The following is a 54,449-nucleotide window of genomic DNA, read 5'->3' as shown; positions in this document are numbered from 1 at the left end:
GCGGTGGTCAGCGCGGCGACTGCTGCATGAACCAGGTGTGCACGGGCTCGGACATGGAGCCGATCACCTCCCAGCCAGCGCGGCGGTACAGCTCGACGTTGCCCGGGTTGCTGGTCTCCAGGATCGCCGGCAGGCCTTCTTCGGCGACGCGTTCCAGCCCGGCCCTCATGACGGCCCGACCCCAGCCGCGTCCGGCGCTGTCGGGGTGGGTACCCAGGACGCCGAGGTACCAGAACGGGAAGGTCGGCAGCGCGGCGTGCACGGTTTCGTCGTAGGCCTGAACCCGGGCCAGCACGTCGGCGGGGTATGAAGCTTCCTCCGGCGACCCGTGCCCAGCGGCCGGCGCGTCAGCCGGCGGCTCAGCGGGTTGCCCGGCCGGTGGCTCCCAGATGGCGACGGACGCACCGCCGCCGATCGTCCAGATCGACGACCTGTGCACCCGCCTGTCGAAGAGGTGCCCGAAGAAGATGGCGGCGTACTGCGGGTAGGTTTCCTCGTCGGGGAACAGGTAACGCAGGACGGGATCCTTGACGAACGCGGCGACGAGCGAACCTACCACCGCGTCGCGGTCCGCTGGGGTGGCGATGGTGATCTCCGGCGTTGTCATAACAGCCGACACTATCGCGAAAGAAGCACCTTGACCCTGACCCGGTGGTGGGCCGCAGACTCGTCTCATGGACCTCGATGACTACCGCGGACACTCCCCGTACAGCGACCCCGGTCGGCACGGCAAACTGCTCGACGCGGTGCCCACCGACATCCCGACCGTGGCGGCGACCGCCCGCAATGTGATCGTCCACTACCGGGCCGGCGGCGTCGAGCTGCCCGACGACCGGCTGGACGAGGTGAACTGCCGCTGGGTGGACCGCATCCTCGACACGGACCAGTCCCGCTTTCCCCTACCCCTCACCAGCGAGCGCCCCGCTGTCGACCGGGTGGCCGGCTGCTGCCGGGACCACACGCTGCTCTCGGTGGCGGTGCTCCGCCAGCACGGCATTCCCAGCCGCAGCCGGGTCGGTTTCGCCTCGTACTTCGTGCCCGGTTGGCACCATGATCACGTACTGGTGGAGTACTGGAACGGTCACCGGTGGGTCTGGGCCGACCCGGAGGTCGACCCTGCCGGCGACTGGGGGTTCGACGGCTACGACATCGACCCGAAGGCCGGGCTGTTCGACTCGGCAGCGCGGGTGTGGTCGGCGTACCGGGCCGGGGCGATCGACCCTGAGGTCTACGGCGTGAGCCCGGAACTGCCGATTCGGGGCGCCTGGTTCATCCACGACTACGTCCTGCAGGAGCTTGCCCACCGGCAGAAAGACGAGTTGCTGCTGTGGGACAGCTTCGGCGCGATGACCGACGACCTCACCGGTGCCGACCTCACGCTCACCGACGAGATCGCCGCGCTGCTGCTCGCCGCTGACGACGGCGACGATGCCGCGGAGAAGGCACTCGCCGAGCGGTACGCCACCGACACCCGTCTGCGTCCCGGCGCTCAGGTCCGCAGCATCTCACCGGTCTCCGGCACGGTGAGCACGGTCGATCTGCGCGTCAGCCGAACGTGAAGGCGTAGGCGGCGGCGCCGGGCTCGTCGAACGTGATCTCCAGGGTCCGCTCACGGACCGCGTCGCGCTGGCGTACGAGCTGGTAGAGCCGGCCGTCCTCCAGGACACCGTTGCCGTCCTCGTCGACGTCGACGCCGTGTGCCGGGCCGGGTGCGTCGCCGTCGAGAAGCACGCGGAACGGGATCGACGCTCCCGCACCGGGGGCCAGCACGAGATGCGCGTCGCGTGCGTGGAACCGGAAGGCGAGGCTGCCGCCGGCCCGGTCGAGCACGACGCTCTCCGACCCGATCGTCCACTCGCCCGCCAGCGCCCACTGGTTGAGGCCCAGGCGCTCCGGCAACTCGTAGTCGCGGCGTTCGTCGAGCCCGGCACCGTTCGGCGACGCGAAGTGTTCGCCGCGACTGAAACCGAGGTACGTCTCGGGCGTACGCAGGTTGTCCCAGTCGGCCTCTGCCTCCGGGCCGAGACCCTGCACGGGTACGAGTTCGCGCTCGATGCCGAGCAACTGCTGAAGAACGCGCTCGGACTGCTCGTAGCGTCCCTCGCCGAAGTGCTCGTCGCGGATGACGCCGTCGGTGTCGACGACGTAGAGCGCCGGCCAGTAGTGATTGTCGAAGGCCCTCCAGATCGCGTAGTCGTTGTCGATCGCGACGGGGTAGTCGATCGATCGCGCCGCGACCGCCCGTCGCACCCAGTCGGCCCTGTGCTCGAACGAGAACTCCGGCGTGTGCACCCCGACCACGACCAGCCCGTCCTTGCGGTAGGCCTGCGACCAGGCCCGGACGTACGGCTCCTGGCGCAGCCAGTTGATGCACGTCAGCGTCCAGAAGTTCACGAGGACGACGCGGCCACGCAGGTCGTCGGGGCCGAGTGGCTCGGAGTTGAGCCACTCGGCAGCCCCGTCGAGCGGGGGCAGATGCACGGCCATCTAGCGAAGCGACCGGAAGGCGGTGCGAAGCTCTTCGGAGAAGATCTTCGGCTGTTCCCAGGCCGCGAAGTGCCCGCCCTTGTCGAGCTTGTTGAAATAGATGAGATTGGGGTACGCCTGCTCGGCCCAACTCTGCGGGGCCTCGTAGAGTTCGTCGGGAAAGACGCTCACGGCGACCGGCACGTTGACGCCCTTGGCGGCGAAGAACGAGAGCTTGTTCTCCGCGTAGAGGCGGGACGCGGAAATCGCGGTGTTCGTCAGCCAGTAGAGCGAGATGTTGTCGAGGATGTCGTCGCGGGTGAGGCCCGCTTTGGCTCCGTCGAAGACCTGCGCGATCAGGGCCAGGCTCTTCGCGTCATGGTCGAGCAGGAAGGACGCCAGGCCGACCGGAGAATCCGCCAGACCGGTCAGCGTCTGCGGGCGGGTCGCCATCATGAGGGCGTAGGCGACGTGTTTCCAGACGTAGTCCAACTCCGTGGCCGCACGCATCTCGTCGTTCGACAGACCGGATGGCAGTGAACCCATGGCGTTGTTCGCTGCGGTGACGTCGCCCTGGAACAGATTGTCGATCTCGGGTGGGACGGCACCCGCCATGTTTGTGTGAATGCCGAGCAACTCCGGAGGGGCCTGCACCCCCATCTGATCCACGATGACCGCACCCCAGTCGCCGCCCTGGGCGACGAACCGCGAGTAGCCGAGTCGCTTCATCAGCTCGGTCCAGGCGGTCGCGATCTTCTCCGGGTTCCAGCCGGACGAGGTCGGCTTGCCCGAGAAGCCGTGGCCGGGCAGCGATGGGATCACCAGGTGGAAGGCGTCCGACGCGTTCCCGCCGTGCGCCGTGGGGTCGGTGAGCGGCTCGATGATCTTCATCTGCTCGATCACGGATCCGGGCCAACCGTGGCTGACGATGAGCGGCAGCGCGTCCTCGTGCTTCGAGCGCACGTGGATGAAGTGAATGTCCACCCCGTCGATGGTCGTCATGAACTGCGGTACGGCGTTCAGCCGTGCCTCGACCTTGCGCCAGTCGTACTCCTTCTCCCAATAGCGCGCGACGGCCTGAATCGTCGCGAGTGGCACGCCCTGCGACTGGTCGTCGACGGTTTCCTTGTCCGGCCAGCGCGTAGCCTTGATGCGCCTTTTCAGGTCGTCGAGGTCGGCCTGGGGAATTTCGACCGCGAACGGCCGGATCTCCGTGGTTCCTGGGCGCGCCTTGGTCTTGACAGCCATGCGTTTTTCCTCTCCGTCTAGGTTTGCGCCTCGCGAGGGGAAATCATGGGGTAAAGACGCTGCCCGGACTTATGTGCCGATTCGAGATGGGCACGCCGCCGCCATATCTCGGAGCCTAGAACGCCGTACCCCGGGCTCGTGGCGATACGAGTAGTCCCTCATTTGTCCTGCCCGGCGGCCGCGACGGCGTGCTCGGCGGCTCGGCTGACCTGCTCCCAGCGCGCCCAGGTGCCCATCCGGCGACGGGAGACGTCGAACGTCAGGTCGTAGACCATGCTGCCGAGCAGGAGGCGCAGCGGCGGGTGGCTTTACGGGACGCTCGGGTCGCGGGGCTGCTGGGCGCCGTCGGATCGGGCTCTCTCAGCGATGGCCTGGAGTGCGGAGATGTGCTCGGCCAGGTTGCTCCGGCCAGGGTCGGTGAGGTTGAGCCAGGTGCGTGGCCGCTTGCCGACGTAGCCCTTGCGGACTTCGACATACTCGTTCTTGGACAGCGTGGTGACCTGTTTGGACAATGCGGAGTCGGAGAGCTGCACCGAATCTCGGACGAACCCGAACTCGGCCCATTCCGCAGCGGCGAGCAGGGAGACGATGGCCAGTCTCGTCGGGTCCAGCAGAAGCTGGTCAAGCTTGGCCACTACTCAGTCCCTGTCCTGCCGGCGTAGTAGCCACAGCTGAAGCCTGGGGCTGAGGAACATGATATAGATCCCGGCCAGGGCACCGTAGTAGATGCCGCCGTGCGGCAGGTGCAGTAGCGAGACGACCATGGCCACCGCGATCCCGAGACCAAGCACGGGCGCGATGCGCAGCAGGCGCCATTTGACGGGGAGGGGAAGGCTGCGGCCGGACACGATGACCGGCCGGCGGGTCAGGGTGCTGCCCACCCTGGTGCGCAGGCCGACGACCGCCACGAGCAGGAAGGCGAGCAGGAGCCAGGTCAGCCAGGGGCCCGCCGCCGGGAACAGGTCGTTGGCCAGGGAGTAGAGGAACACGGCCAGGCCGCTGACGATCCATATCCACCGGGACCCCACGGCAGATGTGATCACCTGCTCCTTGCCCTCGTGGACCGTGCGCAGCGCTGCCGCCGCCTCTTCCGGGGTTGGCTCGTTCACCGTTGCCGCTCCTTCGTCTGTCCCGTGCGCTTGTTCACCGTGCGCAGGATCAGCCACTGATCGAACCACGCGCCCGTCATGGTCAGCACCAGCAGTGCCAAGCCCATGATCAGGTGCGCGTACGTATGCAGCGGGGCCGCAGCGTTCGTCACGCGGGTCAGGAACAGTTGGAGGAGCAGGCGAACGCCGGACAGCAGCACGACCAGCAGCCGGGCCCGGGGCGAGCGCCACACCGAGCGGATGTACTTGCGGCGGCGCGAGAGCAACGCGAACCAGAGCGTGATGTGCACCGCGATGAGGACCACTGGCAGCGCTGCGACCAGCGGGTAGTCCGAGCGGAACTGCTCACTGACGTCGAAGCTGGCCACGAGCAGACCGGCCAGGACGAAATACCACGCTGGCAGGCCGTTGACCTGCTGTTGGACCGGGTTCTGCGCCGGCCATTGACCCGTGGCCACCATCATCCACCCCCAAGGAAAGTACTTGCTTGATAGGAAAGGTACCGGCCGCTTTCCTGCCAGGCAAGTACCTTCCTGTGGGCGTCAGGTGCGATCCGCTCTCCGCGGGCTGTCGACATGAGTTTTCGCTCGACGGCTTTGCGCTGCCGCAGCATGGTGCGGCAACATCAGACGCCGTGACGGCACCAGGCACGGCCCCCGAGAACGACGCCCCAGCCAGCACCAACGGCACGCAGCGGTCGAATCGGCGGGTCAGACACTGGTTGACCGGTGCCGGGATCACCGTCCTGGCAGCCGCCCTCGGCATCACCCTCGCCGTACGCGGCGGCGCCACCCCGGCCTGCGCTGCGCCACCAACGGGAAGCACCATCCACAAGGGACAGGCCAGCTTCTACGACGCGGGCCGCTCCGGGGGCACCTGCTCCTTCCCGAACCCTCCGGCAGACCGGCTCTACGTGGCCCTCGGCGCATCCGAATACTCCGCGGCGGCGGCCTGCGGCAGTTACCTGGACGTGAGCGGCCCGAAGGGCAAGGTCCGGGTCATGGTCATGGACCAGTGCGGCGGCTGCCGTCCCGGCAAGATCGACCTCTCCGACGAGGCGTTCGCCAAGATCGCCGACCGGGCGCAGGGCATCGCGCCCGTGACGTACCAGGCGGTGGTGAACCCTCCGCTCGACGGAGGGCTCACCTTCCGGATGAAGGGCGGTGCCTCGCAGTATTGGTTCGCCGTGCAGGTCGGCAACCACGGCAACCCACTCCGCTCGGTCGAGGCGAAGGGGCCAAGCGGCGGATTCCGCAAGGCGGCCCGCCAGAACGACAACTACTGGACCGTCGAGGGCGGGCTCGGCCCCGGGCCCTACAGCATCAAGGTCACCGACGTGTACGGACGCCAGGCAACCGCCACCACCATCCGGATGGTTACGAAGCAGATCCAACGCAGCACGGCCACCCTCACCGGGCCCGACACCGCCCGTACGCCGAGCAGTTCGCCTTCGGCTCAGCCGACCCCCACCGTTACGCCCTCGCCGACCCCGGCGGCGTCGAGCGCGCCGACGGCGACCGTCGAAGCCCTCGCCGGCGCGGCCCCACCGGGCAGCCACCGCTGCTAGGGCCTGTGTCAAAGCCCCTGGCCGGCCTGCGGCGGGCCCAGACGACGACCGGCCGCGTTGGAAATTCGTCCGGATACAACACCGGTATCCAGACGAATTTCCGCCTTGCCGGACCGCCGCCTGGACTCCGCCTCAGCTCGACCGAGGGCTTTGACACAGGCCCTAGGTTGCAGCGCCGGGTGCGCCACGATGAGCCGGAGTCACGCCTGTGAGACGTTTCGTCCCACCTTGCAAGCGAGGGGTCACCGGATCGGAGCCTGCCGCCGCCGACAACCCAGGAAGATCAGGCGTTGGTCCGCAGGTGGGCGAAGACGACGGCCCGATCGGGATTCGTGGGCGCTACCGCAGTTGGTCGCGGCGGCGGGTCAGGTTGGCGGTCTGGGCGGTGTTGCCGGCCAGCTCGATGGCTTTGTCGTAGGCCGCGCGCGACTGCTGACTTTGGCCCAGCCGGCGCAGCAGGTCGGCGCGGGTCGCGTGGTAGGCGTGATAGCCGGCCAGCTCGTCCGCAAGACGGTCGACGGCCGCCAGCGCTACCTCCGGTCCGTCCAGCTCGGCGACCGCGATGGCCCGATTGAGGGCGACGATCGGCGAGGAGTCGAGGTGGACGAGTTGGTCGTAGAGGGCGACGACCTGCGACCAGTCGGTGTCGCGGATGTCGCGGGCGGAGGTGTGCACGGCGTTGATCGCGGCGAGGATCTGGTAGCGGCCCGGGGGCACCCCGACGGCGGCAGCGGCGAGGCGCTCGCGCACGAGCCGGTGGCCCTCGGCGATCAGCGCCTTGTCCCAGGCACCACGGTCCTGCTCGTCGAGGGTGACCAGTTCGCCGCTGACCGAAACCCGAGCGGTGCGGCGAGCTTCGGTGAGCAGCATCAGCGCCAGCAGCCCGGCCACCTCACCGTCGTCCGGCAGCAGAGCGCGGATCAGGCGGGTGAGCCGGATCGCCTCGGCGGTCAGGCCGTGGCGTACGGGATCGGTGTCGGGGCCGGTCGCCAGGTAGCCCTCGTTGAAGACCAGATACAGCACTGCGAGTACGCCGGAGAGGCGTGCCGGGAGATCCTCGGCGGCCGGCACACGGTAGGGGATCCGAGCCGCCTTGATCTTGGCCTTCGCCCGGGTTATCCGCTGCTCCAGGGCGGTCTCCCGCACCAGGAAGGCGCGGGCGATCTCGGGCACGGTCAGCCCGCCGAGCATGCGCAGCGTCAGCGCCACACGGGCTTCCATCGCCAGCGCCGGGTGACAGCAGGTGAAGATCAGCCGCAGCCGGTCGTCGTCGATGACGCCGAGAGGCTCGGACGGGCTGTTGTCGTACGTCATCTGAGCCTCCTTGTGCTTGTCGTCGCGCTTGTTCTCGCGCCGGATCCGGTCGATGGCCTTGCGAACGGCGGTGGTGGTCAGCCAGGCGCCAGGGTTGGGAGGCACGCCGTCGACCGGCCACCGCTCCACTGCGGTCGCGAACGCCTCTGCGGCTGCCTCCTCGGCGATGTCGAGGTCACCGAAACGCCGGGTCAGCGAGGCGACCACACGGGCCCACTCGTCCTGGTGGGCCCGGATGACCGCCTCCTCGACGTCGCTCATTGGAACGGCCGCACCTCGATCTTCCGATCGCAGACCTTCGACGCCTCGGCGGCGAGCTTGAGCGCCACATCCAGATCGGGGACCTCCCACACCCAGACGCCGGCGAGGTATTCCTTCGACTCCACGAAAGGCCCGTCGCTGAACACCGCCTGCTCGCCCCGGTTGTCGATGACCGTGGCCGCGTCGGTGCCCGCGAGTCCGCCCGCGAAGACCCAGTAGCCCTCGGCGATCAGTCGTTCGTTGAACGCGCTGATGGCAGGCCGCCTGTCCGTGCTGCCGGGACTGCTCTCGTCATCGATCACGGAAACCAGGTACTGCATCTGAAGATCATCTCCTCTGGTGTCGCAACAGTGTGGTTCGACGGTCAGGGACTTCAGGCCGTTGCATACCGCGGGCGCCCGGCCGGCCGGAAGACCTGGATCGTCACGCCCTTCGAGTCGACCCGCGACTCGACCAGATCGAGCGCAAGATCCGGACCGCTATCCGGGAACAGTCTCGCGCCCAGTCCAACGATCACCGGGATCACGATCAGAGTCATCTCATCGACCAGATCGTTGGCCAGCAGCCACCGGACCAGGGTGCCGCTCCCGTGCACCTGCAGCTCACCCCCGGGCTTCTCCTTCAGCTCACTGATGGCCGCCGCGAGGTCACCGCCGAGAACGGTCGTGTCCTCCCAACGCGGCGCGGTGAGCGTGGTCGAGGCAACGTACTTGGGGGCCTCCTTCAAGGCCACACCAATGGGATGTGCGCGCATCTGGTCGATTGATCCCCAGGAGCCGGCGAACAACTCGTACGTGCGCCGGCCGAACAGGAACGCGTCGGCCCGCTGGTAGGTCTGCGTGATGAACGCCCTGGTCCCGTCGTCGCCCTTCCCCTGGGCCCATCCGCCGCGCTCGAACCCATTCGGGTGCTCGGCCGTGGGGGCGCCGTTGCTCTGCACGACTCCATCGATCGAGATCTGGGTCATGGTCGTCAGCTTCATGATCGGGGTTCCTTGCCCTGGCGCCGCCCCTTGTGGGCGGCCTCACCCCTGCTACGAACACCATCGCCCCGATCCGACACCCCCTCCCGAACTTCTTTGAAGAATTTGCCGGGAGCGGATGGGATGCCTGGCCGCTACGACAACCGGGCGCTTGGAGGCCGGCCCGGACTACCCTCATCGGCGTGCCTGCTGAGGGTCGTCCGTCGCCTCCCGCGTTCGAAGCGCTCACGGCCTGGGCTGGTACCGGGCGAGTGGTGCGTGCTACCGACCTGGACGTGGCGACGTGGTGGCTTCCCGAGCCGCAGAAGGCCGCACTGGTCTCGTCTGGTGTGCCGCTGATCGATGACCTCGTCGGTACGGTGTCATTTCACGCGCAGCCGACGATGTACCGGTTGGCGAACTCCGACGACCCGCGCTGGATGTACGGTGCCGCGCCGGAAACCGGTGAGGTGCACATATGGTCGCCGGACGGCAGCGCCGGGTTCGTCAACTCGACGATCATCCACTGGCTGTGTTCGCTGCACCTGGTTGGCAGCTGGCTGACCAGCTCAACCGTCATCGACCGCTGGGACGAAGACGGACCGGCCGAAGAGCAGGCGCTCGCGGAGATCGCCGACCTGTTGGAACGCATCAGGGACCTTGACCCGCCCTCGTTCGGGGACGGCGACCATACGACCCACTTCTGGCCCGGAGTGCTCGACCGGTGGCTCTACTGATCGACGCGGACACGAGCGGGGCTTCTGCCGCGCTCGGTCCACGACGCCACGTCGGCGACCGTGGAGTTGCCGCCGCAGAGCACGAGACCCAACCGGGCATCGTCACCCACCCGCTCCCGTACCCGGCGGGCGGCCGGCAGGAGGCATCCGGCTGCCGGCTCGGCCCAGACCTTCGCATGCTCGGCCAACTCCACCGTCCCCCGCACCGCCTCGGCGTCGGAGACCACGAGCACGTCGCTGACCAGGGCAGTCACGTGGTCGTAGGTGAGCTGCGAGACGGTCGGCGCGCTGAGCGTGGTGACGATCGACGACAGTGGCACCTCGACCGGCCCACCCTTGGCCAGGGCCTGCGACATCGCCTGCGCGCCCTCGGTCTCCACGCCCCAGACCCGTACCCCCGGCCGGCGTGCCCGCAGCGCAGCGGCCACCCCGGAGATCAGCGCCCCGCCGCCGACGCTGACCAGCACGTCGGTCAACTCACCGGCGTCGTCGGCGAACTCCAATCCGACCGTGCCCTGCCCGGCGAGCACCACCGGGTCGTCGAACGGGTGCAGCAGGGTCAGGCCGTCCTCCCGCAACCGGGACATGAGCGCGAACGCGGCGGACATGCCGTCGGTCAGATGGACGTCGGCACCGGCCGCGCGGGCCACCTCGACGGCACGCGCCGGCGCCGTCCGGGGCATCACCACGGTCGCCGCCACCCCCAGGGCGCCGGCCATCACCGCGACCGCGATGCCGTGGTTGCCGCCACTGACCGCCACCACGCCCGCCGCCCGCTCAGCCTCGTCCAGGACGAGCAGCTTCGCCGCCGCGCCACGCGCCTTGAACGACCCGGTACGTTGCAGCAGCTCCAGCTTGGCGGTGACGGGCACGCCGAGCAGCTCGGACAGGCCGGGGCTGGGCACGGTGGGCGTGTGGACCACATGGCCGGCGATCCGGTCGGCGGCCGCCTCGATGTCCGCGAGCTCGATCATCACCGAAGCGTGCCACAGCAGCGGCAGAGGCCAGCCTGCGGATGTGATCCCCCATCAGCGGTACCGGGTCAGCTGCTCCGCCCGAAGGTCGACGCCTGTTTGGGTGGACACCGCATAGACGTCCCCGAGCCGCAGCGCGGGGAGGTCTTCCAGCTGGTATTCGGAGATCAACCAGAAGATGACCTTGCCATCCGGTATCCAATACTCTTCGAGGGAGGCCATATGCACTCGGCGGACGTGATAGATCTCCACGCCCGCGCTGACGAGCCGGTCGGCCACCTCCTCGAACGGCACCCGGGGCGGGAAGCTCCCGTACCGGCTGCCGATCGCCTCAGGAACCATGTCGTCGAGCTTATGCAACTTCCATGGCTTGACGCCGATGGAATCGCAGACCCACTCGCCCGACCCGTCATAGAAGTTGGCGTCGACGAACCCGAACTGCCGCACCAGGTGGCGATCGTTCCACGATCCCTCATCGAAGTCGGACCCCAGCACGCCCGGCCAGTCGTCCGGACGGGAGCCGAGACCGACGCCGAGGACCATGCCGGTGACCGCGAAGTCAGCGAAGAAATCCAGATGCGAGGACATCCCGCCAGTCCACACCCAACTCCCGGAGTACGCCACCATAAAACCTGGCGGAGCCACGGGCATCGGCAAGGGCTCCACACCGGATTATTCCGCCGTCCTGCTGGAGCCTCGCGCCAGCTAGTCAGCGAGCCCGGTCCGACGTGCTGTTCCCTGAATGGCGCGTGGGTGCACCGAGATGAATCGATGAGCAGACTCCCGTCGGATGAACGACCAGCTCAGAGCCCGGATCACGGCCGCTGACCTGGTGGGCGATCGAGTCGACCGCTACGCCGGCTCTGTGCACGGGCGCACCCCTAGAGGTTCGCGCCGCGGGCAGCGGCGCCACGTTCAATCGTCGCGCCGCTGCCCGCGGATCAGGAGCAGTCGACGTGCTCCCCCGTCAGCGGTACCGGGTCAGCTGCTCCGCCCGAAGGTCGACGCCGGTGGTGGTGGACACCGAATCGACGTCCCAGAGCCGCAGCGCGGGGAAGTCCTCCAGCTGGTATTCGGAGATCAACCAGAAGATGACCTTGCCATCCGGTATCCAATACTCTTCGAGGGAGGCCATATGCACCCGCCTGACGTGATAGATCTCCATGCCCGCGCTGACGAGCCGGTCGGCCACCTCCTCGAACGGCACCCGGGGCGGGAAGCTCCCGTACCGGCTGCCGATCGCCTTGGGGACCATGTCGTCGAACTTGTGCAACTTCCATGGCTTGACGCCGATGGAATCGCAGACCCACTCGCCCGACCCGTCATAGAAGTTGGCGTCGACGAACCCGAACTGCCGCACCAGATGGCGATCGTTCCACGATCCCTCATCGAAGTCGGACCCCAGCACGCCCGGCCAGTCGTCCGGACGGGAGCCGAGACCGACGCCGAGGACCATGCCGGTGACCGCGAAGTCAGCGAAGAAATCCAGATGCGAGGACATCCCGCCAGTCCACACCCAACTCCCGGAGTACGCCACCATAAAACCTGGCGGAGCCACCGGCACCGGCGAGGCTCCACACGAGGTGTTGTTCCGCCGTCCTGCTGGAGCTTCGCCCCAGCTAGTCAGCGAGCCGGGGTCCGACGTGCTGTTCCCGAAATGGGGCGAGGGCGCACCGAGATGGGTCGCCGAGCAGATTCGCGTCGAATGAACGGCCAGCTCAGAGCCTGGGTCACGGCGGCTGAGCTGGTGGGCGACGGACGAGTTGACCTGTCGGCCGGGTGTGCTGTGCGCGGGCGTACCCCCGAAAGGTTTGCGCCGCAGGCAGCGACGCCGCGTTCAATCGTGGCGCCGCTGCGCGTGGATCAGGAGCAGACGACGTGATGCCCCATCAGCGGTACCGGGTCAGCTGCTCCGCCCGAAGGTCGACGCCTGTTTGGGTGGACACCGCATAGACGTCCCCGAGCCGCAGCGCGGGGAGGTCTTCCAGCTGGTATTCGGAGATCAACGAGAACATGACCTTGCCATCCGGTATCCAATACTCTTCGAGGGAGGCCATATGCACCCGCCTGACGTGATAGATCTCCACGCCCGCGCTGACGAGCCGGTCGGCCACCTCCTCGAACGGCACCCGGGGCGGGAACCTCCCGTACCGGCTGCCGATCGCCTCGGGGACCATGTCGTCGAACCGATGCAACTGCCAGGGCTTGATGTTGACGCAATCACAAATCCACTCACCCGATCCGTCATGGAAGTTGGCGTCGACGATCCCGAACTGCCGCACCAGGTGGTGGTCGGTCCACGATGCCTCATGGAAGTCGGACCCCAGCACGCCCGGCCAGTCGTCCGGACGGGAGCCGAGACCGACGCCGAGGACCATGCCGGTGACCGCGAAGTCAGCGAAGAAATCCAGATGCGAGGACATCGCCCCAGTCCACACCCAGCTTCCGGAGTACGCCACCACAAAACCTGGCGGAGCCACCGGCACCGGCGAGGCTCCACACCGAACGGCCATGCGGGGAGTAGACCCGTCAACGCTCCAAGCCGGCGTCTTCATTGCCACGCTGGGTCGCCAGGGCAAGGGCTAACGTGGCGTCCACGACGGTGAGTGACGCCATGGCGATCGCTCCCGTTCGAGCCCGACGATTTCCGCCCGGGCGGTTGGCCTCCGCTGCGTAGCAACCGGTCAACGCAAGATTCAGGGCAGCCCGCGCCGCCATCCACGGCCAACGGGGACGACCCCGCAAGACGCCAGAACCGACGACGAGGTCGGTCAGGCCGACCGCCCCGGCCAGCACGGGGCGGTCGCCCAGCCCGAGAGCTGCCGCGCTGCGCCGTGGCATGGCCGTTAGCAGCACACCGAAGCCAAGCGTCACGAAACCCACAACGTTCGCCAGCTCGTCCGCGCGCCGTCGAGTCATGAGCGACATTAAACTCCCCCGGTGGTCGATGTCCTGAGGCTGCAGCCGCTGCTGTTTCCCGCCGAGTTCTCGTCCCACCGAATGCGCGTCCTCGTCAACGGCCTGGACGTGGTGGCGGCGACGTACCCACCCGACGGCTTCCATGGGCAGCCGGTAGCCAGATTTACGCCTTCGTGGATGCTTGGGCCGAGTGGGCTCGCTGTCGCGCCGGAAGCCCGAGATGTCGCGGTAGGTGGATCCGATACGAGCGAGGACCGACTAACGGTCCGCGTCTCTCAGTCCGACTCCGAGGTGATGTGGGACTGCTGGCGCCTGATAGTCATCGGCAGGGTGGTCAAGGAGGGGCCGGAGATCGAGCTGGGCATCTTCCGGTTCGACTCGAACGCATACGCCGAGGAGATAGCCCAGGCGACAGAGCGGGCTACCCGATCGTGGCCAGCGCGGTCGGTTGCCGAGAACCTCCAGGCAACGTTGTGGCGTGAGGGGTGGGGGCAGGACGGCGGAGCCTGGATACGCCGCTACGTAGCGATCCGCGCGCCCGAGGATCGCCCGGACGTGGTCGAGATCAGCTACTACGCCCGCGACCTGAGCGGGCTGCGTTATGCCTTGCCGGGCAGCTACGTCGTGAACTTCCCGATCGACGGTACTGATCCGGCCGTTCAGGCCCAGGCCATCGCAGACCGACTAGGCCATGAGGACCTAAAGACGCTATCGGTCCACCAACCTCATCGACGACGCCCATGATTACAGGGCGACGAGCCGGGTGGTTCTGAGATCCGTTGGTCTGCCCTCGCCGCCGGCTTGTGATCGGTGCCGGTCGGAGGCCCACGCGCTCCGGCGCTCGCCACCACCCTCAACCGGTTGAGCCCTGCCGATCTGACGACTGAAGCGGCACGGAAACTTAGGCTCGACCTGGACGGCGAGGCCGTCGGGCCAGGGCCAACCATCCGAGAAACCTGCCGTGCATCGCGGGCAGGTTCGGGCGCAGGCCCAATCCGTACACGTCGTCGATCGCCTCCTGCATCGACGCGGCCAGGTAGAACGCCAGGGCGATCGAATGCCCGTAGAACTCGGCCGCGAGGTCGAGCTGAGCCGGGCCACACGGCCAGGGCGCGGCGCAGTTGCGGCACAGCCACGCCGGGCGCATCGGCAGGTGCGGGCGAGGGCGGGCGGTCATCCGACCCTCACCGGACCTCGGCGGACGGGTCGGGTATCGCCGAGCCAACTTGTACGCGCGGCTACCGCAACCGGTCCGACAGGACGCCGCGCATCAGATGCGACCAGGGCCAGCGCGAGACCACGCCTGACACGGGCCGTCACCCCAGCCGCACACCAGGAAACCTATCTACAAGTGGACGAGTTGTCTAGACGTCGAAACAGGTCACTTGGTTGGCACTTGGTAAGACAAGTGCCAGGTACCGTGAGCACGTGCCCACCCCGCACTACGGACAGCCCCGCTACCGCGCCATCGCCGCCGAACTCAGAGATCGAATCGAGAACGGCGCCATCCGGCCGGGTACCCTCTTGCCAGCAGAGAGCGCGCTCATCGCAGAGTTCCGAGCAAGTCGCGGCACAATTCGTCAGGCTATAGCCGTCCTGCGCGAAGCGCGCTTCGTCGTTACCGAACATGGCCGCGGCAGCATCGCAAGTTTACGACCCCATGAAATTGGGCCGGAGAAGGATTCCGAGCCGGACGCCAAACACCGCGAAACCGTCGCCGACCCTGAGCTTGCAACTCTTTTCGGCATCGAAGCAGGAACGGTTGTGATCGAACGGCAAAACGTCATCCGGCGAAACGGAGCTGTCGAAAAAGTCGTGAGGATCTATCGACCACTTCAAGCGGGAACGTAAGTCCGGTAGGACCTTCGGTCGCGAGACCATGAGGCAGCCCATCTCCCACGCTCCACGCCCAGTAGCCGGAGCGGCGCCTTGGGCGCGGCTGGGCCGGCTTTCGACCATGACCGACTTTGCGCTGTTGGAGACGCCCGGCAGCCGCTTCAACTACATAGGTAGCGACGGCCAACAGTCCGACTAAGGGTGCGTCGGAGGGAACGATCTAAGCCGGAGTGCCTGCGCCAGGAAAGGGCGCAAATCGTCGGCGGTTGCCGGTTTCGCGTGGCTTTGCGGTAGGACATGACGGTTTTTAGTCTCCGCCCAACGCCCGCGAGGTTAAACTGCCCCCGAACTTGCGAGCTCCCGCACCGGAACAACGGGAAAGAAGCCGTACCTGCCGTGTCGACTCTTGGTGAACTCGTAAACTGTTGCCTCTTCGCTAATTTCAGACGGCGGTGCCACATTCTCCAGTATGACAGCTTGCCCGACGAACCTGGAAGCCAGATATCGAAAGAAATGAGTAGCCACATCGTTACCCATAATTCTTTCGTCCTCCGCGCTTTCTGGCTCCTTGTAAGTAACAAGGGGCGAGTCCAAAACTACGAAGCCGGGGTGCGGAAGATTGCGCATGATGCACCATTGCGCTAGACCAACGGTAAATGCCGCATGAAGAATAGCGCGCATGCCCTTGCCGTGTGACGAGCGGGGTATGCCATTCATACTGATATCACATGATTCCGCGTCAAAAGACACGTGGCGCAGTTCTGGGACCCGCCAATCTTCGAGGATTCCGAAGAGCAGCTCTCCAAATTCTTGGGCTACGCCCCCGCCGAGAGCTGTTGCCGGAACTGACGTCGGCTCGTCTACGCTTCCTAGACTCACCTTCAGAGTCTCTATGCGCTCAATTTGCTCATGAGCCGCTATTCTTCGCTCAAGATCACCCTTCGCTGCAACAAGCTCCCTCAACTCGCCCCGTTGAGGGGACAGGCGATCGTCTAGGGCTCTTGCGGCGTCACGCACACCCTCGACTTGAGCTTCCAGAACGGCAAGAGCTCTAAGTCCGCTCTCCCGCTCTGCTCCCAAGTCCTGGATCGCTAAGGCAAGGTCTACTCGCAAGCCCAGCGTCTTACTCTGTTCAGCGCGCACCGCGTCGGCAAACAGTGTTCTATCTTCGGCACGATGGGCAGCAGTGGATTGATTCTCAGGAGTTGAGCCGCAAAAAACGCAGTCGCCGACATCAAAGTAGCCTAAAAGCGTGCCAGCCTCCTCAAGCATTCCCAATCGCTCGAGGTCAGAGTCGTATTTCTGCAGCAAGAGCCGAAAGTTGCTAAGGAGGTCTGCAATTTCCGTGACCCGATGCCGCTGTTCCTCGTACTGGCGCTGCAGCTGGCGGATCTCATCTTTTAGCCGAGCCTGCTCCTCTAGGTGGCCGTCGAGAGAGTTAGAGATGCCCTCGATCGACTGCTCTAGCCTTACCAGTCGGGCTTGTGCGTCGGAACTGCTCTCCGAATCACCTAAAGCTTGCCGCAACTCACCAACAATCTGCTCCATAGCGGCTAGTCGCCCTTGGTTCCGCTGGCGCTCGGCTGTCGCAGCCTTCGTCGTTCGGGGAAGATCAGAGTCATCGTTCCCTTGCAGTACGAACTTGAGCACTGACCGCTCAGTGGTCTTTGAGATAAATTGACCACTCAATGCCGGTGGCGCCTCAGAGACAATGTCAGTCTCACTCACTAAAAAGAGGCGTGATAGTAGGCGGAGAGTCAGCGAGACAGTCTCGTTTCGATCGTTTGACCGAACCCAACTCTCGCCGATTCCCATCTCGGCAAGGAACAGGGTCGAGATATCGTTGCCAGTTTTTTGATGACGTGGCGACAGCACACGTGGACGACCACTACGCTGAAGCCCTTCGTAAACACGAAATTTCGCTGCACTCTTGCTCTGCTCTATGGATCTTTCTAGAACCAAACCCTCCGGACTTCTTGGTGTCAGCAAGGACAACAGGCCCGTGTCGTAGCCTGCCGATTCGTCTATATGCTTGAGGTTGGATGCGCCTAGCAGGTAGTTTATAAGGTCGAAGACATAGGTCTTGCCCGTATTCGAGGCACCGTAGACGACGGTAAGACCTCGGCCCAGCTCAAGTTCAGCGGATTCCAGATCTGGGCCGATTGCGGCGAGCTTGTTGATCCTTATGCTAGTCATCCCCCGCCTCCATTGCTTGCCGTCGCGCTCCAGAAATCCAGTGATTAACCAGAGCTCTCAATTGAGGCTCCGTTGACGCCTCGTCTTGTCGTGGTAGCTGATCAATCACCCAGTCAGCTCTGGCACGTAGACTCTCCGCATACCTCGAGCTAAGAACAGAGACGAAGGGCGGCGCGTTCTCTGACGCCTGGAAGGCGAAGCCCGCGTTCGTTGGTTTCGCTACTACAAGTCCGGCGCGCATCATTGCATCTATACCTGACTTCACGAGATCTCGCTTAATAGCCAGTTCTCCAATCGAGCCAGGAAGCTCCGGGTGAATGCTTGCCGGTCCATCATTCTGCCCGGTATGAAGAAGGGCGTGGTCGAGTTGTGCAAGCGCGTCTAGATCAAAAGATAACGGGAAGGCGCTAGACAGCAGGAAGACCACGCGCAGGCCAACTTCGAGTGGACTGTTGAGGGGCGGCGTAATGTTCACTGGCACCACCTCAGCCGATCCTCATTGGCTAGCTGATGACAAATTCCCTTCTTGTCGCGAGCTTGCCACACCGTGATTAAGGCATTCGTCGTAAGGTTTATCTGCTGAGAAGCGCTAAGCACTTTTTGAAGGCGATCGTAGCCGGTGCTGTGATCGTCGTCATGAATTTCCTTCACACCTTCATGTAATTGATCTTGCAGGTTTTCAAACGTCCTCGAAGGCACTTTGTCGCGATAGAAAATACGAAATGTTTCGGCGCAATAGAAATATTCACGCTGGCTGCGCAGGTGGGCATGCGCTTTTGCATGCTCGACTAGGGCCTCAATGGTTCTGGCACTGGTGCCGAACTTCTCGGTATAGACATCGAAAAGTTGTTCCAAGTAATTTGTTTCGTCAGCGGCCGGCGCGGATGGTGGCAGCTCAGGGGGTGGCGCGAACGGGAGTGGAACGGCGAATCTAACTATATGTTGTGGAGACTTTTGATGTTGCTGGAGTAGTTCGATAGGTGTTGCTGATTGGAAAATAGAAAAGTCTACCATCTGCGCGTAGGCGGCAACCTTGGCTCTTTCGTTAGGCGTTCCGACTTTCCCTTCGCCGAGGACATTCAAGAACGCATCCTTCAGTTCGCCGGGCCTCAGAATCATTTGCTCAAGCGATGGCCCCAGCCCCCGAGGTGCCATGAAATAGTACGTCCTCGGTAAAGAGTAGTAGCCAGCTTCCGCATACCGCAGAATCTTGTATATCTCCGGCCAAGCATCAGTCGGCATCAACGCATTAGCGTAATGCTTACATTGAAAGCAGTCCCATTCTCCACCAAAACCAGCTGCCGATTCGAACCCTGCAATGTCCACGCCGTGGTCATTTGCTCCACCGAATCGACGCACTTTGCGATATGGAAGGGTTCTCGCCCATTCATGGATAAACTCCTCCCACATCGCGGACGTGTAGATGAAGAGCTGAGCTTCAGGACTGAACCGTGGGCCTTGCTGGGCTGGTACTACAAGGGCAACACCCAAGGGTTCCGGAGGGACCAAGGCCAGGTCCGCCTCAGCCGGGTAAGAACCTGACAAGGAGTGCTCCTTCGGGTCAGAAGCTTCTGCCTGTTGTTTCACGCAGGGTAGAGGAGACGTGCGCGGAGCGATAGATCAAGTGACTACATCCCGACAGGCAAGCGGCGTTCGCTTCGCCAGGCTAGGGCCGCAGTCCCTGGAGCGGGTTGACCACCGCCACGCCGCTTCCGGGGATTCACACGGCTTAGCAGGATGGTTGGGTCGTGTATGTCCCCTGGCGGGACAGGCTGTGATGACGTGCGACGGCGTGCGACGGCGTACCTGCCGAATTCCTCTATTTTGGATCAAGGCACCGCGCTTCGCGCGGTGCGGGGCGGCAAGCCCGACCGGCGGCAAGCCGCCCCGGCCGCCTACGGCGCCGGGGCAGTGAGCCACCGACAGCCGCCGGGACACCGCCCCACAGTCGGATCTCAGCTCAGCGCGAGTTCGTCTGGGAAGCGCTCGTGAAGCGCGGCGACCACATGCCGCAGGCAGTAATCGAGGCTGTGGCCGTCGACCCTTATCGCGGCACCATCGAGCCGCTGACCCGAGATCACCACGGTCCAGGGCTTGCGCTCCCGCTCGCCGTCAATCTTGACCAGCCCGACCAGACCCATCTCCCCCAGGTGCTCCAGCAGCTCCGGCACGCACTCGTCCCACCTCATCCACGAATGGGACCACCAAGACCGCTACGGAAGCCAGCGGGTCGGCCTGGTCGTGCGTCGGGGCTTCCGTCTGCCGCGCCAGTCCAACCCCGGGACTGGCTTGCCACCGGATCACCGGGTCGCGGCACCAGCTCCACCACCAGGATGTACCCACCGCCCCCAGCCAGAACCGTCGGGCGCGGGCCAGGAGACGGCCCACGGCGGCACAGCCAGCCCGACCCGAGAAGAGGTCAACTGAGCCGGCGCTCAGGGCGTCTCCAGGGCGTCAGGGCGTCGTCAGGGCGTCAAACGCCGCCCAATCTTGACCATGAACGACCATCGACACCCGAACATAGAGCCAGCTCAGAGCCTTAACCACGGCTCTGAGCTGGTGGGCGACGGACGAGTCGACCTGTACGCCGGATTCTGTGCGCGGCGCGTACCCCGAAGGGTTTGCGCCGGCGGCGGCCATCCATCTCGGCCTGCCGTTGCCGGCAGGCTCCAGCGGCCTACCCGCAGACATCGGGCGGGCAGCCCTCAAGCGTCTGCGCGGGGTCGTCATCTTGCGGTGACGGCCCTTACTTGGCCTTGCTCCGGGTGGGGTTTACCGAGCCACCCCGGTCACCCGGGGTGCTGGTGGGCTCTTACCCCACCGTTTCACCCTTACCGTCCCCGTTGGGGGTCGGCGGTCTGTTTTCTGTGGCACTGTCCCGCGGGTCACCCCGGGTTGCCGTTAACAACCACCCTGCCCTGTGGAGTCCGGACGTTCCTCGGCGGCGGGCCTGAGCCCGCCGACGCGGCCGCCCGGTCGACTCGTCCGTCGCGCTTCCATCCTAACGATGGAGACTCCGCCGGCATTGCCGCCCTGCCTGGGCGAGATCGCGCAGCTCAACGGCGGTGGCCGGCGGATCCTCCGCGCGAGGCGGGGGCTAGCCTCGTGGGGCTATGGATCTCTCCCACGCCGCGCTGCTGCTCGCCGCCGGTCTCGCCGCTGGCACGGTAAACGCGGTGGCCGGCGGTGGTTCGTTGATCACCTTCCCGGCGATGATCGCGGTCGGGTTGCCCCCGGTTCCGGCGAACGTCAGCAACTCGGTCGCCGTGTTTCCCGGCTATCTGGCCAGCGTGGCCGGCAGCCGGTTGGACCTGCCGCGCCCCCGTGCGCTGGCCACGCTGGTGCCCACCACCATCGTCGGCACGATTCTCGGGGCGCTGCTGCTGCTGGCCACCCCGGCTCGCGCGTTCGAGGTGGTCGTACCGTTTCTGGTCCTCGGCGCGACCGCGGTCCTGGCCTTCCAGGACCCGCTGCGCCGGCTTGTCGGTCACCCGCGGGATCTGTCGCCACGCCAGCGGACGGTCGCGGTGCAGACGATGGTCGGGCTTGGTGCGGTGTACGGGGGCTACTTCGGTGCGGCGCTCGGGGTGATGCTGGTCGCCGGGCTGGCCCTGGTGCTGGACGCGACCCTGGCGCGGGTGAGCGCGATCAAGAATCTGCTCTCCGCGGTGGTGGGGTTCACGACGCTTGTGGTGTTCGCCCTGTTCGGCCCGGTGAACTGGGCGGCCGTCGCGGTGGTCGCGCCGGCCACCCTGATCGGTGGGTACGTGGGCGCCCGGCTGGTCCGTCGGCTGCCGCCGGTGCTGCTCAAGGCGTTGATCGTGGTGTTCGGCACGACGATCGGCCTCTACCTGCTCTGGCGCGCCCTCAACTGACGTTGCCCGCCCGCACCCCGACCCGCCCGCACCACCCCAACGCCCCAAGATCCGCGCAACATCCGGGAAAGTGCTGCCTCAGCGAGCGCGGAGGCAGCAGTTTCCCCGAAAGTGCGCGGATCTTGAAGACGAGCCCGCGTCAGCCGACCGGTTCGTGTTCGGCACTCGCGGCGGTGCGGTTCCAGCGGGACCAGAGCACCCGCTCGCCGTAGCCTGCGGCCATCAGGTGCGCGAAGGCCAGGTAGACGAGTACGCCGACGGCGAGCACCCCGAAGCCGACCCAGAACGGCAGCGACAGTGAGTGCTCGGCGAGTTTGCCGGAGATGATCGGTGCTGGCGCGGCAGCACCCCAGCGGACCAGGTTGAACGCGCCGGTGGCGACCCGACGGTCGCTGGAGCCGAGGCCGAGCGCCAGGTCGGTGAGGTTGGCGTTGGCCAGCCCCATGCACAGGCCGGAGAGCACCAGCACCACGAGCGACTCGGCGGTGCTGGTCGAGGTGGCGAAGAGGGCCATGCAGATCAGCAGCCCGGCGATGGCGACGCCGACGGTCTGCACCGCGCCGATCCGGTGGGCCATGCGGTGGCCGATCACCAGGATGCCGGTGGCGAGGCCGAGACCCCAGCCGGTGAACGCCAGCCCCAGCGGGACGATGTCCAGACCCAGGAACAGCGGCGTGTAGCCGAGCACCACGAAGAAGACGAAGTTGTACGCGCCGGTCACCACGCAGAGGGCGATGAACGCGGGTCGGCGGTAGGTGGCGAAGATCTGGCCGAGGCGTACCGGTGCCTGCCGGTTTGTGGGCTCGCGTAGCTTGGTGGCGGCCACGCCCAGGGCGAGGACCATGAAGACGCCGCAGACGAAGAACGGCAGCCGCCAGCTGATCTGGCCGAGCAGGCCACCGATCAGCGGGCCGACGGCGAAGCCGAGGCCCAGGGCGGTCTCGAAGAGGCCGACCACCCATTCCCGGTCGACGGCCAGGTTGACCAGCACGACCATGGCGGTCGCGAAGAACATCGCGTTGCCCAGCCCCCAGACACCGCGCAGCACGGACAGCTGCACGATGTTGTCGCTGAACGAGGCGAGGATCGCCGCGAGGCCGACCACGGAGACGCCGGTGATCAGCACCGGCTTGAAGCCGAACCGGCCGCTGGCCAGCGTCGCCGGGATCATGCCAAGGGCCATGACCGCGATGTACGCGGTGAACAGCAGCTCGACCTGCCAGGCGGTGACCCCGATCGCGTCGCCGATGGCCGGCAGGATCGGGTCGACGACGGCGATGCCTGCGATGGCGAGGAAGGCCACCAATGTGGTGGCGTAGATGGCACTGCGGTTCGGTTCGGAACGCCGATCCACTTCAACTCCCCGATTAGCTGTATAGTACAGGTACTTATCCCTGTACTATACAGCTATGAACGACGACCACTCCGCGGACACCGACGCCGAAGAGGCCACCCTCGGGCGGATCGAGACCGAGGTGGCCCTGCTGATGCGCTTCGGCGAGGCCACCCGGCGGGCGACCGGCACCGCCGAGCACCGGGTGCTGGACCGCGCGGCGTACGTCATCCTGCGCCACCTGGCCGACGCCGGCCCGCAGAACGTCTCGGCGCTCGCCGCCCGGCTCAACCTGGACGGCTCGACCGTGACCCGGCAGGTCTCCGCGCTACAGCGGGACGGCCTGATCACCCGTACCCCGGATCCGTCCGACGGACGGGGCACGGTCATCTCCCCCACCCCGGCCGGTCTGCAGCGGATGGCTGCCGTGCAGGCCGCCCGCACCCGGCTCTACGGCGACATGCTGGCCGACTGGAGCGTCGAGGACCGGACGACGCTGGCGGCCCTCCTGGGCCGCCTCAACCAGGCACTGATAAACCGCAACCGCCCCGGCTGACCCGGGAAGCCCGGGCACCGACCACGTCGGCACCCGGGCGTAGCCCGAGGTCAGGCGACCGGTTCGCGGGCCGAGTCGGCGTCGCGCTCGGCGCCCGGGGTGACCCGGGCGTCGCCCTCGTCGGCGAAGTAGTCGTCGGGCGTGGTGCCGTCGACCCCCTCCGCCACCTTCGCGGCCCGCAGTCCCAGCGTCACCAGCGCCGCGACGGCCAGGTTGACGGCCACCGCCACGATGCCGACGTAGATCGTCCGGGTGGTGTCGAAGCCGAACTCCGACAGCGGGAACGCCGAACCACCGAAGTGCTTCCGGGTCGGGCTGGCCACCTGGTAGAGCATCCACATGCCCAGCCCCATGCCGACCGCCCAGCCGACGATCAGCCCCGTGCGGTGGAACCAGCGGGTATAGAGGCCCAGCGCCACCGCCGGCAACGTCTGCAGGATGATCACGCCGCCGATCAGCTGAAGGTCGATGGAGAACTGCGGGTCGAGGAAGACGATGCAGGCCACCGCGCCGACTTTCACCACCAGCGAGGTGATCTTCGATACGTTTGCCTCCTGGGCCGGGGAGGCATCCCGCTTCAGGTACTCCTTGTAGATGTTGCGGGTGAACAGGTTCGCCGCCGCGATCGACATGATCGCCGCCGGCACCAGCGCGCCGATGCCGATCGCCGCGTACGCCACACCGGCGAACCAGTCCGGGAACTGCTGATCGAACAGCACCGGTACGACCGTGTTCACGTCCGCGGTGCCGGGCTTCGACCCCGGCAGCGGCTTCACCCCGGACGCGATGGCCATGTAGCCGAGCAGCGCGATCAAACCGAGGATCAGGCTGTACGCCGGCAGCGCCGACATGTTCCGCTTGATCACGTCCCGGTTCCGGCTGGCCAGCACGCCGGTGATGCTGTGCGGGTAGAGGAACAGCGCCAACGCCGAACCGAGCGCCAACGTGACGTACTGGAGTTGGTTGTTGCCGTTGAGCAGGATCCCGTCGTTCGGGTTCTGCGCCGTGGCCTGGAACTTCGCCTCGGCGGCGTCGAAGATGCTGCCCCAACCGCCCAGCTTCTGCGGTAGCCAGATCACCGCGACCAGGATCACCACGTAGATCAGGGCATCCTTGACGAACGCGATAAGCGCGGGCGCGCGCAGCCCCGACTGGTACGTGTACGCCGCCAGGATCGCGAACGCGATGATGATCGGCAGGTGTCGGGCCAGCGCGCTCTCGCCGGTGACGCCCATCGTCTTGAGCACCGCCTCGATGCCGACGAGCTGCAACGCGATGTACGGCATGGTGGCGACGATCCCGGTGATCGCGACGAGCAGCGCCAGCACCGGCGAGTCGAACCGGCTGCGGACGAAGTCCGCCGGGGTGACGAAGCCGTGCCGGTGCGAGACCGACCAGAGCCGGCAGAGCACCAGGAACACCAACGGGTAGATGACGATGGTGTACGGCACCGCGAAGAAGCCCATCGCGCCCGCGCCGAACACCAGCGCCGGCACCGCCACGAAGGTGTACGCGGTGTAGAGGTCACCGCCGACCAGGAACCAGGTGACCCAGCCGCCGAAGCTGCGCCCGCCCAGCCCCCACTCGTCCAGGTGCGCCATGTCCTTCGGTGCCCGCCACCGGGCGGCCACGAAGCCCATCGCGCTCACCAGCAGGAACAGCACCGTGAAGACGATGATCTCGGTGAGATGGTCGCGCCACATCACTGAACCTCCTTCGTTCGCGACTGCGGGGCTCGCAGAACCGGCTCACTCCTCGCGCTCACCGGCGTCCCCGCTTCTTCGTCATCTGGTAGACCAGCGTCGTGGTGGCGACGCCGAGCAGGATGTACGCCAGTTGCAGCCAGTAGAAGCGCGGGAAGCCGAAGACCCGGGGCGAGTCGCCATTGAAGAAGACCGGGATCAGCGGCACCACGATGGGAATGAAGAGCAACCAGTTCCAGGGGCTGTGGTCCTTCGCCCTGGCCGGCGCCGTGGTGGGCGCCTCCGGTTCGGGTGCAGCCATCTGACACACCTCCGGGGAGTCGAGGCATTCGATGTAACGGCCGGAGGCTACGACCCTGTGCTGGCCGTCACCTTGCCCGGCCGGAGGGCGCTGCGCTGAACGGCTGGCCGGATGCGCCGAACGGCGTGGCGGTATCGCCTGACGGATGAGCAGGTGCGGCTGCCCCGACAACGGCGTGGGGCCCGGGTGCGGTTCGCACCCGGGCCCCACAAAGGCCGATCGCTGGCTCACCCAGTCGGGGTCACCGCTGCGCCGCCCAGAGCACAGCCCGACCGAGCTGCGACTGCAGGCCCTTGGGGTGCAGACGGAACGTCGGGTCGGTGCCGAACAACACCACGCCGTTTCCGGCGCCGGAGACGCCCCGCACGATGCTCGCCTGGTTGGCCGCCGCGGCCTGCCCGTCCGCGCCGTCGGTGGCCCACCAGCCGGCGAGCAGCGGATCGGCGGCGTACGACTGCTCGACCTCGACGCCCGCGCCCAGGTTGGTGAACCAGACGGGCTGGCTGATGAAGGCGTGCGGGATGGCCGAGGTGGTGACCGGTCCCCCGTTGTTCACGATGTTGGCGACACCACTGGCCAGGCTCGGCGCCGCGGTGGCGGTCACGGTCAGCAGCGCGGCGGCGTTGCTGAAGGACGCCCCTGCGGTGCCCAGGCCGACCACGCCACCGCCCCGCGCGAGGAACTGGTCCAGGGCGGCCCGATTCTCGGCGGTCAGGTTCGCCAGGTTGACGTTGTCCGCGACCAGCAGAACATCGACGTCCTCGGTCAGCGTGTCGGTGAGCGTCGCGGCGGTCACCGCACGCGCCTCGAAACCGAGGTCGGCGAGGGTGTCCCGTTCCTCGACCGTGCCGAGATAGCCGACCACGACCCGGTCCAGCGGGGTGCCCTGCCAATGGGCCGGCGCAGGCTCGAAGCTGACCGCGTGGGCCTTGACCTCGGCACCGGCCAACTTACGGTTGGTCGGGGTGCCGGGGACGACCACCGACCCGTCCGCGAGCCGGTAGACCTCGACGCCCTTGGCGAGCAGCGAGTTCACCGCGAGCAGGTCGGCAGCGTCTCGCAGATCCAGGCGCAGGTCGGAGCGGCCGGCGGGCAGGGTGCCCTCGGCCCGCCCGTCGTAGGTCCGCTCCAGGCGTACCCGGGGCAGGGTGTTCCACACGGTGTCCACGGTGGCGCCCCAGGTGAGCCCCTGGCTCCAGGCGGCCGGGCCGGCGTAGAGGTCGTTCACCCGGTCGGTGATGTCCGCGCCCGGTTCGAGTAGCGAGTTGACCAGGCCGCGCTTGGGCTGGTGCATGTCGACGACGTACGAGCCGGCCTGGTAGTGCTTGCCGCCGGCGGTGAACGCCTGCTTCGCACGCCACACCCGGCCACCGCTGCTGATCAGCAGGTCGACCAGGCGGGCCGCAGCCGGCCCGGAACGCTGCCCGGTGCCGCTCGGAATGACGTACGCCCGGGGGAAGGTGGTGTTGTAGTTGTCCTCCGGTCCCCAGCCCGGCACGTAGCCGTCGGGAATGTCGCGCAACGGCTCACCGGCCAGGCCCCGGCGGTAGACCTCGGCCTGATCGTGCAGCACCTCGGCCCGGTGGTCCTGGATGTAGCGCAACGAGGTGCGGATCGCCACCTCGTGCACGTCGATGTTGATACCGGAGCGGCGTACCCGCTCGGCCGGGGTGAGCGAGCTGCCGCGCGGGTTCAGCGGAGCCTCGATCGTGTACGGGATGCTGCTCTGCAACATGGCGAACGACGGCACGTAGATCGGCGGGAAGTCGTCCCACACGCCCGGTTCGTCATCGCGGAACGGGATCCGGGCCCGCTGGGTCTCGGCGTACCCGAGGCCGCGCAGGCCCTCCTCGATCGCCAACGCGTTGGGCAGGCCGTGCTTGATGTACAGGTCGTACTCGTTGTTGACGTTGTGCGGCGGGGTGCTGGGGTGCAGCAGGGTCGGATTGACGTACCCGTGCAGGTCCAGCGTGATGATCGGCTTGGTGTCGATGATCAGGTCGCGGATGAGGTTGGTCTCGGGCTGCGCGACGATGGTCAGGTCGCGGTTGAGGTCGTAGCCGGCCGCGTTGGCCCGGGTGCCGGCGACTCGGCCGTCCGGGTTCGAGGTGATGTTGAAGACCAGCCGGTTGCGCCGCAGCAGCTCGGCGACCTCCGGGGTGCGGTCGGTGGCGAACTCCTCGATCACCCGCAGCGCGGCGTCGGTGCCCTCCCACTCGTTGCCGTGGATGTTGGCGTTGACGAAGAGCGGGGTCTTGTAACCGGCGAGCAGCTTGCGGTCCCGCTGCGCCCGGGCCGGATCGTCCTCGATGAGCCGCTTCCAGGTCTCCTGCTGCCGCGCCGCACTGCGACTCTCCGGCGCGGTCACGGTGACCGCGTACAGGTCGTAGCCGCCGGCGGACTTCCCGGCGACCCGGGCGGAGACCCGGTCGCTGGCCCGCTGGAGCGCGTTCAGCTTCGGTGCGATCTCGTCGTAGGGAATCACGCCGATCGGGATGGAAGCGTCGGCCGGGTTGTCCGGCCAGACCGGGAGAGTGCTCTGCTGGGGGTAGCCCTTCACGTCGGAGAGGTCGACGGAGGCTGGCGGCACCGTGGGCAGCGAGGTGGCGGATGCCGGCTCGGTCAGGGCAACGGTCGCGAGCAGCACGGCGCTCACCGCGGTCGCGGTGAGCCGGGGTAGACGTCTTGCGGACAGCATGACGGATCTCCTGTCGGAGGGGGACGCGCAGGCGGACGCGCCGCGGGGCCGGAGACCAGCGGGGATGGGAAACGCCTGCAGCGTGCGAGGGAAGGGGAACCCGGCGTCAGATGGAGCGTCGACAGGCTGCGCTGGCGACGCGCAGGAGGTCGATGTGACCCCGCTTCGTCAGGTAAACGCTTCGCACGAACCGATCTTGAATCGGTGTCCATCCACTGTCAACAGTTCGGCACAGGTTCGGGCCATCGAGCCGGAACCCTCCCGGCAGATGGGAATTAGTCGATCTTGGCGAGGTGGGCGGTGTCGTTGACCGTGCGGACGGCGACGCCGCCGTCGGGCCACATGTCGAGCACCGAGATGCCGGCCGCGTCCAGGAAGAGCCGATGCAGGAACCCGTCGCCGGCCGCGAGCGCGTCGCGCAGCACCAGCTTGATCGGCGAGACGTGCGAGACGACCACCACGGTCTCCCCGGGGTACGCGGTGAGGAGCCCAGCTATGACGCGGTGGGCACGTTCGGCGACGTGGGTGAACGACTCCCCGCCCGGCGGGGCGATCCGGGGTGAGGCGAGCCAGGCGTCCATCTCCCCCGGCCACTGCTGGCGCACCTCGGCGAAGGTGCGCCCCTCCCACTGGCCGAAATCGCACTCGATCAGGTCGTCCTCGGTGCGGACCGGCACGTCACCGAGCGCCCCGGCGATCGCCGCCGCGGTCGACGTACACCGGGACAGCGGTGAGCTGAGCACGGCCGCGACGGACGGGGCCAGCGCGGCCACCCGCGCGCCGGTGGCCCGGGCCTGTGCCCGGCCCTTCTCGGAGAGCGGCACGTCGCCACGGCCGGAGTAGCGCCGCTGCTCGGTGTATTCGGTCTCGCCGTGCCGGACCAGGATCAGCCGGGTCGCGGTGAAACTCGGCCGCGGTTCCCACGAGGCCGGCGCGGTCGCCGGGTCGCTGCCGGTGGCCGGCGTAGCCGCGCGCGGACTGGTGGCCGGCGTAGCCGCGCGCGGACTGGCCGACGTAGCCGTGGGTCGACCGGCAGCGGCGTCCATGGCGGCGTTGGCGAGCGCGTCGGCGTGTCGGTTCTGTTCGCGGGGGATCCAGGCGAACCGGACTGCGGCGAACCGGCCCACCAAACCGGCGGCCTGAGCGGCGAGGGGTCGCAGGCCGGGGTGCTTGATCTGCCACCGGCCGCACATCTGCTCGACCACCAGCTTGGAGTCCATCCGGACGTCCACCTCGGCGGCACCCAGCTCGGCGGCGGCGGTCAACCCGGCGATCAGCCCCTGGTACTCGGCGACGTTGTTGGTCGCCGTGCCGATCGACTCGGAGCGCTCGGCGAGCACCTCCCCGGTCTCCGGGTCGCGCACCACCGCGCCGTAGCCCGCGGGGCCGGGGTTGCCCCGGGACCCGCCGTCGGCCTCGATGGCGACCACGCGCGGTGCCACGACCTACAGACCTGACTCGTTGGTGCGGACCATGATCCGTCGGCAGTCCTCACAGCGGACCACGTCGTCCGGGGCGCTCTTGCGGATCCGGGCCAGGTCGGCACCGGAAAGCTCCAACCGGCACCCGCCGCAGCGGCCCGCGGTGAGCAGCGCGGCACCGAGCCCGGTGTCCTCGCGGATCTTGTCGTAGAGGTTGACCAGGTCGCCGGGGAGGTCGGCGGCGAGCGGCTGACGGGCCCCTCGCTTGAACTCCTCCTCCTTGGCGATCTCGGCCATCGCGTCGTCGCGGCGCTGCTCGGTGGCGGCCCGCTTGTCACGGGTGTCGGCCAGCCGCTGCTCCACGCCGTCCAGTACGCCCTGCGCGGTCTCCCGCTGCTCCATCAGCTCCAGCTCGGCGTCCTCCAGGTCGCCCTGGCGCCGGTTCAGCGAGACCAACTCGTGCTGGAGCGCCTCCAACTCACGGGCCGGGCCGGTGCCGGCGGCCAGCCGGTTCTGGTCCTTCTCCTTACGGGCCCGGACCTGATCGACGTCCTTCTCCAGCCGGGCGATGTCCCGGTCCAGGTCGTCGACGGCCACCTGGGCGCGGACCCGCTCGTCCTCCAACGACGACAACTCCCGGGCCAGCGACTCCAGCTCGGCCCGCTCGGCAAGCGTTCGCCTGCGGTGGGCGAGCTGGGCGAGGTTGGTGTCGATCGCCTGGAGGTCGAGCAGGCGGCGCTGCACCTGAGGGTCAGCCTTCACGGTCGGGCTCCTTGTCGTCCACAGCGGGTGCGGCGGCGTGCACGGTCCACGGGTCGGTGTCCAGGTCGGACACCAGCGTCTCGACGCCCAGTGCCTCCCGTAGGAGGGCGGCCAGGTCGTCCAGCCACGGTCGTTCGGTCGCCCAGTGGGCGGCGTCGATCAGGGCGGGACCATCGGCGGCGAGGTGCTCGCCGGCCGGATGGTGCCGCAGGTCGGCGGTGAGAAACGCGTCCACCCCGGCGGCGGTCGCGGCGCCGAGGAAGCTGTCCCCCGACCCGCCGCTGACGGCGAGGGTACGAACCATACGCCCGGGATCCCCTGCGGCGCGAACTCCCCAGGACGTGACGGGGAGCACGGCGGCGGCGTGCCGGGTCAGCTCGGCGAGGGTCATCGGCTGCGGCAGCTCGCCGATCCGACCAAAACCCCGGTCGTCGCCGTGGGCGGGCGAGCCGGGCGCGGGCCGCTGCAAGGGGCGCAGCCCGGTCAGCCCGAATCGGGCAGCGAGGGCGTCGGAGACGCCCGGGGCGGCCACGTCGGCGTTGGTGTGCGCCGCGTAGAGCGCCACCCCGGCCCGGATCAGCTGGTGGATGATCCGCCCCTTGAAGGTCGTCGCGGCGACCGACGAGACCCCTCGCAGCAGCAGCGGGTGATGCGAAACGATCATGTCCACGTCGGCGGCCAGCGCTTCGGCGACCGTCTCGGGCACCACGTCGACCACACAGAGCACCCGGCGGACCGGGGCGGCCGGCTCACCGAGCACCAGGCCCACTCGGTCCCACTCCTCAGCCCAGACCGGCGGATAGCGCCGCTCCAGCTCGGCCACCACGTCAGTCACCGTGGGGGCGGATCCGCTTGTGCTCACGGCGGGCCAGCTTACCGGCGCGGAGGCGGCCCAGCGGTGACGCCCGGCCCGACCGCGCCGTGCGAAAGCCCAGCCGTGAGCGCTAGGCGACGCTCCAGGAGACGGCCTGCAGCGCGGCCAGAGGCTTCGCCCACGGGAAGGCGTGCAGGTGCTGCTCCCCCGTGCCCGGCGGATGCAGGGCGATCACCTGATCACCGAAGAGCACCGTGACGCCCCACTCGGCCAGCCGGGCCACCCCGGCACGAAACGCCGGGTGGGAGGCCATCGCGTCGTTGGTGTACGGCACCGCAACGACGGGGACGCCCTTGCCCTGCGCCTCGATCAGCAGGCCGAGCGCGAGGGTGTCGGTGATCCCGGCCGCCCACTTGTTGACCGTGTTGACGGTGGCCGGGCAGACGATCATGGCGTCGGCGGGCGGCAACACGTCCGGGTCACCGGGGTTCTTGTAGTGCGTCCGCACCGGGTGACCGGTCTGCCGAGTCAGGGCCGCCTGGTCGACGAACTTTGCGCCGTCCGGCGTGGTCACCACGCAGACGTCCCAACCATCCTGTTGGGCAAGGTCGACCAGACGACCGACGTGCCGTGCCAGCGGCGAACCGCAGGCGATGACGTAGAGCACCTCGCGGTGCCCGCTGTTGCGCGATGAACCGGCCATCAAACCGGCTCCGCGCTCATACCCCTACTCCCATGTGCTCAGCCAACTCCGCTACCGGAGAAGGCGGCGCACCACGTGTGCGACGAAGGACGTCCGACATCACCTCGTGCGCGATCGGCCGGCAGCGGATCTCCGACGGGGCGAGTCGATCACCCAGCAGAAGCATCTCGCCGGCGTTCGCCACATCGCCCAGTTGGGCGTACCCGCGGGCGATGTCGAGCAGGTGGTGGGCGCGGCGCTCGGGCAGCAGCGCGTTGAAGGAGGGCTCCGCGATCAGCTGGTGCACCTCCACGGCTCGGCCCCCGTCGCCCAACTCCACCGCGGCGGCGGCCCGGTGCAGTTGGACATTTGTCGGGCCGAACGACGTCCAGTAGTGGTTGTGGTCGCCCCCGAGCAGGTTGGCGGCCTCCTGCGCACAGTTGATCAGGTCGTCGACGCTGGCCGAGTCGCCGATGCGGGACGCGGCCATCGCGCCCTGGAGCAGCAGCATCCCGTAGACGGAGAGCCGGGCCGGGGAGACCTCGTTACTGCCGCCCGGCGCCAGCCGGTTGGCGATCTGGACGTTCAGCTCGAGCGCGGGACGAGCCCGGCCCATCGCGACCAGGGCGTTGCAGACCCGGGTGGTGGCGATGCCAGCGAGCAGCGGGTCGTCGGCCCGCTGAGCCACCGCCATCGACCGGTCCGCGGCCAACCAGGCGAGCTCGCACTCGCCGAGCTTGCGCAGCACCGAGGAGGCGATCTGGTAGACCTGCCCGAGCAGGTGAGCCGCCTCGGCGGCCTGCGCACCGCCGTAGGCGGCGTCGGCAGCCTGGGCGTCACGCAGCAGCTTGGGCAGCGCCCGGGTGAGCATCCCGTAGCGGCCGTACTGGTAGGTGAGCCAGGCATGGTTGACGGCCTTGCGCATGTCTTCCAGCGGTGGCGGACACGGCACCGCGTCGAAGTACGCGCTCATCGAGTCGTAGCGCTCCAGTGCCGCCCGGATCTCCTGCACCTCGATCTGGTCGATGCAGTTCAGCGCGTCGGTGCGGCGCTCCGGGTCCTTGCCCATGAGGAGCTGGACGTCCACCTGGAGGATGTCGGCGATCTCGTAGAGGACGGAGAACTTGTCCAACCGACGGACGCCGCGTTCGACCTTGTCCACCCAACTCTTCGACTTGCCCAGCCGGTCGGCGAAGACCTGCTGCGACATCTTGCGTCGGCCCCGCCAGTAGGCAACTCGCCGTCCTATGGGTAGCTCGTCCATCTTCCCATCCTCCCCTGCCGCCGGCGACCGATCGAGTCGCGGCGATGCCCGCGGGTGCGGCGGCCTTCGTTCACTTTCAGGTTTTCGCTGGTCGCACACGATGTACGTCAGCCGGACAGGCAACCCTCGTACTTTTCGTGCAAGTTGCACGGGCCGTTCGTCAACCTCAACGATTGCGGGTTACGGCAGTGACGGTGCTCGACATGCGACCTGGCGATCGCCGGGCCCGACGAGGGGAGATGGCACATATGTGGGGGAACGTCGTACCACGCGTCGCCGAACTGTCGCCGCTGGAACGGGTCCGGCTGCGCCGGGTCGCCATGCGGTACGCCGCACACGGCTGGGAGGTCACCCCGGGCGCCTGTCTGGCCCGCAGCCGCTTCGTCTGTGGGCGGGCCGGCTGTCCCACCGTGGGCTGCCACCCCGCCCTGGAAAACTGGGAGCTGGCCGCCAGCGCCGACCCGTCCCGGGTGGCCACCTGGTGGCGGAACCGCCCACACGGGGTGCTGCTGCCCACCGGCCGGGCCTTCGACGTGCTGGAGGTGCCCGCCCACCTGGGCCGGCACGTGCTCGACGCGGTGCAGATCCACCCGGCCGGCACCGGCGTACGCGGGCCGGTGCTGGTCACCCCCACCGGGCGGTGGATGTTCCTGGTCCGCCCCGGCGATCCGCTCCGGCCGGAGTTGGAGCACTGCTTCCACGTGGTCCGGCACGGGCCGGGCTCGTGGATCCCCGCGCCGCCCACCCGACTGCCGGAGGGGACGGTCCGCTGGGCGGTCGCCCCCGAGCAGGCCCGCTGGCAACTTCCGGATTCGTACCTCGTGCAGAACACGTTGATCGGGGCACTGCGCGCCACCGGGGTGACGCTCGCCCCCGACCTGCTCCCCGGTCACCTGCCGCTACCCCGACGAGGCATGTGAGACAAGCCCTGTCGACGATTCCATCCGGTGCCCGACAGCGTCGCCGGGGCGGCGGTCCTCGTTGACAGGGAGACGGCGCGAACGCGCGCCACGAACGGGGGAAAGATGTCCACGGACGACAGAGCGCCTCATCCCGGCGGCACCGAACCGCCCCGGCGCTCCCACCCACGGCACCGCTGGGCCGGCACCCGGCCGTCCGGATCACGCCCCGGCCGCCCACGCCCCACCGGCTCCCGCCCGGCCGGCACGCACCGCCCGCTCCGCTAGTCGGCCAGCGTCCCGCTGGCGGAGCTAGTCGGCCAGCAAGGCGCTGGCGGAGCTAGTCGGTCAGCGGGGCGCTGGCGGAGTGGTATTGGCGGGCGTCATCGGTGACGACGGCGTGGCTGTGGTCGGCGAGGCGGTCCAACCAGCCGAGACCGGTGACCCCCATGGCCAGGGCCGCGGTGGCGTACGCGTCAGCGACCCCGAGGTCGGTGCCGATCACCGTCACCGAGCGCAATCCGCTGGCCGGCGCGCCCCGGCGCGGGTCCAGCACGTGCCGGCCCCGCTCGTAGACGCCGGACGTGGCCACGGCCAGGTCGGTCCCGGTGAGCACCAGGCAGGTCGCCATGGCGTCCCACGGGTGCCGGATGCCAATGCGCCATGGCGCCCCGGCCGGTGAGAGGCCCCGCACGCGCACATCTCCGCCGGCGTTCACACAGTGGTTCGCGGCACCCGCGGCGAGCAGGCGATCCGAGGCGACCTGGGCTGCCCAGCCCTTGACGAAGCCGGACGGGTCGAGCCGCCCGGTGGCGTACGCGTCGAAGAACCCGTCGGTGGCACCCCACAGGTCAGCGCACGCCTCCAGCACGAACCGCAGGTCCGCCGACGCCTCGGAGAGCAACACCTCACCCCGGTCGAACCGGCACACCTCGCTGTCCGGCTTGTACGTGCTGAACCGGGCGTCCACCTCACGCATCCAGGCGAAGACCTCGTCGGCCAGTTGGCGCAGGGTCGCCGCTGGCAGGTCGTCGGCGAGGTCCAGGGTGATCGCCGTACCCATGATCTGTTCGACCCGGCACAGCCCGGGTCGGGTCATCGCCGCCGGCACGTCAGAACGCCTGCTCGATCGCGCCCCGCAGCGACTGCTTGTAGGAGTTGCTGGTCTCGGTGGCACCGGAGACGGTGTTGACGTTGGCGCTCTGCTTCTGCACCACCTCGCCGCCGGTGCCGTCGTACCTGCCGCTGACGTCGCCGCTGTGGATGTCGGATTCACCTCCGCTGGGCAGTGACAGTGCGACGGCGTCGACGATCCGGTTACCGGAGACCACGATCTGCACCTGGACGTACCCGTACTCGTTGTCCACGCCCGGCCCGGTGACCCGGCGGTTGGTCGGCTGCGGTGCCTTGGTGGTGGTCCGCGGCGCTGCGGGTGCCTTCGTGGTGGTGCGGGTGCCGGACGGCGGGGTGGTGCGCTTGCTGGGTTTGGGCGACGACGGCGCGTTGGGGGCCACCGACGGTGTCGGTGCCCCGGCCGCCGGGTCGGCGGGCGGGGCGGCGCTCGGGTCGACGCTCTGCGGGGTGGGGTCGACCGGCTGGGCGCTCGGCAGGTTCTGGGCGACCTGGGTGGCGGCCGGCGAGCCCTTGAACACCACAAGCGCGGTGGTGCTGGCGGCCAGGCCGGTGATCGCGAGCAACGCGCGACGCATGGGATTGCCTTCCTACAACTCGAACGTGGCCAGGTGGATCTGCCGTCGGGGCACGCCGGCCCGGCGCAGCGCGCGCACCGACTGCTCCACCAGCCCGGGTGGTCCGCACAGGTAGACGTCGCGCCGGGCCACGTCGGGCACCAGTTGACGCAACCCGTCCGGGCTGATCAGCTGACGGGGGCCGGGGTCGTCGCGGGAGCCGATGACATACCAGACCGAGGTGTCGCGCTCCTGAGCCAGCCAGTCCAGCTCACGGCTGAGCAGCACGTCGGCCGGGGTACGGGCCCGGTAGATCAGGGCGGCACCCGGCGGCAACTCCTCCAGCATGGCCCGGATCGGCGTGATGCCGCTGCCGCCAGCGATCAGCAGTGCCCGCTCGCGGACCCGGTGCGCGGCCGTGAAGGTGCCCGACGGGCCCTCCGCCCAGACCCGGGTGCCCGGGTCCAGGTCGCGCAGGTCCGCGGTGTGCGCACCGACGACCTTGACGGTGAGCCGCAACCAGCGACCGTTCGCGGCGGCGGAGACGGAGAACGGATGCGACTGCCACCAGCAGCCCCGGGTGAGGAAGCGCCAGCGGAAGTACTGGCCACCGAGCATTGCCAGCCGGCCCAGCCGCTCACCGGTGAGGTAGATGGAGATGGTGTCCGGGCTCTCCGCGATGACGTCGGCGACCCGCAGCTTGTAGCGCAGGTTGAACGCCAGCGGCACGATCACCCGACCCCAGAGTAGTGCGGCGACCACCAGCAGATAGAGCGCGATCCAACCGGTGCGGACCGGGCCGGGCTTGTACAGCTGCGCGCCGTGGGTGAACTGGTGACCGAAGCCGAGCAGCAGGATCAGGTAGCTGGACAGGTGCAGCAGGTGCCACAGCTCGTAGGGCAGCGCCCGCCGGATCGCCCGGATGCTGCTGAACCCGACCAACATCATGATGCCGGCGGCGACGAACGCCGAGACCATGTCCTCGTAGTCGCCGAGCAGCGTGCCCACCTCGGCGAGAACCGACTGGTTACGCAGGTCCGCGTAGCCGACGAGGATCAGCGACAGGTGCGCCAGCACGGCCACCAGCAGGGTGGCGCCGACGTCGCGATGCCAGCGGGCCATCTGCTCGCCGCCGATCCACCGTTCCAGCACCGGTAGCCGGCTCATCATCAACACCTGCACCAGCAGCAGGTAGCCGGCGACCAGGCCGCTGATCCGGCCCGCCGCGGTGACGGTGGCCGCGGTGCTCCGCAACGAACCGGCGGGGGTGCCCAGCCACCACGGCAGCACGCTGGCGAGCAGGCCGACCAGGAGCAGCGCGCCCAGCAGCCGCCGGCCGCCGGGTCCGCGCCGGTCCGGGATCTGCGGGGGTACGGGGGCAGGCGACCGGCCGCCGTGCCGGGACGAGGTCCCGGTACGACGGCCGGCGGCGTGGGTGTGCGAATGCGTCACGCGTACAGCTTCATCGGGGCGTACTTCTGGCGGGGGAAGACCTTGTCGACCTCCGCGTTGGTGAGCCCGAACCGGCCCTGAGCCACCGCGCCGTAGACGTTGAACATGTTGTTGTCCTCCGGCACGTCACCGGAGTCCAGCTTGTCCAGACCGTTCCAGTTGCCGAGCACAGAGCCGGCCAGCTTCTTGCCGGAGAGCAGGGTGACCACCCCGCCGTGCCCGTGGTCGGTGCCGCCACTGTTGGAGCCGACCCGGCGGCCGAACTCGCTGGACACCATGATCGTCACATCGGCGGCCTGCGGGCCGAGGTCGGTGAAGAAGGCGGCCATCGCGCTGGCCAACTCGTTGAGACGGCGGTGCAGTTGGCCGCCCTCACGAGTGCCCTGGTTCTCGTGGGTGTCGTAACCGCCCATGCCGACGGTGGCGACCCGGACGTTGGCACCACCCTTGATCAGCTGAGCGAGTTGCTTGAAGGCGTTGCCGACGCCCTCGTACTTGACACCCTCGACGGGCTGGTAGGGCTTGGCGGCCAACTGCTGGGCGGTGGCCAGCGCACCCATGCCCTCCTGCACGGCCTCCTCGACCGGGTGGTTGATCCCGGTGAAGAGCCCCTTGATGGCCTTCTCGGTGGCGGCCCGGAATCGTTCGTCGCCGTTGAGTCGCAGCGACCCGACGTTGTTCAGCGACAGCGCGCCGTTGTTGCCCACCAGTGAGCGGGGCAGCGTGCTGCCGATGCCGACGCTGCGGAACGCGGTGCCCTTGCCCAGGTTGTCGACCAGACCGTCGAGCCAACCCCGGCCGCCGGTCTCGTTGGGCAGCCCACCCAGGTTGCAGGCGTCCGCGGCCTGGAAGTGGCTACGCGACAGCCGTTCGTCGGAGGTCGCCGGGATGAAGCCCAGCTGACCGGCTGCGAGCCACTTCTCCAGCGGCTTGAACGCGCTTGTCAGTTTGAAGCCGCGGTCCAGGGCCAGCGAGTCGTTGCCGAGCAGCAGATCGGGGCGGGCCTTGGCGAGCACGGCGTCGTTGTCCGGCGCGATCAGGCTCAACCCGTCCAGCCCGCCGTAGAGGAAGACGTGGATCAGGGTGCCGGTCTTCGTCGCCGCGAACGACGCCGAGGTGGTGACGAACTGTGCGGTGGCCAGGGCGGTGGCGGTGGCCGCGGCACCGACGACGAAGGTCCGCCGGGTGACGCCACGACCGTCCTGCTGGGCCTCCTCCAGGTTTTCCAGCGTGCGGTAGCGGTCGAACTCGGCGGCGTTCTCGGCAGCGACGATGTCCGCCTCCGCGCGCAGCAACGCCTCGGCCGGGTTGTCGGCCAGCCGCCGCACGTCGGGGCATTCGGGGTGCAGGGGGAAAGATTTGTACACAGTCTTCTCCATCGGGTGCCTCACCGGAGGTGGTGCTGGGGGGAAGCGAGGATCGCCCGCGCTACGGCGGTGATGGCCCCGTTGAACGTGGCGTCGACCTTGGCGGTCGCCGGCACTCCGGCCACGCCGAGGATCAGGTTCTTCTCCCGCGTGCTCAGCTTCTGACCCACCAGCCGCAGGGAGAGTGCGTCCACGTACGCCCCGGCGGTGGTCGGCGGCTTGGCGACCAACTTCTCCGGTGCCGTGTACGTGAAGGTGGTGCGGTAGCCGGCGAGGATCTCGCCCGCCTCGTTCCAGCCGTTGACCATGGTGCCGGCCGACGTCCAGGCGACGTAGACATCCGGGTAGCCGTCCGGGGTGGGCTGACCCATCGGGTAGTGGCCCAGCTCGCGCAGCTTGTCGTGGATCTGCCGCAGGCCCCGGGCGTACGGCGTGCGCTTGTTGTCGCCGTTGTTGTGCTTCGGCGACGCGTCAGGCGAGACGCCCAGCGTGCGGTACGTGGCGACCAGGTACTCCATCGGCCGGCGCACCTTCTGGCCCACACCGGCCCAGAACTCGGAGGAGGAGAACAGCGCCATCAGCACCGGCTTGATCCGGCCGCTGTTGGTGATGTAAATCTTGGTGAGCCGGTCCACCAGGGACTTCGGCGGGGTGTCCGAGACGAACCGCGTCGCCAGACTCTGCGCGACGTACTTCGCGGTCGACGGGTGCAGTGCGATGTAGGTGATGTACGCGTCGATCGCCGCGTCGGCCTTCTTCGGGTCCGCCGAGTTGTTCGGGTGGCTGAACCCGAGGATCTTCACCTTGCCGACGTAGTGCTGCTCGGGCTTGAAGACGTACTTGCCGTCCTTGTCGATGCCGCGGCCCGTCTGCAGCATGGCGGCCTGCCGGACGTCCTGCTCCTCGTAACCACCGTCGACGCCGACCGAGTAGAGCTCGAGGTTCTCCCGGGCGAGGTTCTCGTTGATCGCGTCCTTGCGGGAGTCCTTCTGGTTCAGGTAGATCAGCAGCGCGGGGTGCTTGTTCGCGGCGGCCAGCATCTCCGGGTAGCTGCCCAGCGCGTGCTTGCGCACGACGTCCTGGTCGAAGGAGTTGCGATAGACCTCACCGCCGTCGAAGTCGGCGGCGACGTGCAGGAAGTCGTTCCAGAAGTCGACCATCACCTCGAACAGTTGGCGGTTGGACCAGATCTGCCGGGCGATGGTCGCGTCGACCATTTCCCGCTCCGGCTGGGCGCCCTGTTCGTTGAGCTGGTCCCGCTGGGCGCGCAACTGCTGCACGTTGAGCTTCAGGGTGGGCAGTTCGGTGAGCTTCAGCTCGGCCTTGCTCGGCTCGATCTTCTCCGGGGCCAACTGGGCGCGGATCCAGGCGTCGATGCCCTGCTTCTTGATGTCGGCGATCACCGCGGGCGTCGGCCCGAAGGTGGCGCGCCGGGCCAGGTGCAGGATCGGGTCCTTGGACAGCACGGTCTTGACGGTCACCGGGGTCGCCGCCGCGGCTGCGGCCGGACCGGGCAGGGTCCGTCCGCTGGTCGGCGCGTTCTTCTTCAGCGCCTCACCGGCCCGGGAGCCCATGTAGCTCTCGTTCTGCTCGGTGTAGGTGCGCACCGTGCTGGGCTGCTGGCCGCTGGGCCGCGCCGCGGTGCCGTCGGTCACCGTGCTGCCGGTCGCGTCGCCGGCGACGGCCTCGTCGCCGAACAGGCCGCGGAGCTGCGGGGTCATGGCGAGTGCCGCGCCACCGGCGACGACGGCAGCGGTGCCGCCGAGGGCGACCATGGCCTTGCGCCGGCCGACCTTGCGACCCGGCTCGTCGTCATCGTCCAGAGTGGGGAGTCCGGTGCCCGCTGGCCGCGCCGGGGCCGGACGGCCGAGACCCTCCGGGCCGACCCACTGCGGGCCGCGCGGCGCGGGGGCGGGGTGTCCGGCGTGCGCGTACCCGTCGCCGTACTGCTGGCGCGGGTCTGCCTGCGCGGGGTAGCCGCCCTGGTAGGGGTGGGGCGAGTCGTACCCGTAGGGTGCGGACGTGTTGGGGTCGCCGTAGCCGTCCGCGCTGTGGTGTTGGCGTCCGTCCCAACCGCGGTCGTCCCGCGGTCGACGTGGTGGCACATTCTGGTCGGCCATGTACCAATCCCGATTTCTGATGAGCGCCGAAAGCTGCGACCGGGCAGGTGCGGCAGGTGCGGCGACTGTTGCCTGAGGGGGGTTGCTACGGCAAGGTAGCCAAGGCCCCAGGTGCCTTCAAGGTGGGCTGAACACCCTTGTGAGGGCACTTAAGACAGCGCTCAGTGCGACATCTGGGGCAGGTGGCGGGCCGGGGACATGCGCGGACCTTCCCAGCAGGGCCTACGCGCGGCAGCCGGGCACGGATCGGACCACGACGCCGTACGCGACACTTTCCGCGCCGTTCGCCACCACAGGCAAACTTAAGGCTCGGGTAAGCCGGACATGAGGTGCCCTCACGTGCCCTCCCGGGAGGGAAAAGTAGCAGCAGCGGGCGAGCGTGAGCCGCCACCGCAGCGGGTATGCCGCCGAACCGCTGAACGCGTGAGGGGAAGGCAGCGCCATGCTCAGCAAAGAGGATCAGCGCAGGTTCGACCAGATCACCCGTCAGCTCCGGGAGAGTGACCCGGCCTTCTTTGCCCGGCTGGACCACCGGGCCCGGGCCCGCAGGGGCCGTTACCTGATGTTGTTGACCATCGTGCTGTGGGCGTCACTCCCGGCGATAGCCGTGTTCGCCGGTCGGCTGACCGGCGCGATCTGCGCGGTGGTGCTGGTGGCCAACGCAGCGATCATGTGGCGGTTCCGCCGCCGCTGGACGTGACGGCCTACCGGTCGGCCGGGCCGAACGCCCGGTACGCGCGGCGCAACCGTTCGAGCAGTCCCGGCCCACCGATGGCCGGCGCTGGCGCTCCGAGCTGGCGCAGTAGTAGGTCGGGGCCGGTCACCAGTCGGGGCGGCCGATCGGGCAACGGCACCGGCGGCATCCAGAACCGGTCCGCCGACTCGGCCAGCGGGGTCGCCGACAGCCCGGCGAGCGCACGAGCCGCGCCGATAGGCGACACGGTGTCCACTGCCGACCCTCCGTCGTCCGAATCGGACGGAGGATCGACCGGGTCAGGTGGCAGGGCGACACCGGTGGCCTCGACCCGCCGGGCGCGGAGCTCATCGAGCAGCTCCGCGCGGGATCGGCCGCGCCAGTGCAGCAGCTCGAACGGGTCCGCGTCGAACGCCTCGGCCAGCAGGTAGAACGTCGCCGCCAGGTGCTTGCACGGCACCGCGAAGTCGGGGCAGTTACACCGCTGGGTCAGCTCGTCCACCCCGGCCGGAAAGAGCGGCGCGCCGGCGGCGACGAACAGCTCCTCCAACTCGTCGGGGAGGTCCCCGGCGAGCAGGCGGGCGCTGAAGAACGCCTGCCCGGCCAGCTCCGCCTCGATGCGGGACCAGAGCGCGGCCGGGAACGGCTTCAGCGCGATGGACACCCGGTACGGCTGCGGCCGGGACCCCTGCACCACCGCACTGACCCGTCCCGGTGCGACGTCGAGCGTGAGCACCTGACCGGCCCGCGCGTACGACCGGCCCCGGGTGAGCCGGGTGCCGAGCGCGAACGACTCCAACACCTCCAGGAAACGCCGGGACCACCAGGACCTGCCGATCGCGCCCCGGGCGCTGCGCGCCCGCAGCCCCCCGTCCACCCGGCGGGGACGCCCGTAGTCGGCGAAGTCGGTCATTCGACCACCGCGCCGGCCTCCAGGGCGAACAGGTCACGCAACTGGCCGGTGGACAACTCGGTGATCCACTGCTCGCCGGTGCCGACCACCCGCTCGGCCAGGCTGCGCTTTTCGGCGATCATCGCGGCCACCTTCTCCTCCACCGTGCCGGCGCAGACGAACTTGCGGACCTGCACCCGTCGCCGTTGCCCGATCCGAAACGCCCGGTCGGTGGCCTGGTCCTCCACCGCCGGGTTCCACCACCGGTCCACGTGCACCACGTGATTCGCCGCGGTCAAGGTGAGCCCGGTGCCACCGGCCTTGAGGGAGAGGACGAACAGCGGCGGACCCTCCCCCGACTGGAAGCGCTGCACCATGGCGTCCCGCTCGGCCTTGCCGAGGCCGCCGTGCAGGAACAGCACCTCCCGGCCGAACCGCGCCGACAGGTGACCGCGCAGCATCGCACCGAACTCGGCGTACTGCGTGAACAGCAGAGCCCGCTCCCCCGCCGCCAGCACCTCCTCCAGGATCTCGGTCAGGCGGGCCAGCTTGCCGGACCGGCCCTCCAGCGGCGAGCCGTCACGCAGCAGCTGGGCCGGGTGGTTGCAGACCTGCTTGAGCCGGGTCATGGTGGCCAGCACCAGACCACGTCGTTCGATGCCGTCGCTGGTCTCGATCCGGGCGAGCATGTCGTCGACCACCACCCGGTACAGGGCGGCCTGCTCGGCGGTGAGGTTGCAGAGCACCTCCATTTCGAGCTTCTCCGGCAGATCCGAGATGATCGACGAGTCGGTCTTCAGTCGGCGCAACACGAAAGGGCCGGTGATCCGGCGTAGCCGCTCGGCGGCCTCGACATCGCCGTGTCGTTCGATCGGCTCGGCGAACCGTTTGCGGAACGTCGCAGCCGGCCCGAGCAGTCCCGGGTTGGCGAACTGCATGATCGACCAAAGGTCGGCGAGCCGGTTCTCCACCGGCGTACCAGTCACCGCCACCCGCTGCCGGGCAGGCAACGCGCGGACCGCCTCGGCCTGCCGGGTCGACGCGTTCTTGATTGCCTGTGCCTCGTCCACCACCACCCGGTGCCAGTCGATGCCGGCCAGGTCGGCGGCATCACGGGCGGCCACCGAGTAGGTGGTGAGCACCAGGTCCGCGCCGTGCGCGGCCGCGGTGAACTCCGCCCCCCGCGCCCGCTCCGCACCATGGTGTACGTGCACACGCAGCCTCGGGGTGAACCGCGCTGCCTCCCGCTGCCAGTTTCCGACAAGCGACATCGGACAGACCAGCAGGGTCGGCCCCGCCTCCGGCGGGTCCCCGGCGAGCAACGCGAGCAGCTGCACGGTCTTGCCCAGCCCCATGTCGTCGGCGAGAACGCCACCCAGGCCGAGCGAGCGCAGGAACGCAAGCCAGGCCAACCCGCGCTGCTGGTACGGCCGCAGCGTCCCCGCAAAACCCGGCGGCGGGTCCAGCGGGGTGAGCCGTCGCTCGACCGCCCCGGCGAGCAGGTCGCCCAGCGCCCCGTCGGCGGTCACCTCCAGCACCGGCAGCGCCCCGGTGGCCTCGCCGTCGGCCAGCCCGAGGCGGAGTAGGTCGACAACGGTCAGCTCGCCTGCGGAACGGAGCAGGCGCAGACCGGCAGCTAGCCGCCCCGGGTCCAGCTCGACCCAGCGGCCGCGAAGCCGTACCAGTGGGGTCTTCATCTCGGCCAGCGTCGCCAACTCCTCGGCGGACAGCGGCTGGTCGCCGAGCGCAATCTCCCAGCGGTAGTCGACCAGGGCGTCCAGACCAACACCGGAGTCGACGCCACCCACCGTGCCCGGCGCGGTGCGGCTGCGGGCACGCAACCGGGCGCCGAGCCGCGCCGACGGACGCTGCCACCAGGAGGGCAGCAGCACCCCGAAGCCGGCCGCGTGCAGCACCGGGGCACCCTCGCTGAGGAATCGGTGTGCTCCCTCGACGTCCAGTTCCATCGCCTCGGGGGCGGCGGTACGCAGCGCGGCGTCCAGGTCCGGCCAGAGCCTACTGGCCCGGCCCAACTCGGCGAGCAGCGTCTCCTGCGGGCTGGTCGTACGGCCAGCCAGGCCGGACAGCGTCTGCGGTGCCCGCCAGACCTGCCCGGCGTCGACGTGCAGACCGGGCTCGTCAGCCGCCTGCAGCCCGAATTCAAGCCGCCAACGCCCGCCACCGACCGACTCGACCGGCACCGTGTCGGCCGCTGGCGTGCTGTCGGCCGGCACCGGGCGGGTGGCCCCCGGCGTGCTGTCGACCGCCGGCGTGTTGTCGGCCGGCACCGGGCGGGTGGCCAGGATCGGTTCGGTGACCTCGTCGGGGGCCGGTTCCACCAGGCGGAAGCTTGCCCGCACCGCGCCACCGGCGGCGTCGCGCTGCCAGACGTCCAGCTCGGCCTGGAGAGTGGCCAGCGCGGCCGGGTCGAGAGTGAAGTCACGCCGGGGTCCGGCGAGCGCGGCCAACCAGGCCGGTGCCGGGCCACCCGGGCGCAGCCCCCGGGCCAGCGTGGTGATCGCGAGGGCAGCCCGCGCGGCGGCGTCGGTCAGCGCGTCGAGCGCATCCGCGACCAGCGCGGCGGCCGTCAACTCGGCCCCGCCCGCCCCCGTGGTCGCTGAGGCGGTGGTCGCCGGGACGGCAGGCGCTGAGGTGGTCATCGCTGGGACGGTGGTCGCTGAGGCGGTGGTCGCTGAGGTGGTCATCGCCGGGACGGTCGTCGGGGTGGGCTGCACAGCAGCGGCGGCCGGCGCGATGGCGGTGGCGGCTCGGGCGGCCGGTGGCAGGGCCAGCGCAAGCGACCGCGCCCAGCCTGCGTCGGTGCCGGTCAGCAGCGGACGCCAGACCGCCCGCGCCGGCACCGACTCACCAACACCCACCAGCACCGTCGCGGCAGCGCCCGCGGGCACCGACTCACCAGCGCCCGCGGGCACCGGCTCATCAGCGCCCGACAGCGCATGCACGCCAGCACCGGGTATCTGGGGAGCCGCAGTCGTGGTGACGCCGGGGAGCACCCGACCGCGGGTCACCAGGTCGGCGGCGAAGTCGGCCAACTCGGCGAGGTGACGCAGGGTGGCCCCGGGCACCGCCGGGAGGTCGTCCAGGGCGCGAAGGAGCGACAGCGCGTCGTCCGGGGCGTACACCAGCACGGGCACCCGCCACCCGGCCAGGGTGAGCCGGCCGCGGGCCGGGGGTGCGACGGCGGTCCGGATCAGCTCGGGTGAGTCGGTCGGCGCTCCCGCCCGGGTGGGCAGGGTGAGCAGCACGGTGTCCGGACGGGCCGGCTCGGCGGCGTCGGCGAGGACAACGGCCAGGTCGGCGTGCCCGGCGGCGAAGGGGTGCGAGCGTTCCCGGGGCGGTCGACCGGGACGGGCCGGCGGGGGCGGGGCGGCGCTGTCCTCGGCCCAGACGGCAAGGCCGGCGGTCGAGCTGTCGCCGGGCAGCCACAGCCCGTGGATGACCAGCACCTGCTCCCCCTCGTCGTCGCCCGCGCCCAGGATAGGCGGCCCACGTTGGGAGAGCATCCGCGCCCGCTACCGACACGCCCCCGCCCGTGGGCTCGGCGCTCGGCGCGATCCTTCGGTAGGTGTCGGCGCTGTGGGGCCCACCATCGATGCTTGCTGTGATCAGTTGATGAAAAGTAGGTCAGAGGTGGTCCTGACACCTATTTTTCATCAATTGATCAGGACAGTCACCACTGCCTTGGACCGCCGTTGGCGGGGTGGGTGGTCACCCGGGACACGGACCGGCGCGGAGCTCTTCCCGGGTGACGGCACGCAGGCGTCTGGCGGCTCAGAGCGCGCCGGACTCGCCGTCGGTCAGCTCCCGCAGGATGTCGGCGTGACCTGCGTGCCGGGCCGTCTCCTCGATCATGTGCACCAGGATCCAGCGCAGCGACACCTCGCCGAGCTGCGGGTGCGGCACCACGTGGTCGAGGTCGAAGCTCGCGGCGGCTGCCCGGGACCGCGCACAGGCCCGCTCGTACGCCTCGGTGAGCGCGGCGACGCTGTCCTGCTCGCCAAGCGTGAAGCTTGCCACCGCGTCCTCCTCCGAGGTCAGGTAGACGTCGCCGGGCCCGGGGGTCAGCAGGGTCGGGAACCAGTATCGCTCGACCAGGGTCAGGTGCTTGACCAGCCCGGCGAGCGTGGTCGCCGAGGGCACCAGCCGGCGGCCGGCGTCAGCGTCGGAGAGACCGCGCAGCTTGCGTAGCAGCACGGCTCGGTGGAAGTCGAGGAACGACTCCAGCACGGCGCGCTCGTCGCCGGTGCGGGCGAGCACCGGCCCAAGCGTCGGATCGATCGTCTGCTCCATCCGCCGACCCTAGCCACAGGCCGGGTCTCCCGCTGCCCCGCTAACCGCTGCGGGCGAGCGGCCCGACGGGCAGGATGGGCGCATGGCTTCATCCGTGCAGATCCTCCTCGTCGGCGGCACGGCGGACGGGCAGACCATCACCGTCGAACTGGACAGCAACGGCCGTCCACCGCTGACCCACCATCACCTCGGCCCGGGTGGGCTGGCCGAGGCGCAGATCTACGAGTTGGAGACCGCCCGCGAAGAGGCCCGCGAGTGGCACTACCGGTGGACCGGCCCGGCGGTGTGAACGCCCGCTCAGACCCGGGTGAGGGTCTGGCTGCGCAGGCCTTCCAACACACCGCGGGTGACCTCCGAGGTGCCCCGCGCCTGCTCGCACACCTCCGCCACCCGCCGGGCGGTGGCCTCGGCGCGTTCCTCCCGCTCGTCCCACAGCCGGTCGACCTCGGCCAGTAGCGGCCCCTCGACCTCCCGCTCCACGCCGCGCAGGGCCGGCACGCCGAGCCGCTGGGCCAGGTCGAAGACCTTGCCGGCGTACGGCAGGGGCAGGAACGGTGTGCCGACCATCGCCGCGAAGATCAGGAAGTGCAGGCGCATGCCGACGGCCAGGTCGAAGTGGCGCATCAGCCCGAGCACCTGCTGCGGGGTGTAGGTGCCGTGCAGGATCCGACCGTGATCGGCGGCGACCATGTGTGAGAGCACCCCGTGGGCGTGCCGGATGTCGTCGCGTTCCATCGGCACGAACAGCACGTACGCGTCGATCCGGTGCACCAGGAAGTCACCGATCTGGGCCAGCAGCCGGTGGTAACCGTCCACGTCGAGCCGTTCGGCGGCCCGTCCCGGCTCCCGCACGCTTATCCCGACAAGCCGCTTACCGACCGGCACACCCTCCTCGGCCAGCAGGTGGGCCGGGAAGTCCTCCGGCTGCAAGAGGAACGCCGGGTCCGCGGTGACCGTGATCGGGTTGAGCAGACCGGCCTCCTCCAGCACCATCCGGGACTCCTGGTCACGAACCGTCACCTGGGTCGCGCTGGAGAGAGTCTCCCGGACCATGCCGGTGTCCACCGCGTCGCTGAGCGGCCCGACCCCCACCGCGTACGTGATCAGGGGCAGGCCGCGTTCCTGGGCGACCCGGACCACCCGCAGGTAACGGCGGGCCTCCCGGTCGTAGAGGATGCCGCCGCCACCCAGGATGAGCAGGTCGAGCTGGGCCAGGACCAGGGCGGAGTCGGTACGGCTGACGCCCTCCCAGGGCACCGCTTCGACGTCCGGGTGGGCGGCTCTGGTGTGCTCCGGGTTGCGGGAGAAGACGATGATCCGGGCGTTCGGTTCCTGCGTGCGAAGATCGGTGAGCAGGCCGGTGAGGATCGCCTCGTCGCCGAGGTTTCGCCCACCGTACGAGCCCAGCACACCGATCGTCAGTCCGACACCGTGCGTCATCCGTCGCTCCTCCCCAGGTGCGGTCCGCGCCGGTTTCCCGCTGGGCAGGTGAACAACCCTGCGCGGGGACCGGTCCGGGTCGCGCTCGGTTGGGCGGGTTCCGCCTCGATGAGCGGAATCATCCGGCGTGTGTGCACGGCCCCGCGCCGCCGGGACCCTCCCCCACCCTCAAGATCCGCGCAACCTCGGTGATGTTGCTGTCTCGGCGGCCGTTGAGGCAGCAGGATCTCTGAAGTTGCGCGGATCTTGAGGGCGGCGGGGCGGCGGGCGGCGGGTGGCGGGTGGCGGGCGGCGGGCGGCGGGGCGGCGGGGCGGCGGGTATCGGACCTGGGAGTGGGAGCGACGGGTCCGATTGCCGCCAGACGGGGAGGTCGGGGCGGCCACATGATCATTGGCATGACGACCACACTCAACGACAAGGTCGCCCTGGTGACCGGGGGCTCCCGGGGTATCGGGGCCGGCATCGCGCTGCGCCTGGCGCAGGACGGGGCCGACGTGGCACTCACCTACCGGCAGGACGCGGAGCGGGCGACGGCCGTGGTGAAGCAGATCGAAGCCATGGGCCGACGCGCGCTCGCCATCCAGGCCGACGGCGTCGACCCGACCGCCGTACGCGGTGCGGTCGACCGGGCGGCCGCCGACCTGGGTCGGCTGGACATCCTGGTGAACAACGCGGCCGTCTTCCTGGTCGGCGCCATGGACGAACTCGGCTCGGCAGACGTGGAACAGACGATCGCGGTGAACATCCGGGCACCGTACGTCGCCGTGCAGGCGGCGCTGCGACACCTGGGCGACGGCGGACGGATCATCAGCATCGGCAGCAACGTCGGTGAACGGGCGGTCTTTCCCGGGCTGACGCTCTACTCGATGAGCAAGACCGCCCTGGTCGGGCTGACCCGGGGCCTGGCCCGCGAGCTGGGCCCACGGGACATCACCGTCAACCTGGTCAACCCCGGGCCGACGGACACGGACGCCAACCCGGCGGACGGGCCGAACGCGGCGGCCATCAGCGGATTCACCGCCGTCGGCCGCTACGCTCGCCCCTCCGACATCGCGGCCACCGTCGCGCACCTGGCCAGCCCCGAGGCCAGCTACGTGACCGGCGCGGTGATCAATGTGGATGGCGGCTTCACCAGCTGAGGAACCCGGGCGGCGTCGCCACAACAATCGGCGCCGCCCGGCCTCAACCATCTCCTGGGCGGGAGGCGTTCTCCTGGACGAGGGGGTGGGCATGGTCGAGTCGTTCCACGAATTCGTGGTGCACCGTTCGGCGGCTCTCTGCCGGACCGCCTACCTACTCACCGGTGACCACCAGCTCGCCGAGGATCTGGTGCAGACCGCCCTGGCCCGGACCTACCGGCACTGGAGGCGCGTTCGCGACGGCAACCCCGAGGCGTACGTGCGGCGGGTCATGCACCACCAGCAAATCTCCTGGTGGCGGCGACGTCGACTCGCTGAGCGGCTGGAGGCCGAGCCCACCGAACGGGCCGACAGGGACCACAGCGAGGCCACCACGTTGCGGTTGACGCTGAACGCGGCGCTACGCCAGCTCACTCCCCGTCAGCGGGCAGTGATCGTGCTGCGCTACTACGAGGACCTGACCGAGGCACAGGTCGCCGAGGTGCTGGGCTGCTCCCTCGGCACAGTGAAACGACACGGCCACGACGGTCTGCGCCGGCTACGAGCCGTCGCTCCGGAGTTGGTCGATGCCACCGCGGAGAGGAGCACCCGATGACCGACCGACTCCGCGAAGCGCTCCGGTCCACCGCCGAGGGCGTCCCGACGTACCCGGTGTACGACCGAGCCCTCGCCACCGCCCGCCGCGACCGGCGGCGTCGACTAGCCGCCGCCACCGGGGCAGTTCTGCTGCTCGTGGTGGCCAGTGTGACGCTGCCGTTGGCACGTACCCCCGCACCCGGGCCGGCCGCCGCCGCGGACGCCGCGCTGCCCGACCGGGTCGGCCTACCCCCGATCGGGACGCTGCACGTCACCGACCGCCCGCGGCTGGGTCCTGCGTCGGTCATCTTCAGCGGCTCCGCGTCGCGCCTGCGCGGTTGGAACGACGCGAGTGTCGTGGGAGTGGTCGGCGCGAACTCCGATCGCTACCGGATTCTGCGGACGGGAATGGGCGCGTCGGCGGGCGGATCTGTCCTCCTCTCCCCGAGCGGCCGGTACCTCGCCCGGCCGGCCGACGATCAGGACGACCCCGGTGTCGACGTCGTCGACCTGGTCGCCGGTCGGACCCGACACCTGAGGTCCACAGTCGACCGCACCACGGCGAGCACACCGATCGGCTGGTCCTCGGACGGCGCGTCGCTGATCGTTCGCGACGAGGTTCCGGTCGCCTTCGACGGGGCCACGTACACGTCGGTGCTGAACGCGGTCTCCCTCGACGCCGAGCGCTGGACCAGGCTGGCCGCCGGCGCCCAGGAGACGCACTTCGGCTCGACCGTCGCCGCCGCTCCGGGCCGGCTCGCCTACCAGTACGGCCGCACGGTCGCGGTGACCGACCTGAACGGCCGGGAGCAGTCCTCGTTCACCCTGCCCGACGAGGCCTGGCTGGCAGGCAAAGGCGCGTGGCATCCCGACGGCGCGGCGCTGACGCTGGCCACCCACCACCCGGACACCTCCGAGTGGACCCTGCGTCAGGTCGACCCGGCCACCGGGCAGGACGCCGGGTCGCTGCGTCTGCCCGCCGTGTCCGGGGCCGTCGCGATCCGGCTGCTCGGCTGGACACCGGACGGATCGGCGCTGGTGGCGGCCTCCGAGCCCGACCCCCACGCCCCCGAACCACCGCTTGAGGAGCAGTCGGATCTACCCACAGAGGACCCGGGCATCAGCCGTGTACGGGTGCTGGCGCTGGCCCCCGGTGCCACCGCGCCACGCACCGTGCTGACCGCGCCGGAGCAGGTGCTCGCCGTCGACGTCGCCGACCAGGTGATCCGCAGCGGACACGTCCGGGGCGCAGAACCACCCGGCGGCGTGGGCGGCCGGTTCTGGCGCTGGAGCTGCCTGGTCACCGCGCTGGTCGTCTGCGGAGTCGTGGCGTACAGCGGTCGGAGGCGGATCACACGGTGGCTCGACGATCGGCGGGGCAGGCCGGCCAGCGCAGCCCGATGACCTGCGTGCGACTCACCCAGCTGTCTGCTCGTCGGCGTCAGGCGTCGCGGTCCAACACCGGGCGCACCGCGTCGACGAACGAGATCCGGCGGCTGGTCCGTACCTCGATCGCCGCGAGCCAGCGTTCCCGGTGCCGGTCGCGCAGCGGCACCGCCGCATCTCCCGGCTCGTCGCCGAAGCGGCGCTGGTCGGCGTACTCGGTGGTGAGGCTGGTCAGCACCGACCGGGCCGCCGACGCGACCACCTCCGGGCCTTCCAGCAACACCAGGTTGTACGCCTCGTCGACGGCGCGCATCGCCGCGTACGCCTCGTCGTAGCCGGGCACCCGCACACCCCCGCCGGTTTCGAGCCACCGCCGGTCCAACTGCCGGTACGCCTGGTCGCAGGCGCTCAGGAACCCGACGTACGCGTCCCGCCGCAGCTCGTCCCGACGCGTCGCCCGCCGCTCGACGCTGTCCTGACGGGCAGCGGTGAGTTGGTGGGCCAACTGCCGGCGGGTGCTGAGCGCGCCGACCAACCCGGTCAGGGCGGCAGCGGTCAATGTGGACAGTGAGGTGATGAGCGCGACGGCGACGGTATCCTGCACCCGCCCATCATGACGCTTGCGTCGTGCGGGCGGCCGGCAGGCACGGGTTGCGCGGTCGGCCTACGGTGCCGTCATGCCCCTTCGTGCGGCGCGCCTGCTGGTCTGGCCCTTCGCCGTGACCGCGTTCGCCTTGCGGGCCTGCGCCGAGTTGTGGTTCAGGCCGCTGACCTGGCGGATCGACCCGAGTGATGCCGCCTTCGTGGCGTGGGTGGCCGTCCTGTCCGGCACGCTACTGGTGCCGTTGGCCGTCTATGCCCTGTTGACCAGGAGCACTTGGCGGCGACCGATGATCTGGCAGGTGGACACGAAGAAGCGCCGATTCGTCGCACCAGCAAACCCGACATGGATCGGCCAGTGGTCGATAACTCTCGGCTGGCTCGCGGCGGCCTTCGTGCAGACCGAACGGGTCGTAGGCGAGGATCGCGTGCGACTGGTCCAGACAACGGGCACTGTGGCGCTGGCCATCGCTGTCGCGGCCGTCGTCCTGGGCGGTATTGCGACCACCCTGCTGCTGAATCGGCCGCTCTTGGCGCTGGACCCCGATGGCATCACCACGCAGGGCCTCGTCCGGCGGACCGCCCTACGCTGGGACCGCCTACATCCGGGTAGCCCGCCCGTCGCGAATCCACCACCGGCCAGACGGCTGCACGTGGACCCGGTGTTTCTCGCGAACACCGTTCGGCATTACGTCGAGCACCCCGAGCACCGGCCGGCCATCGGCACTCAACGCGAACTGGATCGGCTCTGTCGCACGCTCACCTGAGCCCAAGCCGTACCCGGATCAGCGGGGCGGGTCCTCGCCGGTGAGCCCGTCCACCGATTCCCGGATCAGGTCGGCGTGGCCGACGTGCCGGGCGTACTCCTCGATCAGGTCGACCAGGACCCGGCGCAGGCTCGGCACGCGACCGTCGGGCCACTCACCCCGGGCCAGTTGCTCCGGCCCGGCGTCGGCCAGCAACTCGGCCACGGTGGCGCGGGAGCGGGCGACCGCCTCCCGCCAGAGCGTGTAGAGCTCCTCCGGGGTGTCCTCGGCGGCGGAGCGCCACTCCCAACCGGGGTTCGCGTTCCAGTCGACCGTCTCCCACGGCTGTCCGGGCGAACGCCCGGACAGCTTCAGCGAGAAGTAGAAGTCCTCGACGAACGCGAGGTGCTTGAGCAGCCCGCCCAGGGTGATCGACGACGGGCCGAGCGTCGCCCGCAGACCATCGGCGTCGAGCCCACCGGTCTTCCACGCGAGAGTCGCGCGCTGGCGGTCCAGGGAGCCCAGCAGGGTGGCGGTTTCGTCGCCCGCGATCGGCGGTTCGGGGTGACCGTGCTCGTCCGCGTTAGTCATGGTGATCGAGGCTAGCGGGCCAACCCGGGCCGACCCGGGCCGCTCCAGCCGTGGCGGTTGTCAGCGGCGGGGATCTGGGCCAGCCCCGGGCTCCGAGCTGGCCTCGGTCGGGGTGGCATCGCTGGTCTTGGCGGGGACGGCACGAGTGAGCATGTGCGCCCGGCGCATCCGCCCGTCGGCGGCGAACTGCCCGAAGAAGTACACGTCGACGCTGCCCTCCCGCTTGCGGGTCTGGAAGTGCAGGCTGTAGCGGGCGGCGATCTGGTCTCCGTGTGCGATCGCCTCGTGCACCTCCCACCGGGCACCGGTCTGGTGCTTCCGAGCCGGGCGGGTGTGCGCGATGAGCTTGGTGCGGTCCATTAGGTGGCCGTCGGCGACCTGCACAATGTCGGGCGTGTGGTAGCGGTCGACGACCGCAGCCGGATCCTCGTCGCCGTGGACCAGATCGCTCATGAAGGAGGTGAAGAAGTTGGCGATGAACTCCTTCGGGTCGGTGCCGTCGAAAGCGCCCATATCAACCACCGCCAGGTCGTGATCCGAATGAAACTTTACAGCTTGTAATATATCGACCTTCGAGAAACTTTGGCAAGGTGTAAGAGATGAGTGGTTCAGCGGATCGCAGCCGCCGCGCCGACGCTCGCCGCAACAACAGCGCGATCCTCGACGCGGCAGTCCGACTGCTCGACGCGCAGCCCGACGCCAGCCTCGACGCCATCGCCAGCGCCGCCGGGGTCACCCGGCAGACCGTCTACGCCCACTTCCCGTCCCGCGAGCACCTGATGGCGGCCGTCGTCCAACGGATCAGCGACGAGGCCGTCGCCGCGATGGACGCCGCCGAGCCGGACAACGGATCGGCCGCGGACGCGCTGATCCGCGTCCTCGAAGCCGGTGCCCAGACCGCAGGGCGCTATCCGGTCCTGATCCAGCAGATCGCGTCACTCCCAGTGAGCCCGCACGTCGACGAGGAACGCCACGCCCCGATCGCCGATCGGATCAACCGAGTGATCCAGCGCGGGCAGGCGAGCGGCGAGTTCGACAATGGACTCCCCGCCCACTGGCTCGCCGCGATCACCATCAAGATCGGCCACTCAGCCGGCGAGGAGGTCGACGCAGGCCGGATGACGCAGACCGAGGCCGCCAACGCGCTGCGCACCACGCTGCTCCGGGTGCTCCGCCCGAGGGCCTGAGCTCTCTCAAGCGACTAATGCTGAGGTGAAGGGTGGGCGCGGCAGGTTTCGAACCTGCGACCCCCCGCTTGTAAGGCGGGTGCTCTCCCACTGAGCTACGCGCCCGGATCGCCCGTGCGGCGGGCCGGTGGCTGGCAAGCTTACCTTGCCCGCCGCCGGCCCGGACGCACGGCGTACCCCGGTCAGCTGGTCGCTTCGGCGATGGCCTTGCGCCAGCCCTGCTGGTCGCGGGCCTCGCCCGGGCCGTTCATCTCGGCGAAGCGGACCACGCCGGTCTTGTCGATGACGAAGGTGCCCCGGTTGGCGAAGCCGGCGACGTCGTTGAAGACCCCGTACGCCTGGGCGACGGCACCGTGTGGCCAG

The 54,449-nt window shown here is 69.1% G+C and carries 56 protein-coding genes, 1 tRNA gene, 1 other RNA gene and 3 pseudogenes (1 of these 61 only partly in view); 15 read left to right on the top strand and 46 right to left on the bottom strand.

Annotated elements, in window-relative coordinates:
- Window positions 1–7 precede the first annotated feature (7 nt).
- Complete coding sequence (locus tag ACLQ28_RS23275; protein WP_425688380.1) at window positions 8–607, bottom strand: GNAT family N-acetyltransferase; 600 nt, start codon at window positions 605–607, stop codon at window positions 8–10.
- A 67-nt stretch (window positions 608–674) separates the two neighbouring features.
- On the opposite strand from ACLQ28_RS23275, the gene ACLQ28_RS23270 reads away from it, so the two are divergent.
- Complete coding sequence (locus tag ACLQ28_RS23270; RefSeq protein ID WP_425688379.1) at window positions 675–1,559, top strand: transglutaminase domain-containing protein; 885 nt, start codon at window positions 675–677, stop codon at window positions 1,557–1,559.
- Here ACLQ28_RS23270 and ACLQ28_RS23265 read toward each other — a convergent pair.
- From ACLQ28_RS23265 to ACLQ28_RS23240, 6 genes and pseudogenes are all read right to left on the bottom strand, one after another.
- Window positions 1,546–2,487 (bottom strand): redoxin domain-containing protein, encoded by a 942-nt coding sequence (locus ACLQ28_RS23265; protein ID WP_425688378.1) that lies wholly within the window; start codon window positions 2,485–2,487, stop codon window positions 1,546–1,548. The two genes, ACLQ28_RS23270 and ACLQ28_RS23265, sit on opposite strands and share 14 nt — an antisense overlap.
- Window positions 2,488–3,714 (bottom strand): epoxide hydrolase family protein, encoded by a 1,227-nt coding sequence (locus ACLQ28_RS23260; protein ID WP_425688377.1) that lies wholly within the window; start codon window positions 3,712–3,714, stop codon window positions 2,488–2,490. It lies immediately after the preceding gene.
- A 158-nt stretch (window positions 3,715–3,872) separates the two neighbouring features.
- Window positions 3,873–4,016: pseudogene (locus tag ACLQ28_RS23255) on the bottom strand (short-chain dehydrogenase); the annotation flags it as partial.
- Window positions 4,017–4,022: 6 nt separating this feature from the next.
- The gene (locus ACLQ28_RS23250; RefSeq protein WP_425688376.1) at window positions 4,023–4,349 is read right to left on the bottom strand and encodes a winged helix-turn-helix domain-containing protein; all 327 of its coding nucleotides are present in this window, start codon (window positions 4,347–4,349) and stop codon (window positions 4,023–4,025) included.
- A 3-nt stretch (window positions 4,350–4,352) separates the two neighbouring features.
- Window positions 4,353–4,823, bottom strand: a complete 471-nt coding sequence (locus ACLQ28_RS23245) for a hypothetical protein (protein WP_425688375.1) — start codon at window positions 4,821–4,823, stop codon at window positions 4,353–4,355.
- The gene (locus ACLQ28_RS23240) at window positions 4,820–5,281 is read right to left on the bottom strand and encodes a hypothetical protein (RefSeq protein WP_425688374.1); all 462 of its coding nucleotides are present in this window, start codon (window positions 5,279–5,281) and stop codon (window positions 4,820–4,822) included. Before ACLQ28_RS23240 ends, ACLQ28_RS23245 begins: the two co-directional genes overlap by 4 nt.
- Window positions 5,282–5,457: 176 nt before the next feature.
- On the opposite strand from ACLQ28_RS23240, the gene ACLQ28_RS23235 reads away from it, so the two are divergent.
- Window positions 5,458–6,390 carry an expansin EXLX1 family cellulose-binding protein gene (locus ACLQ28_RS23235; protein ID WP_425688373.1) on the top strand — a complete coding sequence of 311 codons (933 nt, stop codon included), beginning with the start codon at window positions 5,458–5,460 and terminating at the stop codon, window positions 6,388–6,390.
- 339 nt (window positions 6,391–6,729) lie between these two features.
- On the opposite strand, the gene ACLQ28_RS23230 is transcribed toward ACLQ28_RS23235, so the two are convergent.
- From ACLQ28_RS23230 to ACLQ28_RS23220, 3 genes are read right to left on the bottom strand one after another with little or no spacing between them, the layout of a single operon-like run.
- Complete coding sequence (locus ACLQ28_RS23230; RefSeq protein WP_425688372.1) at window positions 6,730–7,965, bottom strand: RNA polymerase sigma factor; 1,236 nt, start codon at window positions 7,963–7,965, stop codon at window positions 6,730–6,732.
- A complete protein-coding gene (locus ACLQ28_RS23225; protein WP_425688371.1) occupies window positions 7,962–8,285 on the bottom strand; it encodes a YciI family protein in 324 nt (107 codons plus the stop codon). Before ACLQ28_RS23225 ends, ACLQ28_RS23230 begins: the two co-directional genes overlap by 4 nt.
- A 53-nt stretch (window positions 8,286–8,338) precedes the next feature.
- On the bottom strand, window positions 8,339–8,947 hold the full coding sequence (locus ACLQ28_RS23220; protein WP_425688370.1) for a dihydrofolate reductase family protein: 609 nt from the start codon (window positions 8,945–8,947) through the stop codon (window positions 8,339–8,341).
- A 32-nt stretch (window positions 8,948–8,979) separates the two neighbouring features.
- Between ACLQ28_RS23220 and ACLQ28_RS23215 the strand changes: the two genes are divergently transcribed.
- Entirely contained in the window at window positions 8,980–9,663 is a 684-nt protein-coding gene (locus tag ACLQ28_RS23215; protein WP_425688369.1) for an SUKH-4 family immunity protein, read from the top strand.
- On the opposite strand, the gene ACLQ28_RS23210 is transcribed toward ACLQ28_RS23215, so the two are convergent.
- The 5 genes from ACLQ28_RS23210 to ACLQ28_RS23190 all read right to left on the bottom strand — a co-directional run bounded on the left by ACLQ28_RS23210 (window position 9,657) and on the right by ACLQ28_RS23190 (window position 13,556).
- Window positions 9,657–10,637 carry a threonine ammonia-lyase gene (locus tag ACLQ28_RS23210; protein WP_425688368.1) on the bottom strand — a complete coding sequence of 327 codons (981 nt, stop codon included), beginning with the start codon at window positions 10,635–10,637 and terminating at the stop codon, window positions 9,657–9,659. The two genes, ACLQ28_RS23215 and ACLQ28_RS23210, sit on opposite strands and share 7 nt — an antisense overlap.
- Before the next feature lie 54 nt (window positions 10,638–10,691).
- The gene (locus ACLQ28_RS23205) at window positions 10,692–11,225 is read right to left on the bottom strand and encodes a hypothetical protein (protein WP_425688367.1); all 534 of its coding nucleotides are present in this window, start codon (window positions 11,223–11,225) and stop codon (window positions 10,692–10,694) included.
- Window positions 11,226–11,604: 379 nt separating this feature from the next.
- Window positions 11,605–12,138 carry a hypothetical protein gene (locus tag ACLQ28_RS23200; protein WP_425688366.1) on the bottom strand — a complete coding sequence of 178 codons (534 nt, stop codon included), beginning with the start codon at window positions 12,136–12,138 and terminating at the stop codon, window positions 11,605–11,607.
- Window positions 12,139–12,526: 388 nt separating this feature from the next.
- Window positions 12,527–13,060, bottom strand: a complete 534-nt coding sequence (locus tag ACLQ28_RS23195) for a hypothetical protein (protein WP_425688365.1) — start codon at window positions 13,058–13,060, stop codon at window positions 12,527–12,529.
- Between the two features lie 106 nt (window positions 13,061–13,166).
- Window positions 13,167–13,556 (bottom strand): hypothetical protein, encoded by a 390-nt coding sequence (locus ACLQ28_RS23190; protein ID WP_425688364.1) that lies wholly within the window; start codon window positions 13,554–13,556, stop codon window positions 13,167–13,169.
- Window positions 13,557–13,577: 21 nt separating this feature from the next.
- Between ACLQ28_RS23190 and ACLQ28_RS23185 the strand changes: the two genes are divergently transcribed.
- Complete coding sequence (locus tag ACLQ28_RS23185; RefSeq protein WP_425688363.1) at window positions 13,578–14,300, top strand: hypothetical protein; 723 nt, start codon at window positions 13,578–13,580, stop codon at window positions 14,298–14,300.
- A 157-nt stretch (window positions 14,301–14,457) separates the two neighbouring features.
- Here the strand turns inward: ACLQ28_RS23185 and ACLQ28_RS23180 are convergent, their stop codons facing one another.
- Entirely contained in the window at window positions 14,458–14,733 is a 276-nt protein-coding gene (locus ACLQ28_RS23180) for a hypothetical protein (protein WP_425688362.1), read from the bottom strand.
- 251 nt (window positions 14,734–14,984) lie between these two features.
- Between ACLQ28_RS23180 and ACLQ28_RS23175 the strand changes: the two genes are divergently transcribed.
- On the top strand, window positions 14,985–15,407 hold the full coding sequence (locus ACLQ28_RS23175; RefSeq protein WP_425688361.1) for a GntR family transcriptional regulator: 423 nt from the start codon (window positions 14,985–14,987) through the stop codon (window positions 15,405–15,407).
- A gap of 318 nt (window positions 15,408–15,725) precedes the next feature.
- Here the strand turns inward: ACLQ28_RS23175 and ACLQ28_RS23170 are convergent, their stop codons facing one another.
- From ACLQ28_RS23170 to rnpB, 5 genes are all read right to left on the bottom strand, one after another.
- Entirely contained in the window at window positions 15,726–17,588 is a 1,863-nt protein-coding gene (locus ACLQ28_RS23170) for a hypothetical protein (protein WP_425688360.1), read from the bottom strand.
- Entirely contained in the window at window positions 17,581–18,063 is a 483-nt protein-coding gene (locus ACLQ28_RS23165) for an ABC-three component system middle component 2 (RefSeq protein WP_425688359.1), read from the bottom strand. The genes ACLQ28_RS23170 and ACLQ28_RS23165 overlap by 8 nt, the downstream gene beginning before the upstream one ends.
- A complete protein-coding gene (locus ACLQ28_RS23160; protein ID WP_425688358.1) occupies window positions 18,060–19,175 on the bottom strand; it encodes an ABC-three component system protein in 1,116 nt (371 codons plus the stop codon). The genes ACLQ28_RS23165 and ACLQ28_RS23160 overlap by 4 nt, the downstream gene beginning before the upstream one ends.
- Before the next feature lie 368 nt (window positions 19,176–19,543).
- Window positions 19,544–19,777, bottom strand: coding sequence for a hypothetical protein (locus tag ACLQ28_RS23155; RefSeq protein WP_425688357.1), 234 nt, complete (start codon window positions 19,775–19,777; stop codon window positions 19,544–19,546).
- Window positions 19,778–20,155: 378 nt separating this feature from the next.
- Window positions 20,156–20,572: RNase P RNA component class A (gene rnpB / locus ACLQ28_RS23150), an RNA gene on the bottom strand.
- Between the two features lie 129 nt (window positions 20,573–20,701).
- On the opposite strand from rnpB, the gene ACLQ28_RS23145 reads away from it, so the two are divergent.
- Window positions 20,702–21,463 carry a sulfite exporter TauE/SafE family protein gene (locus ACLQ28_RS23145; protein ID WP_425688356.1) on the top strand — a complete coding sequence of 254 codons (762 nt, stop codon included), beginning with the start codon at window positions 20,702–20,704 and terminating at the stop codon, window positions 21,461–21,463.
- 139 nt (window positions 21,464–21,602) lie between these two features.
- Here ACLQ28_RS23145 and ACLQ28_RS23140 read toward each other — a convergent pair whose 3' ends face one another.
- Window positions 21,603–22,817 carry an MFS transporter gene (locus tag ACLQ28_RS23140; RefSeq protein WP_425688355.1) on the bottom strand — a complete coding sequence of 405 codons (1,215 nt, stop codon included), beginning with the start codon at window positions 22,815–22,817 and terminating at the stop codon, window positions 21,603–21,605.
- A gap of 55 nt (window positions 22,818–22,872) precedes the next feature.
- On the opposite strand from ACLQ28_RS23140, the gene ACLQ28_RS23135 reads away from it, so the two are divergent.
- Window positions 22,873–23,352 (top strand): MarR family winged helix-turn-helix transcriptional regulator, encoded by a 480-nt coding sequence (locus ACLQ28_RS23135; protein ID WP_425688354.1) that lies wholly within the window; start codon window positions 22,873–22,875, stop codon window positions 23,350–23,352.
- A 50-nt stretch (window positions 23,353–23,402) separates the two neighbouring features.
- On the opposite strand, the gene mctP is transcribed toward ACLQ28_RS23135, so the two are convergent.
- The 9 genes from mctP to ACLQ28_RS23090 form a co-directional block, all read right to left on the bottom strand.
- Window positions 23,403–25,055, bottom strand: a complete 1,653-nt coding sequence (gene mctP, locus ACLQ28_RS23130) for a monocarboxylate uptake permease MctP (RefSeq protein ID WP_425688353.1) — start codon at window positions 25,053–25,055, stop codon at window positions 23,403–23,405.
- A 58-nt stretch (window positions 25,056–25,113) separates the two neighbouring features.
- Complete coding sequence (locus tag ACLQ28_RS23125) at window positions 25,114–25,356, bottom strand: DUF3311 domain-containing protein (RefSeq protein ID WP_425688352.1); 243 nt, start codon at window positions 25,354–25,356, stop codon at window positions 25,114–25,116.
- A gap of 241 nt (window positions 25,357–25,597) precedes the next feature.
- Complete coding sequence (locus tag ACLQ28_RS23120; protein ID WP_425688351.1) at window positions 25,598–28,054, bottom strand: M14 family zinc carboxypeptidase; 2,457 nt, start codon at window positions 28,052–28,054, stop codon at window positions 25,598–25,600.
- Window positions 28,055–28,160: 106 nt separating this feature from the next.
- Window positions 28,161–28,241, bottom strand: coding sequence for a putative leader peptide (locus ACLQ28_RS23115; RefSeq protein WP_357012022.1), 81 nt, complete (start codon window positions 28,239–28,241; stop codon window positions 28,161–28,163).
- Between the two features lie 88 nt (window positions 28,242–28,329).
- Complete coding sequence (locus ACLQ28_RS23110) at window positions 28,330–29,496, bottom strand: bifunctional RNase H/acid phosphatase (RefSeq protein ID WP_425688350.1); 1,167 nt, start codon at window positions 29,494–29,496, stop codon at window positions 28,330–28,332.
- 3 nt (window positions 29,497–29,499) lie between these two features.
- Complete coding sequence (locus ACLQ28_RS23105) at window positions 29,500–30,237, bottom strand: zinc ribbon domain-containing protein (protein WP_425688349.1); 738 nt, start codon at window positions 30,235–30,237, stop codon at window positions 29,500–29,502.
- Window positions 30,227–31,063: a Nif3-like dinuclear metal center hexameric protein gene (locus tag ACLQ28_RS23100; RefSeq protein WP_425688411.1), complete on the bottom strand. Its 837-nt coding sequence runs from the start codon at window positions 31,061–31,063 to the stop codon at window positions 30,227–30,229. Before ACLQ28_RS23100 ends, ACLQ28_RS23105 begins: the two co-directional genes overlap by 11 nt.
- Before the next feature lie 118 nt (window positions 31,064–31,181).
- The gene (locus tag ACLQ28_RS23095; RefSeq protein WP_425688348.1) at window positions 31,182–31,754 is read right to left on the bottom strand and encodes a flavoprotein; all 573 of its coding nucleotides are present in this window, start codon (window positions 31,752–31,754) and stop codon (window positions 31,182–31,184) included.
- Window positions 31,755–31,770: 16 nt separating this feature from the next.
- A complete protein-coding gene (locus ACLQ28_RS23090; RefSeq protein ID WP_425688347.1) occupies window positions 31,771–32,997 on the bottom strand; it encodes a helix-turn-helix domain-containing protein in 1,227 nt (408 codons plus the stop codon).
- 248 nt (window positions 32,998–33,245) lie between these two features.
- On the opposite strand from ACLQ28_RS23090, the gene ACLQ28_RS23085 reads away from it, so the two are divergent.
- On the top strand, window positions 33,246–33,917 hold the full coding sequence (locus ACLQ28_RS23085; protein WP_425688410.1) for a bifunctional DNA primase/polymerase: 672 nt from the start codon (window positions 33,246–33,248) through the stop codon (window positions 33,915–33,917).
- 319 nt (window positions 33,918–34,236) lie between these two features.
- Here ACLQ28_RS23085 and ACLQ28_RS23080 read toward each other — a convergent pair whose 3' ends face one another.
- The 5 genes from ACLQ28_RS23080 to ACLQ28_RS23060 are packed head-to-tail and all read right to left on the bottom strand — an operon-like array spanning window position 34,237 to window position 40,523.
- Window positions 34,237–34,959 carry an FAD:protein FMN transferase gene (locus ACLQ28_RS23080; RefSeq protein ID WP_425688409.1) on the bottom strand — a complete coding sequence of 241 codons (723 nt, stop codon included), beginning with the start codon at window positions 34,957–34,959 and terminating at the stop codon, window positions 34,237–34,239.
- A 49-nt stretch (window positions 34,960–35,008) separates the two neighbouring features.
- Window positions 35,009–35,605: an FMN-binding protein gene (locus tag ACLQ28_RS23075; protein WP_425688346.1), complete on the bottom strand. Its 597-nt coding sequence runs from the start codon at window positions 35,603–35,605 to the stop codon at window positions 35,009–35,011.
- 12 nt (window positions 35,606–35,617) lie between these two features.
- Complete coding sequence (locus ACLQ28_RS23070) at window positions 35,618–37,036, bottom strand: ferredoxin reductase family protein (protein ID WP_425688345.1); 1,419 nt, start codon at window positions 37,034–37,036, stop codon at window positions 35,618–35,620.
- The gene (locus ACLQ28_RS23065; RefSeq protein WP_425688344.1) at window positions 37,033–38,415 is read right to left on the bottom strand and encodes a DUF1501 domain-containing protein; all 1,383 of its coding nucleotides are present in this window, start codon (window positions 38,413–38,415) and stop codon (window positions 37,033–37,035) included. The genes ACLQ28_RS23070 and ACLQ28_RS23065 overlap by 4 nt, the downstream gene beginning before the upstream one ends.
- Window positions 38,416–38,423: 8 nt before the next feature.
- Window positions 38,424–40,523 carry a DUF1800 family protein gene (locus tag ACLQ28_RS23060; protein ID WP_425688343.1) on the bottom strand — a complete coding sequence of 700 codons (2,100 nt, stop codon included), beginning with the start codon at window positions 40,521–40,523 and terminating at the stop codon, window positions 38,424–38,426.
- A gap of 442 nt (window positions 40,524–40,965) precedes the next feature.
- On the opposite strand from ACLQ28_RS23060, the gene ACLQ28_RS23055 reads away from it, so the two are divergent.
- The gene (locus tag ACLQ28_RS23055; RefSeq protein ID WP_355028062.1) at window positions 40,966–41,223 is read left to right on the top strand and encodes a DUF3040 domain-containing protein; all 258 of its coding nucleotides are present in this window, start codon (window positions 40,966–40,968) and stop codon (window positions 41,221–41,223) included.
- Between the two features lie 4 nt (window positions 41,224–41,227).
- Here ACLQ28_RS23055 and ACLQ28_RS23050 read toward each other — a convergent pair whose 3' ends face one another.
- From ACLQ28_RS23050 to ACLQ28_RS23035, 4 genes and pseudogenes are all read right to left on the bottom strand, one after another.
- Window positions 41,228–42,130: an SWIM zinc finger family protein gene (locus ACLQ28_RS23050; protein WP_425688342.1), complete on the bottom strand. Its 903-nt coding sequence runs from the start codon at window positions 42,128–42,130 to the stop codon at window positions 41,228–41,230.
- Window positions 42,127–44,520, bottom strand: a pseudogene (locus ACLQ28_RS23045) (DEAD/DEAH box helicase); the annotation flags it as partial. The gene ACLQ28_RS23050 and the pseudogene ACLQ28_RS23045, both read right to left, overlap by 4 nt.
- A gap of 585 nt (window positions 44,521–45,105) precedes the next feature.
- Window positions 45,106–45,576 (bottom strand): annotated as a pseudogene (locus ACLQ28_RS23040) (ATP-dependent helicase); the annotation flags it as partial.
- Window positions 45,577–45,901: 325 nt separating this feature from the next.
- Complete coding sequence (locus ACLQ28_RS23035) at window positions 45,902–46,420, bottom strand: DinB family protein (protein WP_425688341.1); 519 nt, start codon at window positions 46,418–46,420, stop codon at window positions 45,902–45,904.
- A gap of 82 nt (window positions 46,421–46,502) precedes the next feature.
- Between ACLQ28_RS23035 and ACLQ28_RS23030 the strand changes: the two genes are divergently transcribed.
- Window positions 46,503–46,709, top strand: a complete 207-nt coding sequence (locus tag ACLQ28_RS23030) for a hypothetical protein (RefSeq protein WP_110565668.1) — start codon at window positions 46,503–46,505, stop codon at window positions 46,707–46,709.
- 8 nt (window positions 46,710–46,717) lie between these two features.
- Here ACLQ28_RS23030 and ACLQ28_RS23025 read toward each other — a convergent pair whose 3' ends face one another.
- Entirely contained in the window at window positions 46,718–47,860 is a 1,143-nt protein-coding gene (locus tag ACLQ28_RS23025) for a polysaccharide pyruvyl transferase family protein (RefSeq protein WP_425688340.1), read from the bottom strand.
- Window positions 47,861–48,256: 396 nt separating this feature from the next.
- On the opposite strand from ACLQ28_RS23025, the gene ACLQ28_RS23020 reads away from it, so the two are divergent.
- The 3 genes from ACLQ28_RS23020 (at window position 48,257) to ACLQ28_RS23010 (ending at window position 50,980) form a co-directional block, all read left to right on the top strand.
- Window positions 48,257–49,000 (top strand): SDR family NAD(P)-dependent oxidoreductase, encoded by a 744-nt coding sequence (locus ACLQ28_RS23020; RefSeq protein WP_425688339.1) that lies wholly within the window; start codon window positions 48,257–48,259, stop codon window positions 48,998–49,000.
- A gap of 91 nt (window positions 49,001–49,091) precedes the next feature.
- A complete protein-coding gene (locus ACLQ28_RS23015; RefSeq protein WP_425688338.1) occupies window positions 49,092–49,595 on the top strand; it encodes a SigE family RNA polymerase sigma factor in 504 nt (167 codons plus the stop codon).
- Window positions 49,592–50,980, top strand: coding sequence for a hypothetical protein (locus ACLQ28_RS23010; protein ID WP_425688337.1), 1,389 nt, complete (start codon window positions 49,592–49,594; stop codon window positions 50,978–50,980). The genes ACLQ28_RS23015 and ACLQ28_RS23010 overlap by 4 nt, the downstream gene beginning before the upstream one ends.
- 37 nt (window positions 50,981–51,017) lie before the next feature.
- On the opposite strand, the gene ACLQ28_RS23005 is transcribed toward ACLQ28_RS23010, so the two are convergent.
- Window positions 51,018–51,566: a hypothetical protein gene (locus ACLQ28_RS23005; RefSeq protein ID WP_425688336.1), complete on the bottom strand. Its 549-nt coding sequence runs from the start codon at window positions 51,564–51,566 to the stop codon at window positions 51,018–51,020.
- A 73-nt stretch (window positions 51,567–51,639) separates the two neighbouring features.
- On the opposite strand from ACLQ28_RS23005, the gene ACLQ28_RS23000 reads away from it, so the two are divergent.
- A complete protein-coding gene (locus ACLQ28_RS23000) occupies window positions 51,640–52,329 on the top strand; it encodes a hypothetical protein (RefSeq protein ID WP_425688335.1) in 690 nt (229 codons plus the stop codon).
- Between the two features lie 18 nt (window positions 52,330–52,347).
- On the opposite strand, the gene ACLQ28_RS22995 is transcribed toward ACLQ28_RS23000, so the two are convergent.
- Complete coding sequence (locus tag ACLQ28_RS22995) at window positions 52,348–52,899, bottom strand: DinB family protein (protein WP_425688334.1); 552 nt, start codon at window positions 52,897–52,899, stop codon at window positions 52,348–52,350.
- 60 nt (window positions 52,900–52,959) lie between these two features.
- Complete coding sequence (locus ACLQ28_RS22990; protein WP_425688333.1) at window positions 52,960–53,412, bottom strand: nuclear transport factor 2 family protein; 453 nt, start codon at window positions 53,410–53,412, stop codon at window positions 52,960–52,962.
- Window positions 53,413–53,498: 86 nt separating this feature from the next.
- Here ACLQ28_RS22990 and ACLQ28_RS22985 point away from each other — a divergent pair, with 86 nt between their 5' ends.
- Window positions 53,499–54,086 (top strand): TetR/AcrR family transcriptional regulator, encoded by a 588-nt coding sequence (locus ACLQ28_RS22985; protein ID WP_425688332.1) that lies wholly within the window; start codon window positions 53,499–53,501, stop codon window positions 54,084–54,086.
- Between the two features lie 33 nt (window positions 54,087–54,119).
- Here ACLQ28_RS22985 and ACLQ28_RS22980 read toward each other — a convergent pair.
- Both ACLQ28_RS22980 and ACLQ28_RS22975 read right to left on the bottom strand, forming a co-directional pair.
- A tRNA-Val gene (locus ACLQ28_RS22980) sits at window positions 54,120–54,191 on the bottom strand.
- 77 nt (window positions 54,192–54,268) lie between these two features.
- Window positions 54,269–54,449 carry the 3' portion of a peroxiredoxin gene (locus tag ACLQ28_RS22975; RefSeq protein ID WP_425688331.1) on the bottom strand. The gene runs 284 nt beyond the window's last position, so 181 of the gene's 465 nt are visible here — the last part of the coding sequence; its start codon lies off the right edge, out of view; its stop codon occupies window positions 54,269–54,271.

Source organism: Micromonospora sp. DT201 (assembly GCF_049841575.1).
Taxonomy (GTDB): domain Bacteria; phylum Actinomycetota; class Actinomycetes; order Mycobacteriales; family Micromonosporaceae; genus Micromonospora.
Note: the sequence above shows the minus strand (reverse complement) of the source record. Positions and strands in the feature narration are given on the sequence as shown.

Excerpts from the sequence above, each read along its gene's own strand:
- ACLQ28_RS23275 (WP_425688380.1), bottom strand. The coding sequence starts at position 607 with ATGACAACGCCGGAGATCACCATCGCCACCCCAGCGGACCGCGACGCG.
- ACLQ28_RS23270 (WP_425688379.1), top strand. The coding sequence starts at position 675 with ATGGACCTCGATGACTACCGCGGACACTCCCCGTACAGCGACCCCGGT.
- ACLQ28_RS23265 (WP_425688378.1), bottom strand. The coding sequence starts at position 2,487 with ATGGCCGTGCATCTGCCCCCGCTCGACGGGGCTGCCGAGTGGCTCAAC.
- ACLQ28_RS23260 (WP_425688377.1), bottom strand. The coding sequence starts at position 3,714 with ATGGCTGTCAAGACCAAGGCGCGCCCAGGAACCACGGAGATCCGGCCG.
- ACLQ28_RS23230 (WP_425688372.1), bottom strand. The coding sequence starts at position 7,965 with ATGAGCGACGTCGAGGAGGCGGTCATCCGGGCCCACCAGGACGAGTGG.
- ACLQ28_RS23225 (WP_425688371.1), bottom strand. The coding sequence starts at position 8,285 with ATGCAGTACCTGGTTTCCGTGATCGATGACGAGAGCAGTCCCGGCAGC.
- ACLQ28_RS23220 (WP_425688370.1), bottom strand. The coding sequence starts at position 8,947 with ATGAAGCTGACGACCATGACCCAGATCTCGATCGATGGAGTCGTGCAG.
- ACLQ28_RS23210 (WP_425688368.1), bottom strand. The coding sequence starts at position 10,637 with ATGATCGAGCTCGCGGACATCGAGGCGGCCGCCGACCGGATCGCCGGC.
- ACLQ28_RS23205 (WP_425688367.1), bottom strand. The coding sequence starts at position 11,225 with ATGTCCTCGCATCTGGATTTCTTCGCTGACTTCGCGGTCACCGGCATG.
- ACLQ28_RS23200 (WP_425688366.1), bottom strand. The coding sequence starts at position 12,138 with ATGTCCTCGCATCTGGATTTCTTCGCTGACTTCGCGGTCACCGGCATG.
- ACLQ28_RS23195 (WP_425688365.1), bottom strand. The coding sequence starts at position 13,060 with ATGTCCTCGCATCTGGATTTCTTCGCTGACTTCGCGGTCACCGGCATG.
- ACLQ28_RS23190 (WP_425688364.1), bottom strand. The coding sequence starts at position 13,556 with ATGACTCGACGGCGCGCGGACGAGCTGGCGAACGTTGTGGGTTTCGTG.
- ACLQ28_RS23180 (WP_425688362.1), bottom strand. The coding sequence starts at position 14,733 with ATGACCGCCCGCCCTCGCCCGCACCTGCCGATGCGCCCGGCGTGGCTG.
- ACLQ28_RS23170 (WP_425688360.1), bottom strand. The coding sequence starts at position 17,588 with ATGACTAGCATAAGGATCAACAAGCTCGCCGCAATCGGCCCAGATCTG.
- ACLQ28_RS23155 (WP_425688357.1), bottom strand. The coding sequence starts at position 19,777 with ATGAGGTGGGACGAGTGCGTGCCGGAGCTGCTGGAGCACCTGGGGGAG.
- ACLQ28_RS23145 (WP_425688356.1), top strand. The coding sequence starts at position 20,702 with ATGGATCTCTCCCACGCCGCGCTGCTGCTCGCCGCCGGTCTCGCCGCT.
- ACLQ28_RS23135 (WP_425688354.1), top strand. The coding sequence starts at position 22,873 with ATGAACGACGACCACTCCGCGGACACCGACGCCGAAGAGGCCACCCTC.
- mctP (WP_425688353.1), bottom strand. The coding sequence starts at position 25,055 with ATGTGGCGCGACCATCTCACCGAGATCATCGTCTTCACGGTGCTGTTC.
- ACLQ28_RS23125 (WP_425688352.1), bottom strand. The coding sequence starts at position 25,356 with ATGGCTGCACCCGAACCGGAGGCGCCCACCACGGCGCCGGCCAGGGCG.
- ACLQ28_RS23120 (WP_425688351.1), bottom strand. The coding sequence starts at position 28,054 with ATGCTGTCCGCAAGACGTCTACCCCGGCTCACCGCGACCGCGGTGAGC.
- ACLQ28_RS23095 (WP_425688348.1), bottom strand. The coding sequence starts at position 31,754 with ATGGCCGGTTCATCGCGCAACAGCGGGCACCGCGAGGTGCTCTACGTC.
- ACLQ28_RS23090 (WP_425688347.1), bottom strand. The coding sequence starts at position 32,997 with ATGGACGAGCTACCCATAGGACGGCGAGTTGCCTACTGGCGGGGCCGA.
- ACLQ28_RS23085 (WP_425688410.1), top strand. The coding sequence starts at position 33,246 with ATGTGGGGGAACGTCGTACCACGCGTCGCCGAACTGTCGCCGCTGGAA.
- ACLQ28_RS23080 (WP_425688409.1), bottom strand. The coding sequence starts at position 34,959 with ATGGGTACGGCGATCACCCTGGACCTCGCCGACGACCTGCCAGCGGCG.
- ACLQ28_RS23075 (WP_425688346.1), bottom strand. The coding sequence starts at position 35,605 with ATGCGTCGCGCGTTGCTCGCGATCACCGGCCTGGCCGCCAGCACCACC.
- ACLQ28_RS23065 (WP_425688344.1), bottom strand. The coding sequence starts at position 38,415 with ATGGAGAAGACTGTGTACAAATCTTTCCCCCTGCACCCCGAATGCCCC.
- ACLQ28_RS23060 (WP_425688343.1), bottom strand. The coding sequence starts at position 40,523 with ATGGCCGACCAGAATGTGCCACCACGTCGACCGCGGGACGACCGCGGT.
- ACLQ28_RS23055 (WP_355028062.1), top strand. The coding sequence starts at position 40,966 with ATGCTCAGCAAAGAGGATCAGCGCAGGTTCGACCAGATCACCCGTCAG.
- ACLQ28_RS23050 (WP_425688342.1), bottom strand. The coding sequence starts at position 42,130 with ATGACCGACTTCGCCGACTACGGGCGTCCCCGCCGGGTGGACGGGGGG.
- ACLQ28_RS23035 (WP_425688341.1), bottom strand. The coding sequence starts at position 46,420 with ATGGAGCAGACGATCGATCCGACGCTTGGGCCGGTGCTCGCCCGCACC.
- ACLQ28_RS23030 (WP_110565668.1), top strand. The coding sequence starts at position 46,503 with ATGGCTTCATCCGTGCAGATCCTCCTCGTCGGCGGCACGGCGGACGGG.
- ACLQ28_RS23025 (WP_425688340.1), bottom strand. The coding sequence starts at position 47,860 with ATGACGCACGGTGTCGGACTGACGATCGGTGTGCTGGGCTCGTACGGT.
- ACLQ28_RS23020 (WP_425688339.1), top strand. The coding sequence starts at position 48,257 with ATGACGACCACACTCAACGACAAGGTCGCCCTGGTGACCGGGGGCTCC.
- ACLQ28_RS23015 (WP_425688338.1), top strand. The coding sequence starts at position 49,092 with ATGGTCGAGTCGTTCCACGAATTCGTGGTGCACCGTTCGGCGGCTCTC.
- ACLQ28_RS23010 (WP_425688337.1), top strand. The coding sequence starts at position 49,592 with ATGACCGACCGACTCCGCGAAGCGCTCCGGTCCACCGCCGAGGGCGTC.
- ACLQ28_RS23000 (WP_425688335.1), top strand. The coding sequence starts at position 51,640 with ATGCCCCTTCGTGCGGCGCGCCTGCTGGTCTGGCCCTTCGCCGTGACC.
- ACLQ28_RS22995 (WP_425688334.1), bottom strand. The coding sequence starts at position 52,899 with ATGACTAACGCGGACGAGCACGGTCACCCCGAACCGCCGATCGCGGGC.
- ACLQ28_RS22990 (WP_425688333.1), bottom strand. The coding sequence starts at position 53,412 with ATGGGCGCTTTCGACGGCACCGACCCGAAGGAGTTCATCGCCAACTTC.
- ACLQ28_RS22985 (WP_425688332.1), top strand. The coding sequence starts at position 53,499 with ATGAGTGGTTCAGCGGATCGCAGCCGCCGCGCCGACGCTCGCCGCAAC.